The organism is Streptomyces sp. a15, from assembly GCF_059026085.1.
On sequence record NZ_JBWLKM010000019.1, the window covers coordinates 1 to 55395 of the forward strand.

At 72.1% G+C, this 55395-nt stretch carries 53 protein-coding genes and 3 pseudogenes; 17 read left to right on the top strand and 39 right to left on the bottom strand.

What is annotated here, in order from left to right; genetic code table 11:
* Positions 1-73 precede the first annotated feature (73 nt).
* The 8 genes from dnaK to AC5P09_RS20825 form a co-directional block, all read right to left on the bottom strand.
* Positions 74-1978 carry a molecular chaperone DnaK gene (gene dnaK / locus AC5P09_RS20790; protein ID WP_493875332.1) on the bottom strand — a complete coding sequence of 635 codons (1905 nt, stop codon included), beginning with the start codon at positions 1976-1978 and terminating at the stop codon, positions 74-76.
* A 130-nt stretch (positions 1979-2108) separates the two neighbouring features.
* Positions 2109-2867 carry a glycerophosphodiester phosphodiesterase family protein gene (locus tag AC5P09_RS20795; RefSeq protein ID WP_493875333.1) on the bottom strand — a complete coding sequence of 253 codons (759 nt, stop codon included), beginning with the start codon at positions 2865-2867 and terminating at the stop codon, positions 2109-2111.
* A 54-nt stretch (positions 2868-2921) separates the two neighbouring features.
* Positions 2922-4313 carry a hypothetical protein gene (locus tag AC5P09_RS20800; protein WP_493875334.1) on the bottom strand — a complete coding sequence of 464 codons (1392 nt, stop codon included), beginning with the start codon at positions 4311-4313 and terminating at the stop codon, positions 2922-2924.
* A gap of 115 nt (positions 4314-4428) precedes the next feature.
* Positions 4429-4857: an OsmC family protein gene (locus AC5P09_RS20805; RefSeq protein WP_493875335.1), complete on the bottom strand. Its 429-nt coding sequence runs from the start codon at positions 4855-4857 to the stop codon at positions 4429-4431.
* A 61-nt stretch (positions 4858-4918) separates the two neighbouring features.
* Entirely contained in the window at positions 4919-6718 is a 1800-nt protein-coding gene (locus tag AC5P09_RS20810; protein WP_493875336.1) for a vWA domain-containing protein, read from the bottom strand.
* Between the two features lie 66 nt (positions 6719-6784).
* Positions 6785-7846 (bottom strand): ATP-binding protein, encoded by a 1062-nt coding sequence (locus tag AC5P09_RS20815; protein ID WP_493875337.1) that lies wholly within the window; start codon positions 7844-7846, stop codon positions 6785-6787.
* Positions 7847-7981: 135 nt separating this feature from the next.
* A complete protein-coding gene (locus AC5P09_RS20820) occupies positions 7982-10081 on the bottom strand; it encodes a phage holin family protein (protein WP_493875338.1) in 2100 nt (699 codons plus the stop codon).
* Between the two features lie 84 nt (positions 10082-10165).
* A complete protein-coding gene (locus tag AC5P09_RS20825) occupies positions 10166-10597 on the bottom strand; it encodes a hypothetical protein (protein ID WP_307678323.1) in 432 nt (143 codons plus the stop codon).
* Positions 10598-10685: 88 nt separating this feature from the next.
* On the opposite strand from AC5P09_RS20825, the gene AC5P09_RS20830 reads away from it, so the two are divergent.
* Positions 10686-11459: an MBL fold metallo-hydrolase gene (locus AC5P09_RS20830; protein ID WP_493875339.1), complete on the top strand. Its 774-nt coding sequence runs from the start codon at positions 10686-10688 to the stop codon at positions 11457-11459.
* Positions 11456-12082 carry a DedA family protein gene (locus AC5P09_RS20835; RefSeq protein WP_493875340.1) on the top strand — a complete coding sequence of 209 codons (627 nt, stop codon included), beginning with the start codon at positions 11456-11458 and terminating at the stop codon, positions 12080-12082. Before AC5P09_RS20830 ends, AC5P09_RS20835 begins: the two co-directional genes overlap by 4 nt.
* 5 nt (positions 12083-12087) lie before the next feature.
* Here the strand turns inward: AC5P09_RS20835 and AC5P09_RS20840 are convergent, their stop codons facing one another.
* From AC5P09_RS20840 to AC5P09_RS20855, 4 genes are all read right to left on the bottom strand, one after another.
* Complete coding sequence (locus AC5P09_RS20840) at positions 12088-13167, bottom strand: MBL fold metallo-hydrolase (RefSeq protein WP_493875341.1); 1080 nt, start codon at positions 13165-13167, stop codon at positions 12088-12090.
* Complete coding sequence (locus AC5P09_RS20845) at positions 13164-14411, bottom strand: aminotransferase class I/II-fold pyridoxal phosphate-dependent enzyme (protein ID WP_493875342.1); 1248 nt, start codon at positions 14409-14411, stop codon at positions 13164-13166. The genes AC5P09_RS20840 and AC5P09_RS20845 overlap by 4 nt, the downstream gene beginning before the upstream one ends.
* 247 nt (positions 14412-14658) lie before the next feature.
* Positions 14659-15327, bottom strand: a complete 669-nt coding sequence (locus AC5P09_RS20850) for a hypothetical protein (RefSeq protein ID WP_493875343.1) — start codon at positions 15325-15327, stop codon at positions 14659-14661.
* 156 nt (positions 15328-15483) lie between these two features.
* The gene (locus AC5P09_RS20855) at positions 15484-16278 is read right to left on the bottom strand and encodes an RNA polymerase sigma factor SigF (RefSeq protein WP_493875344.1); all 795 of its coding nucleotides are present in this window, start codon (positions 16276-16278) and stop codon (positions 15484-15486) included.
* Positions 16279-16534: 256 nt separating this feature from the next.
* Here AC5P09_RS20855 and AC5P09_RS20860 point away from each other — a divergent pair, with 256 nt between their 5' ends.
* Complete coding sequence (locus tag AC5P09_RS20860) at positions 16535-18331, top strand: thiamine pyrophosphate-requiring protein (protein ID WP_493875345.1); 1797 nt, start codon at positions 16535-16537, stop codon at positions 18329-18331.
* Here AC5P09_RS20860 and AC5P09_RS20865 read toward each other — a convergent pair.
* The gene (locus AC5P09_RS20865) at positions 18285-18470 is read right to left on the bottom strand and encodes a hypothetical protein (protein ID WP_493875346.1); all 186 of its coding nucleotides are present in this window, start codon (positions 18468-18470) and stop codon (positions 18285-18287) included. The two genes, AC5P09_RS20860 and AC5P09_RS20865, sit on opposite strands and share 47 nt — an antisense overlap.
* 129 nt (positions 18471-18599) lie before the next feature.
* Between AC5P09_RS20865 and AC5P09_RS20870 the strand changes: the two genes are divergently transcribed.
* Genes AC5P09_RS20870 through AC5P09_RS20890 form a run of 5 tightly spaced genes read left to right on the top strand, consistent with a single transcriptional unit; the run spans position 18600 to position 22763 of the window.
* Complete coding sequence (locus AC5P09_RS20870) at positions 18600-18977, top strand: DUF2795 domain-containing protein (protein ID WP_493875347.1); 378 nt, start codon at positions 18600-18602, stop codon at positions 18975-18977.
* 26 nt (positions 18978-19003) lie between these two features.
* The gene (locus tag AC5P09_RS20875) at positions 19004-19429 is read left to right on the top strand and encodes a CBS domain-containing protein (protein ID WP_493875442.1); all 426 of its coding nucleotides are present in this window, start codon (positions 19004-19006) and stop codon (positions 19427-19429) included.
* Positions 19426-20109 (top strand): diguanylate cyclase, encoded by a 684-nt coding sequence (locus AC5P09_RS20880; RefSeq protein ID WP_493875348.1) that lies wholly within the window; start codon positions 19426-19428, stop codon positions 20107-20109. The genes AC5P09_RS20875 and AC5P09_RS20880 overlap by 4 nt, the downstream gene beginning before the upstream one ends.
* Positions 20110-20115: 6 nt before the next feature.
* Positions 20116-20658 (top strand): type 1 glutamine amidotransferase domain-containing protein, encoded by a 543-nt coding sequence (locus AC5P09_RS20885; RefSeq protein WP_493875349.1) that lies wholly within the window; start codon positions 20116-20118, stop codon positions 20656-20658.
* Positions 20658-22763 carry a catalase gene (locus AC5P09_RS20890; protein ID WP_493875350.1) on the top strand — a complete coding sequence of 702 codons (2106 nt, stop codon included), beginning with the start codon at positions 20658-20660 and terminating at the stop codon, positions 22761-22763. Before AC5P09_RS20885 ends, AC5P09_RS20890 begins: the two co-directional genes overlap by 1 nt.
* A gap of 61 nt (positions 22764-22824) precedes the next feature.
* Here AC5P09_RS20890 and AC5P09_RS20895 read toward each other — a convergent pair whose 3' ends face one another.
* The gene (locus AC5P09_RS20895; RefSeq protein ID WP_053747239.1) at positions 22825-23103 is read right to left on the bottom strand and encodes a DUF6158 family protein; all 279 of its coding nucleotides are present in this window, start codon (positions 23101-23103) and stop codon (positions 22825-22827) included.
* 57 nt (positions 23104-23160) lie between these two features.
* Here AC5P09_RS20895 and AC5P09_RS20900 point away from each other — a divergent pair, with 57 nt between their 5' ends.
* Positions 23161-24276 (top strand): baeRF2 domain-containing protein, encoded by a 1116-nt coding sequence (locus AC5P09_RS20900; RefSeq protein ID WP_493875351.1) that lies wholly within the window; start codon positions 23161-23163, stop codon positions 24274-24276.
* Between the two features lie 46 nt (positions 24277-24322).
* Here the strand turns inward: AC5P09_RS20900 and AC5P09_RS20905 are convergent, their stop codons facing one another.
* Both AC5P09_RS20905 and AC5P09_RS20910 read right to left on the bottom strand, forming a co-directional pair.
* The gene (locus AC5P09_RS20905) at positions 24323-25942 is read right to left on the bottom strand and encodes an ABC-F family ATP-binding cassette domain-containing protein (protein WP_493875352.1); all 1620 of its coding nucleotides are present in this window, start codon (positions 25940-25942) and stop codon (positions 24323-24325) included.
* 50 nt (positions 25943-25992) lie between these two features.
* Positions 25993-26646, bottom strand: a complete 654-nt coding sequence (locus AC5P09_RS20910) for a histidine phosphatase family protein (protein ID WP_493875353.1) — start codon at positions 26644-26646, stop codon at positions 25993-25995.
* Between the two features lie 62 nt (positions 26647-26708).
* Here AC5P09_RS20910 and AC5P09_RS20915 point away from each other — a divergent pair, with 62 nt between their 5' ends.
* From AC5P09_RS20915 to AC5P09_RS20925, 3 genes and pseudogenes are all read left to right on the top strand, one after another.
* A complete protein-coding gene (locus AC5P09_RS20915; RefSeq protein ID WP_493875354.1) occupies positions 26709-28202 on the top strand; it encodes a bifunctional phosphatase PAP2/diacylglycerol kinase family protein in 1494 nt (497 codons plus the stop codon).
* A 100-nt stretch (positions 28203-28302) separates the two neighbouring features.
* Positions 28303-29117: pseudogene (locus AC5P09_RS20920) on the top strand (class I SAM-dependent methyltransferase).
* Positions 29118-29159: 42 nt separating this feature from the next.
* The gene (locus AC5P09_RS20925) at positions 29160-29330 is read left to right on the top strand and encodes a hypothetical protein (protein ID WP_053747436.1); all 171 of its coding nucleotides are present in this window, start codon (positions 29160-29162) and stop codon (positions 29328-29330) included.
* Positions 29331-29389: 59 nt separating this feature from the next.
* Here the strand turns inward: AC5P09_RS20925 and AC5P09_RS20930 are convergent, their stop codons facing one another.
* From AC5P09_RS20930 to AC5P09_RS20990, 13 genes are all read right to left on the bottom strand, one after another.
* A complete protein-coding gene (locus AC5P09_RS20930; protein WP_266453027.1) occupies positions 29390-29653 on the bottom strand; it encodes a gas vesicle protein K in 264 nt (87 codons plus the stop codon).
* An 83-nt stretch (positions 29654-29736) separates the two neighbouring features.
* Positions 29737-29922, bottom strand: a complete 186-nt coding sequence (locus AC5P09_RS20935) for a gas vesicle protein (protein ID WP_307678302.1) — start codon at positions 29920-29922, stop codon at positions 29737-29739.
* Positions 29919-30707, bottom strand: coding sequence for a GvpL/GvpF family gas vesicle protein (locus AC5P09_RS20940; RefSeq protein ID WP_493875355.1), 789 nt, complete (start codon positions 30705-30707; stop codon positions 29919-29921). The genes AC5P09_RS20935 and AC5P09_RS20940 overlap by 4 nt, the downstream gene beginning before the upstream one ends.
* Positions 30704-31033, bottom strand: a complete 330-nt coding sequence (locus tag AC5P09_RS20945; protein ID WP_493875356.1) for a gas vesicle protein — start codon at positions 31031-31033, stop codon at positions 30704-30706. The genes AC5P09_RS20940 and AC5P09_RS20945 overlap by 4 nt, the downstream gene beginning before the upstream one ends.
* Positions 31030-32136: an SRPBCC family protein gene (locus tag AC5P09_RS20950; protein ID WP_493875357.1), complete on the bottom strand. Its 1107-nt coding sequence runs from the start codon at positions 32134-32136 to the stop codon at positions 31030-31032. The genes AC5P09_RS20945 and AC5P09_RS20950 overlap by 4 nt, the downstream gene beginning before the upstream one ends.
* Entirely contained in the window at positions 32133-32873 is a 741-nt protein-coding gene (locus AC5P09_RS20955; RefSeq protein WP_493875443.1) for a DNA primase, read from the bottom strand. Before AC5P09_RS20955 ends, AC5P09_RS20950 begins: the two co-directional genes overlap by 4 nt.
* Positions 32870-33133 (bottom strand): gas vesicle protein GvpG, encoded by a 264-nt coding sequence (locus tag AC5P09_RS20960; RefSeq protein WP_493875358.1) that lies wholly within the window; start codon positions 33131-33133, stop codon positions 32870-32872. Before AC5P09_RS20960 ends, AC5P09_RS20955 begins: the two co-directional genes overlap by 4 nt.
* Positions 33134-33140: 7 nt before the next feature.
* Entirely contained in the window at positions 33141-33911 is a 771-nt protein-coding gene (locus AC5P09_RS20965) for a GvpL/GvpF family gas vesicle protein (RefSeq protein WP_493875359.1), read from the bottom strand.
* The gene (locus tag AC5P09_RS20970) at positions 33908-34339 is read right to left on the bottom strand and encodes a gas vesicle structural protein GvpA (RefSeq protein WP_493875360.1); all 432 of its coding nucleotides are present in this window, start codon (positions 34337-34339) and stop codon (positions 33908-33910) included. Before AC5P09_RS20970 ends, AC5P09_RS20965 begins: the two co-directional genes overlap by 4 nt.
* 54 nt (positions 34340-34393) lie before the next feature.
* On the bottom strand, positions 34394-34759 hold the full coding sequence (locus tag AC5P09_RS20975) for a gas vesicle protein GvpO (protein WP_493875361.1): 366 nt from the start codon (positions 34757-34759) through the stop codon (positions 34394-34396).
* Positions 34760-34863: 104 nt separating this feature from the next.
* Positions 34864-35796 carry a non-homologous end-joining DNA ligase gene (ligD, locus tag AC5P09_RS20980; protein WP_493875362.1) on the bottom strand — a complete coding sequence of 311 codons (933 nt, stop codon included), beginning with the start codon at positions 35794-35796 and terminating at the stop codon, positions 34864-34866.
* Positions 35793-37640, bottom strand: a complete 1848-nt coding sequence (locus tag AC5P09_RS20985; protein ID WP_493875363.1) for a transketolase — start codon at positions 37638-37640, stop codon at positions 35793-35795. The genes ligD and AC5P09_RS20985 overlap by 4 nt, the downstream gene beginning before the upstream one ends.
* The gene (locus AC5P09_RS20990; protein WP_493875364.1) at positions 37637-39256 is read right to left on the bottom strand and encodes an NAD(P)/FAD-dependent oxidoreductase; all 1620 of its coding nucleotides are present in this window, start codon (positions 39254-39256) and stop codon (positions 37637-37639) included. The genes AC5P09_RS20985 and AC5P09_RS20990 overlap by 4 nt, the downstream gene beginning before the upstream one ends.
* A gap of 173 nt (positions 39257-39429) precedes the next feature.
* On the opposite strand from AC5P09_RS20990, the gene AC5P09_RS20995 reads away from it, so the two are divergent.
* Entirely contained in the window at positions 39430-40392 is a 963-nt protein-coding gene (locus tag AC5P09_RS20995; RefSeq protein ID WP_493875365.1) for an LLM class F420-dependent oxidoreductase, read from the top strand.
* 15 nt (positions 40393-40407) lie between these two features.
* A pseudogene (locus AC5P09_RS21000) lies at positions 40408-41531 on the top strand (enolase C-terminal domain-like protein).
* Positions 41532-41595: 64 nt separating this feature from the next.
* Here AC5P09_RS21000 and AC5P09_RS21005 read toward each other — a convergent pair.
* Both AC5P09_RS21005 and AC5P09_RS21010 read right to left on the bottom strand, forming a co-directional pair.
* Positions 41596-42651, bottom strand: a complete 1056-nt coding sequence (locus AC5P09_RS21005; RefSeq protein WP_493875444.1) for an SDR family oxidoreductase — start codon at positions 42649-42651, stop codon at positions 41596-41598.
* Between the two features lie 6 nt (positions 42652-42657).
* Positions 42658-43203: a phage holin family protein gene (locus AC5P09_RS21010; protein WP_493875366.1), complete on the bottom strand. Its 546-nt coding sequence runs from the start codon at positions 43201-43203 to the stop codon at positions 42658-42660.
* A gap of 157 nt (positions 43204-43360) precedes the next feature.
* On the opposite strand from AC5P09_RS21010, the gene AC5P09_RS21015 reads away from it, so the two are divergent.
* Positions 43361-43711, top strand: a complete 351-nt coding sequence (locus tag AC5P09_RS21015; RefSeq protein ID WP_266450000.1) for a VOC family protein — start codon at positions 43361-43363, stop codon at positions 43709-43711.
* A 1-nt stretch (position 43712) separates the two neighbouring features.
* Here AC5P09_RS21015 and AC5P09_RS21020 read toward each other — a convergent pair.
* The 8 genes and pseudogenes from AC5P09_RS21020 to AC5P09_RS21055 form a co-directional block, all read right to left on the bottom strand.
* Positions 43713-44647 (bottom strand): annotated as a pseudogene (locus AC5P09_RS21020) (arginase family protein).
* Between the two features lie 14 nt (positions 44648-44661).
* Positions 44662-45237: a GNAT family N-acetyltransferase gene (locus tag AC5P09_RS21025; protein WP_493875367.1), complete on the bottom strand. Its 576-nt coding sequence runs from the start codon at positions 45235-45237 to the stop codon at positions 44662-44664.
* A gap of 19 nt (positions 45238-45256) precedes the next feature.
* Positions 45257-47029: a CocE/NonD family hydrolase gene (locus AC5P09_RS21030; RefSeq protein WP_493875368.1), complete on the bottom strand. Its 1773-nt coding sequence runs from the start codon at positions 47027-47029 to the stop codon at positions 45257-45259.
* Positions 47030-47221: 192 nt separating this feature from the next.
* Complete coding sequence (locus AC5P09_RS21035; RefSeq protein ID WP_493875369.1) at positions 47222-48145, bottom strand: S66 peptidase family protein; 924 nt, start codon at positions 48143-48145, stop codon at positions 47222-47224.
* Positions 48142-50151, bottom strand: a complete 2010-nt coding sequence (locus tag AC5P09_RS21040; protein WP_493875370.1) for a dipeptidyl-peptidase 5 — start codon at positions 50149-50151, stop codon at positions 48142-48144. Before AC5P09_RS21040 ends, AC5P09_RS21035 begins: the two co-directional genes overlap by 4 nt.
* A gap of 6 nt (positions 50152-50157) precedes the next feature.
* Entirely contained in the window at positions 50158-51471 is a 1314-nt protein-coding gene (locus AC5P09_RS21045) for a M20/M25/M40 family metallo-hydrolase (protein WP_493875371.1), read from the bottom strand.
* Positions 51464-52297 (bottom strand): M55 family metallopeptidase, encoded by an 834-nt coding sequence (locus AC5P09_RS21050; RefSeq protein WP_493875372.1) that lies wholly within the window; start codon positions 52295-52297, stop codon positions 51464-51466. The genes AC5P09_RS21045 and AC5P09_RS21050 overlap by 8 nt, the downstream gene beginning before the upstream one ends.
* A 73-nt stretch (positions 52298-52370) precedes the next feature.
* Positions 52371-53429, bottom strand: coding sequence for a heme/hemin ABC transporter substrate-binding protein (locus AC5P09_RS21055; protein WP_493875373.1), 1059 nt, complete (start codon positions 53427-53429; stop codon positions 52371-52373).
* A gap of 90 nt (positions 53430-53519) precedes the next feature.
* On the opposite strand from AC5P09_RS21055, the gene AC5P09_RS21060 reads away from it, so the two are divergent.
* Together AC5P09_RS21060 and AC5P09_RS21065 are read left to right on the top strand one after the other, a co-directional pair.
* Positions 53520-54317 carry a neocarzinostatin apoprotein domain-containing protein gene (locus tag AC5P09_RS21060; protein ID WP_493875374.1) on the top strand — a complete coding sequence of 266 codons (798 nt, stop codon included), beginning with the start codon at positions 53520-53522 and terminating at the stop codon, positions 54315-54317.
* Between the two features lie 63 nt (positions 54318-54380).
* Entirely contained in the window at positions 54381-55337 is a 957-nt protein-coding gene (locus tag AC5P09_RS21065; RefSeq protein WP_493875375.1) for a hypothetical protein, read from the top strand.
* Positions 55338-55395 lie beyond the last annotated feature (58 nt).

The window sequence follows — 55395 nt, forward strand, 5'->3', positions numbered from 1 at the left end:
TGGGTCTTTGGCCGGTGCGGCGAGGGTGCGTGCCGGGCGCCGTGGGTGCTGTGCGGGACTTTCGAAACACCCCCTAGGCCGCCCCGCCCTTCTCGTCCCTCCCGTCCTGCCGACCGCCCTGGTCCTTGTCGTCGTCGACGATCTCCGCGTCCACCACTCCCTCCTCGTCCTGCGACGAGGTGTCCCGGCCGCCGGTGTCCGTGTTCTCCGTGCCGGTCTGGCCGCCGGCGGCCTGGGCGTACATCGCCTGGCCCATCTTCTGGCTGACGGAGGCGAGTTTCTCGACGCCGGTGCGCAGGGCGTTCGTCTCGGCGTTCTGCTCCAGGAGCTGTTTCAGCTCGGCGACGGCGGACTCGACCTCGGACTTGGTGTCCGCGGGGACCTTGTCGCCGTTCTCGCGGACGAACTTCTCGGTCTGGTAGACGAGTTGTTCGGCCTGGTTGCGGGTCTCGGCGGCCTCGCGGCGTTTGCGGTCCTCCTCGGCGTACTGCTCGGCGTCCCGCATCATGCGGTCGATGTCGTCCTTGGGGAGGGCCGAGCCGCCGGTCACGGTCATCTTCTGTTCGCGGCCGGTGGCGAGGTCCTTCGCAGAGACGTGCATGATGCCGTTGGCGTCGATGTCGAAGGCGACCTCGATCTGCGGGACGCCGCGCGGGGCGGGCGGCAGGCCGGTGAGGTCGAAGACGCCGAGCTTCTTGTTGTAGGCGGCGATCTCGCGTTCGCCCTGGTAGACCTGGATGCCGACCGAGGGCTGGTTGTCGGTGGCGGTGGTGAAGATCTCCGAACGGCGCGTGGGGATCGTCGTGTTGCGTTCGATGAGCTTGGTCATGATGCCGCCCTTGGTCTCGATGCCCAGGGACAGCGGGGTGACGTCGAGCAGGAGGACGTCCTTGACGTCGCCGCGGATGACGCCCGCCTGGAGGGCCGCGCCGACGGCCACGACCTCGTCGGGGTTGACGCCCTTGTGCGGGTCCTTGCCGGTGAGTTCCTTGACGAGGTCGGTGACGGCGGGCATGCGGGTGGAGCCGCCGACGAGGATGACGTGGTCGATCGCGGCGAGCTTGATGCCGGCGTCCTTGACCGCCTGGTGGAAGGGGGTCTTGCAGCGGTCGAGGAGGTCGGCGGTCAGCTCCTGGAACTGGGCGCGGGTCAGTTTCTCGTCGAGGTGCAGGGGGCCTTCGGCGGAGGCGGTGACGTAGGGGAGGTTGATCGTGGTCTCGGAGGACGAGGACAGCTCGATCTTGGCTTTCTCGGCGCCCTCGCGCAGCCGCTGCAGGGCCATCTTGTCGTTGCCGAGGTCGATGCCGTACTGGCCCTTGAACTTCTTCACCAGGTACTCGACGACCCGCTGGTCCCAGTCGTCGCCGCCGAGGTGGGTGTCGCCGTTGGTCGCCTTGACCTCGATGACGCCGTCGCCGATCTCCAGCAGCGACACGTCGAAGGTTCCGCCGCCGAGGTCGAAGACGAGGACGGTCTGTTCCTCGCCCCGGTCGAGGCCGTAGGCGAGAGCGGCGGCCGTGGGCTCGTTGATGATCCTGAGCACCTTCAGGCCCGCGATCTCCCCGGCCTCCTTGGTGGCCTGGCGCTGGGCGTCGTCGAAGTAGGCGGGGACGGTGATCACCGCGTCGGTGACGTCCTCCCCCAGGTAGGACTCCGCGTCGCGCTTCAGCTTCTGCAGCACCCGAGCGGACAGCTCCTGTGCCCGGTAGCGGTTGCCGTCGACGGCGCCCTGCTCGGGAAAGCGCCAGTTCGCGTCGCCCATGTGGCGCTTCATGGAGCGCGCGGTGCGCTCGACGTTCGTGACGGCCTGCCGTTTGGCGACCTCGCCGACGAGCACCTCGCCGTTCTTGGCGAAGGCCACGACCGACGGTGTGGTCCTGGCCCCTTCCGCATTCGCGACGACCGTGGGTTCGCCGCCCTCCAGGACGGCCACCACCGAGTTCGTGGTGCCCAGATCGATTCCGACCGCACGTCCCATCGCTGTCCCCTTCCGCCAGGGCCTTCCGCCAGGGCCTTCCGCCAGGGAGCCTTCCCGCACTCCAGCACAAAACTTGAGTGCGTTCTTGTCAATGGGTGGGGCTTGTCAGCTCGTCATCGGAGGGCTCCTGTCAAACGGACGGGTACCCCAGGGCGCGCTCGTCCTGCCTCCCGCCCCTGAGGGCGACCGCCCGCCGGGGCCGGTCGGTGATCAGGACGTCCACGCGCGGGTCCGCGAGAAAGGCGCGCATCGGGGCGTCCTCGTTGACCGTCCAGACCATGGTGTGCAGGCCGTGCCGGGCCGCCTCGCGCAGTACGTTGGCGCGCGCCAGCGCCTGGTGCACGGCGACCCCGGTCGCGCCGCAGGCGCGGACCCGCCGCATGGGCAGCAGTTCACTCAGCCGGGTCCGTGCCAGCCGGGCCGGGGCGATCTGTGTGCGGTCGCGGCCCAGGGACAGGGCCGTCCGCACGGCGGGGAACGCGCGCCTGATGGCGGCGACGGAGGCGTCCTCCAGGGTCGTGGCGACGAAGCCGTCCGTGCCGAGCAGGGCGATCGCCCGGTCGATCAGTTCGCGCTCGTGGCCCGTTTCCTTCAGGTCCAGGTGCCCCACGAGCTTCCCGGCGATCAGGGACATGACCTCTTCGACGACCGGTACGGCGTATCCGGCGCGGTCGCTCAGCTCGGCGTGCGTGATCCGCGACAGGAGCGGCCCGGAGTGCGCGACCCGGGGGTCGTGGTAGACGACGAAGACGCCGTCGGCCGTACGCCGGATGTCGAACTCGGCGCACTCGGCGCCGGAGGCGAGCGCGTCCTCGTACGCCGCCCAGGTGGCGGCGGCGGCGCGTTCGGATCCTCCCCGGTGGGCCGACACGGCGGGTCGTCGCGGCATGGTCAGGTCACCTCCCGGAGGGACACGGTCGAGTCGCAGCCGCACATGATCGCGTCAGCTCCCGGCCGCTGATCGGGGCGGCGGCACCGGCGCGGGCGGGCGGCCGTCGGGCGGTGACAGGAGCCGGCCGGAGCGTCGGCTGACCCGCCTGAGCAGGACGTATCCGATCAGGACGAGGACCACGAAGGGAAGCCAGGCCAGCGCGTACGCCGTGCCGTACTCGCCGAGGTCGAGGATGGAGCGGTCGGCGCGGACGTCGGTGCCGTTGATGCCGAAGAACGTCAGCAGCAGGGTCGGCGGCAGTGCGATGAGGGTGGCCGCGGCGACGAGGGCGGAGACGGTGCGGTCGCGGCGGTCGTCGCGTTCGGCGAGTTCGGCGTCCAGGGCGGCGGAGCGGGCGCTGATGACGGAGGTGAGGCGCTCGACCATGCGGGCCGAGTTGTCGAGGCTGTCGCGGATGCCGAGGGCGTCGCGCAGCGAGGTCTGGAAGCTCTCCATGAGCATTTCGGGGATCAGCAGGCTGTCGACGTAGGCCTCGACGCCGAAGGCCAGGTCCAGTTGGAGTTCGTTGACGCCCGCGGAGAGGCGGGAGATGAGGGAGCGGATCTCGTACGGCGAGTCGGTCAGGGCCTGTTCGTTGGCGCGCATCGTCTCGAACGCGGCGAGGCGGGTGCGCTGGAGGGTGGCGAGCGCGGAGATCATGCCGAGCGCGACCAGGGTGAGGCCGTTCTCCACGTGCGGGGCCCAGCCGGCCTGGACGCAGACGCCGCGGCCGTGGGCGGAGAGGGTGACGCCGTGGTTGCGCAGGTTGGGAGGGGTGGTGGCGTCGAGGTCGGGGGTGTGGGTCGCCGGCATCCTGCCGCGGTAGAGGATCTTGTTGAGCAGGCTTGGCCGGCGGGACGCGTCGTCGACGCCGTCGGCGAGCAGGTGGTGCAGCAACCGTCCGCCGGGGAAGACGAGTTGGTGCACGTTCTGGCCGTAGGCGAGCGGTGTGGGCAGGGTGAGCCGCTCGTTCAGGACGTCGAGGAGCGGTCTGCCGCCGAGGCGGATGCGTGCGCGCTCGAAGCAGGTGTCCGCGAGCCAGGCGGCGAGGGCGGCGGGCTCGGTGTCGGCCGCGAACTGGCAGTCGAGGACCAGGGTCACGTCGCCGCGCGGGGTGGCGACGACCGTGATGTCGACGGAGGCGAGGTCCAGGCCGTGGCTGCCGTGCGGCAGGTGGAGGTCGTCCGGGGTGGCGCGGTGGGCCAGGACCGGTACGGGGAGCACCTTCTCGCTGGTTCTCAGGTGCGGTTCGAAGCGGCCGAAGTCGTAGCGGTCGACGAGGGCGCCCAGCCGGGATCCGTCCGGGCTCATTCGGCCGGCCAGGCTGAACAGCAGTACCGCGCGGGTGAGTTCACGAGTGGCGGAGTCGAGTACCGCCGATCCGCTGGATGTTCCCGGTCCCATCACGTTCCCTTCGACACCGTCGTCTTGATACCCGTCCGCCCGGTCACGAACCGACCGTCGCGCGGGCCGCCCCGGGTGGGGCCGCCCGCGCGACGGTCGTGGTGTGCCGGTCCGGTCAGGCGAGCTTCGCGGACAGGGTGATCGGTACGGCCTTCAGGGCCTGGCTGACGGGGCAGTTCACCTTGGCGTCCTCCGCCGCGGCGACGAAGCCGTCCTCGTCAAGGCCCGGCACGGTGCCCTCGACGGTGATGTGGATGCCGGTGATGCCCTCTCCCGGCTGGAAGGTGACGTCGGCGGAGGTGACGAGCTTGGTGGGCGGGGTGCCGGCCCCGGCGAGGGCGTGCGAGAACGCCATGGAGAAGCAGCTGGAGTGGGCGGCCGCGATCAGCTCCTCGGGGCTGGTCTTGCCGTTCGCCTCCTGGGTGCGGGCAGCCCACGTCACCGGCTGCTCGTCGATGGCGCCGGAGGAGTCGAAGGTGACGACTCCGTTGCCCTCGAGCAGGTTGCCTTCCCAGACGGTGTGTGCGGAGCGCGTGGTGGCCACGGTCAGTCCTTTCCTATGGTCCCGGAACCGGGTTTTCGGACACCATAGATCACGCTCCTGTTCAACTCACGCGGAAGACCGGTCCACGGGCGCTGAACGGCAACCTGGCCCCCTGCGGGATCAGATAGGCGTGCTCGCGCCGCACCCGCAGGACGTCGCACCAGCCGTCGGTGATCACCAGGACCGGTGCGGCGGGCGGGAAGTCGTCGGCGCGGTGCAGCAGGTCGATGCCGGGCTGCAGCACGGTGCCGCCCCGGCCGTGCACCCGTACCCGGCCCGCGATGTCCGTGACCGGCAGGTAGCCGGCGTCGTGCGGGGCCGCGTCGCAGAACACGACCCGCGCGGCCGGTACGTCCCGGGCCTCGGCGTACGAGGCGATCGCGCCCAGCGCCTTGCCGAGCAGCACCCGGTCCATGGAGCCGGAGGTGTCGAGGACGACGCCGAAGGTGCAGCGGGCGATCTCCTCGGGCGGGAAGTACCGTCCCGCGCGCGGGATGCCGGGCGTGGCCGCCTGGCGGCGGGAGGGGCGCGCGTACGTCCGTACGGGCTGCGGGCTCGGTACGAACTCGTCGAACCAGCGGGCCAGTCGGGTGTCCCAGGGCAGCGGGGGATGGCTGAGCGCGCGGATCTCCTCGACCAGGCCGCCCGGCAGGTGGCCGCGGGCCTGTTGCTCGTGCAGGTCGAGGCCGCGGGCCAGGCCCCGGCGGTAGAGCTCGTCGAGGTCGACGTAGTCGCGGGGCGCGCCGAGCGGGCCGCCGAGGATGTCGCCGGTGCCCTTGCCGCGCAGGGTGGCCAGGCGGCGGGTGCGGCGCAGGTCGCGGGCGATGCGGTCGTGGACCTCCTCCGCGGACAGGCCGTTCAGCTCCGGGTCGTGCAGGAGGCCCTCGGGCATGGTGCCGACCTGCATCTCGCTCAGCCAGCCGTTGATGACGTAGTCGCAGGCGATGTTGAAGAGGAACGGGTCGTGGGTGCCGCAGCGGTCGCCGTGGCGCAGGGCGGCGTGCAGCATCTCGTGGGCGAGGACGAAGCGCCACTCCTCGTCGTCGAACCGGCGCAGGGGGTTGATGTAGATCTCGCCGGCCTCGGGGTTCACCGCGGCGACGGAGATGCCGTGGGCGCGGGCGAGTTCGGCGTCGGCGACGAGGGTGATGCCGGCGGCGATGCCGCCGAGCAGCGGGTAGGAGGAGACGAACCAGCTCAGGGCCCGTTCCCAGGGCTGCAGCCGGGTGGGGCCGCCGGTCATGGAGTCGCGGCGGCCGCCGGCCAAGTCCAGGGCGGTGGACATGGTGCGGGTCAGGGCGTGCGCGAACGCGACCTGCCAGTCCGGAACTTGGCCGCCCCACCTGCTCCACGGGAGGAGCAGCTGGTCCGCCTCTGAGGCGGCCGTGCCGCAGTGCTCGTACGCGCCCGGGATCCCGGTCCGCCGCCAGCTCGCGGCGAGTTGTTCCTCGTCGCCGCCGGGGTACGACAGCGGGAGGTCGTCGGGGGGCCGGCCCACGGGGACGGTCAGCAGGAAGCGGTTGACGACCGTGCAGCGGGCGGCGAGGTCGTGGCGGTCGGGCTGGACGCGTTCGCCGGTGGCGGCGGGGACGTGTCCGAAGCCGAGGTGGATGAGGGCGTGGGCGATGGCCCAGGCCCATTCCTCGGGTTCGGCGAGGCGGGTGGGGTGCAGGTGCACGGTGCCGTTGGAGGTGACGCGGGCGAGGCCGTGCCGGGGAGCCAGGGCGCACTCCTTCTCGCGGCACAGTTTGGCCTCGATGGCGGCCAGCGCGGGGTTCGCCATCGCCAGCCGCACGCCGTCGGCGCACGCCTCGGCGGCCGGGTCCTTCTTGGGCTCGCCCTGCTTGCGGCCGCGGCTCATCCGCGGGCCTCCGCGTTCTCGCGCGTACGGCTCACCGGCAGGCCCCCGTCCGCGCGGCGGCCCGGCTCATCGTCGCGCCTCCACCAGCCGGGGCATGTCCCGGGCGGCCTCGATGAGGAACCAGGCGGGCAGGACGGGGTTGCCGTCGGCGCCGGAGGCGATGACGCTCTGGGCGACCTCGACGGAGATCTCGGCGAGCTGCACGAGCAGCGACTTGGCGCGGTACGCGGTCTGGCGGCCGTTCGCCGACATGTGGTCCTTGCTCGCGGGCAGTTCCTTGACGAGGCGGCCGCGGAAGGACTCGGCGAGGTAGTAGAGCAGGTCGCGGTCCTCGAGGCGGCCCGGCCAGCGGGCGTCGCCCTTGAGGATCGCCTCGATGCCGAACCGGCTGCGGACGATCTTTGCGTAGCCGCAGAACGCGGTGGCGTGCGCGGGCGTCAGCGTGCCGTGCGCGAGGACCTTCAGGGTCTGCTCGTCGAGGCCCGGCCCGAAGGAGTGCAGGGCGTCGGAGAGCATGTGCCAGGAGCGGGGCGTGGAGAACGGCTCCTCGGTCTTCGGGGGCTTGGACCACAGGTGGTCGGGCCGGTCGGTGAGGTGGTCCAGGATCCACGGGTGGATGCCGTTGCCCGCGGCCCAGACGAGCCAGTCCTTGGCGGAGGCCTCCAGGTGCACATGGGTGAGGCGGTTGACGAGCGCGGAGGCGATCGGGCGGGCGAGGGCGTTGTCGGTGGCGCGGTTGCCGGCGCCGATGACGATGGAGCCCTTCGGCAGTTCGTAGGTGCCGATACGGCGGTCCAGGATCAGCGAGTAGAACGCCTTCTGGACGTCCGGTGTGGCCGCGTTCAGCTCGTCCAGGAACAGGCAGTACGGCTCGTCGCGGGCGATCGCCTCGGGCGGGCAGAACACCGAGCGGCCGTCGCGGATCTGCGGGACGCCGATGAGGTCCTCGGGGGCGAGCTGGGTGCCGAGCAGGCTCACACACTCCAGGCCCAGCGACTCGGCGAACTCCCGTACCAGGGACGACTTTCCGATGCCGGGGGCGCCCCAGACGAAGACCGGCCGCACCGTGGCGAGACCGAGCAGCAGCTCGGGGATGCGGGAGGGCGTGACGGTGACGGCTGCCTGCAAGTAGTGACTCCTGGGGGTGTTCGAGAGGGCGGGGCGTACTGGTGCGCGACGCCCGGTACGGACAGTGTGGGCGCGGCAGCAGGCGGGCGCAGCCCATTTATTCGGCGGGCGAAGCCCCTTCAACGGGCCCCGGTTTCAGGCGGCGCGTCGGTCCTCTCGCGCCGCCAGCGGGACCTGGGGGCCGTCCGTCTCCCGCAGCCAGCGGCGCAGCACGCGGTGGATGTGCTCGGCCCCGGCGAGCTGAGTGCCGTCCTCGTCGGGTGCGGACAGGGCCAGCGGCGACAGCAGGAAGGCCTTGGCCTGGGCGCCGCCGAGGCCGCCGTGCGAGCCGATCTGCTCCTCGAAGGCGAGGACTTCGCCCTCGGCGGGGTCGTACCAGGAGTTGACCATGATGTCGGCGGTGTGCGGGAAGGAGTGGGTGCGGCGGACGGCGTCGGCGGCGCCGGGCCCGAAGTCGGCGAGCGGGCCGGGGTTGTCGTCGAGTTCGTCCAGGGGGATCTCCGCGCCGAACGGGCCGAGGACGACCCCGCCGTGCTCCTCGCTGCGCACCAGCAGGAAGCCGATGCCGGGATGGTTGGCGAGCGTGGTCAGCAGGGCGGGGTGGCGGGCGTCGATCTCCTCCTTGCTCATCCGGTGCGGTACGTCCGGGAAGGACACCAGGCCGAGGTTGCCGGAGGCCAGCACGATCGGCTCCGAGCGGCGGCTGGAGGGGCGGTGCTGTTCGCCGCCCTCCTCGACGGGCCGGTGCAGTGCGGCGCGTACGGCCGCGCGGGCCTCGGCGCCGCTGTGGGTGCGTCGCGCCCGGCGCGGCACGGGCAGCCCGCAGCCGGCCCGGACCAGGTCGCCGAGGGTGAGGCCGTAGCGGGTGCGGAAGGTCTCGCCGGGGCTCTGGCCGTGGTCGGACAGCACGACGATGCGGTACGGGCGCGGGGCGTGCTCGGCGACCTTCTCGATCAACGCGAGCGAACGGTCGAGGCGTTCGAGGACCTTCTCGGCATCGCGGCTGAACGGCCCGGAGTGGTGCGCCACTTCGTCGTACGCCACCAGGTCGGCGTAGACGGCCGTGCGTCCGGCGAGCATGTCGCCCATGACCGCGGCGACCACGACGTCGCGTTCGACGACGGTGGCGAAGGCCCGGATGAAGGGGTAGAGGCCGCCACGGGAGACCCGGGGGCGGACCTTGCGCACCCGGGACCGGGTGGACTGGCCGATCTCCCGGGCGGCCTCGGCGAAGAAGGACAGGGCGGTGCGCACGGCGTTGGCCGGGTCGGAGAAGTAGGCGAAGTAGCCCGACCTGGAACGGTTCTCGCGGCTGCGGCGGCCGGCGATGGACAGGACGAGGGCCTGTTCGTCGGCGCCGCCGGAGAAGAGGTTGCCGCGGCTGGCGCCGTCGACGGTCAGCAGTCCGCCGTCGCCGGTGGCCTCGACGGCGCGGCGCTGGAGTTCGGCGGCGCTGGTCGGGCGGTTGCAGACCATGACCTCGCGGCGGTCCTTCTCGTACCAGCGGAAGGCCGGGATGTCGTGGTTGCTGCCGTGCAGGATGCCGAGCTGGCTGGCGCCGGTCTGGCTGGACCAGTCGGTGCGCCACGGGGTGAGCCGGTGGGTGGGCCGGCGACGGCCGCCGGCGTCGGCGGGGGCGGCGCCGAGCCAGCGGGCGACGGTGGGCAGCATTCCGCGGTCGACGGCGTCGAGCAGGATGTCGTGGCCGACGCCGTCGAGCTGTATGAAGACGGTGCCGGGACTGGCCGGGCAGGCCGCGCCGCCCCTGCGGCGGCGGTCGGCGAGACGGTACAGGCGGCGCCGGTAGGCGTCGTCGTCGCGCACGGCCAGGGCGGCACCGGTGGCGGAGGCCACGGCCGACATCACGGCGGCGACCACGACCGCGGTCTCCGGGGCGGCGTCGCCCCGCTCGGCCGGGTTGACACGCAGTGCGATCAGCAGCAGCCCGCCGTTGAGGAAGAAGACCAGCAGCCCGAGCACCAGCGCGGGCACGAGCAGCAGCAGCCGTACGAGAAGTGGCCACACCAGCGCCGACAGCAGACCGAAGGCGCCCGCCCCGAACGCGGCGGTGACGGCGATCCGGGTGGCGCTGTCGCCGTCGACGGACTGGATCCGGAAATCGGGCAGGATGCCTGCCAGTACGAGCATCGTGAGGGTGGACACGGCCCACACCGTGACGCTCCGCCCGACCTGACTGGCGACCCGCCGCCACCGCCCTGCACGCACGCCCAGCACACCTCACGTCCCGGCCCGTCATCGGTGCGGGCCCGGGGCAAGCCTGTCATACGGGCCCGGCCGAACAGGTTCCTCGTGGTGCCGCTAGCGCCCGTCGTAGCCGGCCGTCGGCATCGACAGCCTGCGGTGCACCCGGGCCTTCATCTGGGCGTCGTACGCGGGCTCCGCGCGCCCCACCGTCTCGACCCGCACCCCGCGTCGCGCGCACTCGGCGGTGAACTCGTCGACCGACGACAGGGCGCTCTGCAGGACGCGCAGGCTCGGTGCGACGAACACGTCGCGGCCGGGCCGCACGCCCTCCCACAGGACACCGTGGTCGGGACGGAGCCGGTGCACGAGCAGTTCCCGGGTGACGACGTAGCCCCGCTCGGCGGCCCAGCGGGCGCACATCGCGTGCTGGCTGCGGGAGTCCACCAGGAAGGGGTCGTCGTCGAGCTCCTCCAGGGGCGTCAGGCTGGCGATCGCCGTGACCCGCAACGGCGGGCGGCCGACCGGTGCACCGCGAACCTCTCCCATGGAGTCCCCCCTCACTCACCTCCGGGTTTCGCCGCCGACCCTACTCCTGCCCGTAGGCTTCGGGGAGTCGCGCGAAGGAGGCAAAGAGGTGCCGGTGGAGATCACCTGGTGGGGTCACGCCACCTGCACGGTCACGGATTCGGACGTACGTGTGCTCACCGACCCTCTGTTCGCCCGCCGTCTGGCTCATCTCCGGCGCCGTCGCGGGGAGTTGCCGCCGCCCGGCGCCTGGCGCGCGGACGTGGCGCTGGTGTCCCATCTGCACGCCGACCATCTGCACGTACCCTCGCTGGCGCGGCTCGCCCCGGTCACGCGCCTGCTCGTGCCCCGGGGCGCACCACGGGCGGTACCGGGGCTGCGCCGGCTCGCGCATCTGAGGGTGAGCGAGGTGGCTCCCGGTGACGAGATCAGGGTCGGTGACCTGGTGGTACGGGTCGTGCCCGCCCGGCACGACGGCCGGCGGCTGCCGCTCGGACCGCACCACGCCCCCGCCCTCGGCTATGTCGTGGAGGGCGAGGGCCGCACCTACTTCGCCGGGGACACCGGCCTGTTCGACGAGATGGCCAAGGAGGTCGGACCTGTCGACGTGGCGCTGCTGCCGGTGGGCGGCTGGGGACCCTACCTCGGTGAGGGGCATCTGGACGCGGGGCGGGCCGCGGAGGCGCTGGTCCGGCTGGCGCCGCGCAGTGCGGTGCCCGTGCATTACGGCACGTACTGGCCGATCGGGATGGACGCGGTGCGCCCGCACGAGTTCCACGCGCCGGGCCACGAGTTCGTACGCCTCGCGGCCGAGCGGGCACCGCAGGTGGCGGTGCACCGGCTCGGGCACGGGGAGAGCGTGCGGCTGGAGGTCGCCCGGTGAGCTGGGTGACCGCCGCCTCGACGGCTGTGACGCCGGAGTCCACGCAGCAGGCGATCGGGTATCCGACGCTGTTCGTGCTGGTGCTGCTCGGGGCGCTGGTGCCGGTGGTGCCGACGGGGGCGCTGGTGAGTTCGGCGGCCGTGGTGGCCTTTCACCAGACGGCGCCGTTCGCGCTGGCGCTGGTGTTCGTGACGGCTTCGGCGGCCGCGTTCCTCGGTGACATCGCCCTGTACTGGCTGGGGCGGCGCGGCATGCGGTCGAAGAACGGCTCGCGCTGGCTGGAGGCGATCCGCTCGCGCGCCCCCGAGGACCGGCTCAGGCGGGCGCAGGAGAAACTCGCCGACCACGGTGTGGCGGTCCTGGTGCTGTCCCGGCTGGTGCCGGCCGGGCGGATCCCGGTCATGCTGGCCTGTCTGATGGCGAAGTGGCCGATGCGCAGGTTCGCCCGCGGGAACTTTCCGGCGTGCCTCGCCTGGGCGGTGACGTACCAGCTGATCGGGATCCTTGGCGGGTCGCTGTTCAGCGAGCCCTGGGAGGGCGTGGTCGCGGCGGTCGCGCTGACCGTGGTGATCAGCGCGGCGCCGAGTGCGTGGCGCAGGGTCCGCCGGACCGCCAGGGCCTAGTGCCGCTACAGGCCCTGGTCGAGGATCCGGGAACCTCCCACGTGCAGGTCCCACAGGTCCTCCCGGGCCAGGCCCGCCTTCTCCCAGGCCGCCCGCACCCGCGTGAGCGGCTCGAGCACCGGCTCCGCCGACAGGACGAACGTCGCCCAGTGCATGGGCGCCATGCGCCGCGCCCCGAGGTCCTGCGCCGCGCGCACCGCCTCCTCCGGGTCGCAGTGGACGTCGCTGAGCCACCAGCGGGGGTCGTAGGCGCCGATGGGGAGCAGGGCGAGGTCGATGCCGGGGTAACGCTGTCCGATGCGGGCGAACCAGTGGCCGTAACCCGTGTCGCCCGCGAAGTAGAGGCGCTGTCCGTCGGGGGCGGTGAGCACCCAGCCGCCCCACAGCGTGCGGCAGGTGTCGATGAGGGAGCGCTTGGACCAGTGGTGGGCGGGCACGAAGTCGAAGCGGACGCCGTCCAGTTCGGCCGCCTCCCACCAGTCCAGCTCCGTGACGTCGGTGAACCGGCGGCGGCGGAACCAGCGGGCGAGCCCGGCCGGCGCGAACACCGGGGTGTCGCGCGGGAGTCGGCGCAGGGTGGGGGCGTCCAGGTGGTCGTAGTGGTTGTGGCTGATGACGACGGCGTCGACGCGTGGCAGGTCGCTCCAGGCGATGCCGACCGGGGTGATGCGGGCCGGGGTGCCGAGGATGCGGCGGGACCAGACCGGGTCGGTGAGGACGGTCAGCCCGCCGATCCGCACGACCCAACTGGCGTGCCCCGCCCAGGAGACGGCGATCGTGCGCGCGTCCACGCGGGGCAGCGGGGCCAGTTCGAAGGGCAGCCGGGGGATGTCCGCGAGACCTTCCCGGCCGGGCCGGATGGAGCCCTCGCGGGCGAAGCGGGCCATGGACTTCAGGTCGGGCAGCGGGGCGGTCAGCCGGTCGTGGAAGGAGCGCGGCCACACCCGGTGCTCGCCGAGCGCTCTGAGGGCCGCGGGGGGCGTGGCGGAGGCGGGGGCCGCGGGGGGCGTGGCGGAGGTGGGCGTCGCGGGAGCGTCGGTGTCGTGGCGGGGCGTGCTCGTGGTCGACTCGGACTGCTGCGTCATCGAGGAGGCTCCCATCGCTGAGCGTCGTCGCGGAGATCGTCGAAGACCGATTCCAGAAGGATCAACGCGCGTTGCACGTGTGGCAGTTCCAACGGTGAGGGGGAACCGAGGCATTCCGCGCGTTCCTCGTCCGTAGCGCCCAGCAGCGGGCCGGTGGACAGCCGCACCCGCAGCGCCCCGAGGTCGTCGCCGAAGCGGTGGCCGCCCGGTGCGGGCATGCCGAGGCGGGCAGTGAGGAAGTCCTCCAGTTCCTGGGCGTCGCCCACCCCGTGTCCGGTGAGCGCGGTCTTCAAAGGTCCCAGGTCGACGTAGAGATGGCGGCCGGACTGCGGGGGCCGGGCCAGCGCGCCCGCCGTGACGACGGCCGTGTGCGCGGCGGCGGCCACGCGCGCGTGCAGGCGTACGGCGGCCTTGACGCGGGCGGTGAGCGGCTCGGGCTCGGTCAGTGCGTACGCGGCCGCGACGGCGACCGGGGCGGCGACGCGGGCGCCGAGCGCGGTGAGCACGTCGAGCACGCGTGCGCGTAGGGCGTCGCCGGTCTCGCCCGCGGGGAAGCGGGCGACGGCGGCCGGCCAGCCGGTCGGCAGCAGGGCTCCGGCCAGGTCGGTGACGACGGTGGCCTTCCCCGGCAGCATCTCGGCCGGGCTGAGCAGCACGGTGCCGTGCGGGTCGTGGAGGGTGTCGCGCCAGGTCTCGTCACTGACCAGGTGCAGACCCTCGCCGACGGCGGCCTCCAGGGTCTCGTGCAGCAGCTCGGGCGGGGCCACGGTGGCGGTCGGGTCGTCGGCGAGCGACAGCACGAGGAGCCGCGGGTTCCCACCTTCCTCACGGACCCGGCGGACGGTCTCCAGGAGGGCGTACGAATCGGGGACACCGCCGGATTCCGCCGGTGTCGCCACATGGAAGACGGGTCTCCCCAACAGGCGTGCGTACGGTGCCCACCAGGCGGCGCAGGGCCGCGGCACCAGGACGTCGCCGCCGAGGGCGGCGGTCAGGGCGAGCAGCAGGGAGGGTGAGCCGGGGGCGGCGACCACATGGCCGGGGGCGGTGGGCAGGCCGCGCCGGTCCCAGTAGCCGCACGCGGCCTGAAGGAGGTCGTCTCCGCCGCCGACCGGTTCGCTGCCGGCGCGGCCGGCCGCGGCGGCGAGTACGGCGGACAGCTCGGGCAGCACCGGCAGACCGTCCTCGGGAAGCGGCGGCCCGAAACGGACGGGGCCGTGGCCTTCCGGGTCCGTCCGCGGCATACGTACCTCCGGGGTGGGGGGGCTTGCCTTCTCTGCCGTTGTCCTGTCTGTCTTGTCGTCTCTGCCCTTGTCGTCTCTGCCCTTGTCGTCTCTGCCCTTGTCGCCGCCCCGGCATGCCCGGTGGTTCGTGTGGTGCGGGTCGTGCCCTCGGGCTCTGAGTACCCGGACAGCCGTCCCGGCATGGGCTCCGATGCGGGTTGTGCCGGTCACACGACGGCGACGACGGCCGTGTCGGCTCTACGTGGTGTCAGCCCTCGCCGGCGGGCTCCTTGCGGCGCAGCCGGTACACCGCGGCGCCCAGCGCGCCCGCGATCAGCAGGCCGCCGCTGACCAGGGCGGGCACCGAGTCGGTGAAGGCGCCGCCCTCGCCGGCCCGCACTCCGCGCGGGACGGCCGCCCCCTCGCAGGAGTCGGTGGGCGACTCGGTGCAGGGACGGTTGGTGGCGCAGGAGTCGCCGTGCGAGCCGGTCCCGGTGGCGCACGGCTTGCCACTCGCGCGGGTCACCGTGAACGTGGCGCTCCACTGCTTGCCCTGCCCGCCGGGCGCCGCCGGACAGGTGCCGTCGACGGTCCACGCGGTGTCCTTGCCGACCCCCTCCACCTCGCCTTCGAGGTCCTCGGCCGGGGCGATCCGGGCGGTGCCGTGGTAGGCCGGGCCGGTGACCTTGTCGTCGTGGCCGGAGACCAGCCGCAGGGCGACGGTGCCCTCCTCGAAGGCCTGCGAGGTGGCCTCGATGGTGTCGGGCGGGGAGCCGCCGGTCGGGTCGCAGGTGACGGAGACGGTGACGCTGCCGCCCGGGGAGGCACTGCTCGGACTGACCTCGGCGGCCGGCTCCGCGAGGGCGGCCGGTACGGCGATGCCCAGGGCGGCAGCCGCCAGGGCGGCGACGGACAGGGCACGGGCGCTCGGGCGCATGGGGAGGGCTCCTTCGGCCGACGGCTGCGGGGGCACGACCGCCGTGTCCCCGCACCCATCACAGCCCGCCCACCGCCGGGGCGCGCGCGGCCGGACACCATTCGCGGGACGGGAACCGCCGAGCGGGTGACACCGCACCGGCCCTCCGCCAGGGCGTCAGGCGGCGTCCCGCATGACCTGCTCCCGCACCCGCCCGCAGCACCGGCTGATCAGCCGGGACACGTGCATCTGCGAGATGCCCAGCTGCTCGGCGATCCGGCTCTGCGTCATGTCCCCGAAGAACCGCATGTACAAGATCGCCCGCTCGCGTTCGGGCAGCGCGGCGAGCCGGGGCTTGACCGCCTCGCGGTCCACCACCGTGTCCAGCGCCGGGTCGGCCGAGCCCAGCGCGTCGCTGAGCGAGTACCCGTCCTCGCTGCCGGGCAGCTCCGCGTCCAGGGACAGCGCGGTGAAGCTCTCCAGGGCCTCCAGGCCCACCAGGACGTCTTCCTCGCTGAGGTTCGCGTGCGCGGCGATCTCCGCGACGGTGGGCCGGCGGCCCGGGATGGTCTGGGACAGGTCCTGGCTCGCGAAGCGGACGCGGTTGCGCAGGTCCTGGACGCGGCGCGGCACGTGCAGGGTCCACATGTGGTCGCGGAAGTGCCGCTTGATCTCGCCGGTGATGGTGGGCACGGCGTAGCTCTCGAAGGCGTTGCCGCGTGCGGGGTCGTAGCGGTCGACGGCCTTGACCAGGCCGAGGGCCGCGACCTGGCGCAGGTCGTCGAAGCTCTCGCCGCGGCTGCGGAAGCGGCCCGCGAGGCGGTCGGCCATGGGCAGCCAGGCCTCGACGATCCGTCCGCGGAGGGTGTCGCGCTGTGGGCCGGGGGGAAGCTCGGCGAGCTTGCGGAACGCCTCTGCCGTGTCGGGTGCGTCGTCGTGCGGGTGGTGCTTCGCGCTCACTTTTGTCGCCATGGTGCGTCGCAACTCCCTAGGAGGTGCTCTGGGATGGACGGTCACCGTGGGGAGGGGGCGTCTGCGGCTCGGACAGACGCGGCCGTGGCGGCCTGGGCCGCTCCCACGGACGTGCCTCCGGTCCGAAGCACTGGAAATGCGCCTGCCCCCGAGCCCCGACCGCAAACACGGGCAGGTTTTCCGGGGACGCGCAGGGTGACTCGTAGAGCTGCTGCCCGTGTCACCTGTGTGTCCCCTATGCCCGGGAGGTCCGTACATGAGCACCAAGGTCTCCGACCACGTCCTGGAGCGACTGCGCGAGTGGGATGTGGACCACGTCTTCGGCTATCCCGGCGACGGCATCAACGGCCTGCTCGCCGCCTGGGGGCGGGCCGACAACCAGCCGCGTTTCGTCCAGTCCCGGCACGAGGAGATGTCCGCGTTCCATGCGGTCGGCTACGCCAAGTTCAGCGGCCGTCTCGGCGTGTGCACGGCCACGTCCGGGCCCGGCGCGATCCATCTGCTGAACGGGCTGTACGACGCGAAACTCGACCATGTGCCGGTGCTGGCGATCGTCGGTCAGACGCACCGCACCGCGATGGGCGGCTCCTACCAGCAGGAGGTGGACCTGCACAGCCTCTACAAGGACGTCGCCTCCGAGTTCGTGGAGACGGTGACGGTGCCCGAGCAGCTGCCCAACGTGCTGGACCGGGCGATCCGCACCGCTTACGCGCGCCGCTGTCCGACGGCGATCATCATCCCCGGCGATGTGCAGGAGCTCGACTACTCGCCGCCCACGCACGAGTTCAAGATGGTGCCCTCCAGCCTGGACCGCAGTTCCTGGACGGCGACGCCGTCCGAGGAGTCCCTCCGGCGGGCCGCGGAGATCCTCAACGCCGGTGACAAGGTGGCGGTCCTGGTCGGCCAGGGCGCCTCCGGCGCGCGCGCCGAGGTGGAGCGGATCGCCGAACTGCTCGGCGCCGGTGTGGCCAAGGCCCTGCTCGGCAAGGACGTCCTGAGCGACGAACTCCCCTACGTCACCGGCTCGATCGGCCTGCTCGGCACGCGTCCGTCGTACGAGCTGATGCGGGACTGCGACACCCTGCTGACCATCGGGTCGTCCTTCCCCTACACGCAGTTCATGCCGGAGTTCGGCAAGGCGCGGGGCGTGCAGATCGACATCGATCCGCACATGGTCGGGATGCGTTATCCCTACGAGGTGAATCTCGTCGGCGACGCGAAGGCCACGCTTCAGCGGCTGATCCCGATGCTGGACACCGACCGGGGCGGGCGCGAGTGGTACGACACGGTGCGTGCCAACGTGTCGCGCTGGCGTGAGGTGATGGAGCGGCGGGCCCAGCTGTCGGCCGATCCGATCAACCCCGAGTACGTGGCCCATGCGCTGGATCCGCTGCTGCCGTCCGACGCGATCGTCACCTCCGACTCCGGCTCGGCGGCGAACTGGTACGCGCGGCACCTGACCATGCGGCCCGGTATGCGCGGGTCGCTGTCCGGGACGCTGGCGACGATGGGCTGCGGAGTGCCGTACGCGATCGGCGCGAAGTTCGCGCACCCGGACCGGCCGGTGATCGCGCTGGTCGGGGACGGCGCCATGCAGATGAACGGTCTGGCCGAGATGATCACCGCGGCGAAGTACCGCGACCTGTGGGAGGACCCGCGGCTGGTCGTCGCGGTCTGGAACAACCACGACCTCAATCAGGTCACGTGGGAGATGCGGGCCATGGAGGGCGCCCCGTCCTTCCTGCCCTCGCAGCAGCTGCCGGACGTGCAGTACGCGGCGTTCGCCCGCTCGCTGGGGCTGACCGGGGTCCGGGTGGAGAAGCCGGAGGACGTCGAGGCGGGCTGGCGGGCCGGCCTGGAGGCGGACGGGCCCGCGGTGATCGAGTTCCTCACCGACCCCGCCGTACCCCCGATCCCGCCGCACGCCACCTGGGAGCAGATGGAGGCCACGGCCGCGTCGGTCCTGAAGGGCGACGCCGACCGCGGGTCCATGGTCAAGCAGGGGTTCAAGGCGAAGATGCAGGAGTTCCTGCCGGGCCGCGAGAAGAAGTAGCGGCGGCGGCCGGCTGGGGGGCGACGACCGGTTCGTACCGGTCGGCGTCCTCCTCGGGTAGCAGCAGTTCCTCATAGCGGCCCAGTGCCAGCACCACGCCGAGCATGAGGAGCGGGATGATCACAGCGAGCAACGCCATGGCCTGTCCTTTTCCAGGGTTGTGCGCGGGGGGTGCGGGCCGGGTCTCCCTCCATCGGGAGGGCAAACCCCGTGTCGCTGTCCGGTCCTCGGGTACGCGGGTGTCCACCCCGAAGTTCTGGAGGGAGACATGCAGCGAGGCAGCGACCGGCTGAGTCGTCACCGCGACGACGAGATGAAGCACGAACTGCAGGGCCTGCTCCGGTCCGGCCACCCCACGCGCAGCGAGGAGTGGCACGACCCGGAGCCGACCGCCGAGGACGATCCGGAGATCTGGGGCGGGCCCGTCGCGCCGGCCGGGGCGTCGCTGGAGACGGTCCGGCTGGAACTGGCCCGGATCCTGGGCCGCAGCTCCTTCCCGGCCACGTCCGTGGAACTGGCACACACCCTGCGCCGCAAGAACGCTCCCGACACCCTCGTCGAGGCGGTGGAGCGGCTGCCGCGCAAGGAGTCCTACGCCACCGTGCAGGAACTGGCGCGCACGCTGACCCGGAGGGAGGGCGCCTAGTGGCGGCCGACTTCGTGAAGGACGTCATGACCCCGGGCGTCGTCGCCGTACGCCCGGACGCCTCGCTCGTCGAGGCGGCGCAGCTGATGCGCACGCAGGACATCGGCGACGTCCTGGTGGCCGACGGACAGCAGGTCGTCGGCATGCTCACCGACCGGGACATCACGGTGCGTGCCGTCGCCGACGGCGCGGATCCGCTGACGGTGAGCGCACAGATGGTGTGCACGCCGGATCCGGTGGTGGTCGCCCCGGACGACCCGGTGTCGACGGCGGTGGCGCTGATGCGCGAGCACGCCGTACGGCGTCTGCCGGTCGTCGAGGACGGGCTGCCGGTCGGGATGGTGAGCCTCGGGGACCTCGCCGAGGCCGAGGACCCGGACTCGGCGCTCGCCGACATCAGCCGGGCCCTGCCCGACGACGCGCGGGGCGCCGACGGGCGGGACACCCTGTGAGCCCGGGCCGCGACCGGGCTGCGAAGATCGCGGCCTCGGGCACCGTCGTGGACGTCGGAGAGGCGACCACGCGCTACCTGCTGTACGGGCTGCTGCCCGGCTGGTTCGTGCCCGGTCTCGCCGACTGGGTCATGCACCGGCGTACCCGCATCGAGGACACCGCGGGGACCAAGGAGTCCCTCATCCACTCACTGATGATGGCCGAGGTCGGCCTCCCGATCGCACTGACCCTGCGCTACAGGGTCAACCCGCTGCTGCTGAGCGTGCAGCTCGGCGGGGCCGCCGTGCACGAGGCGACCGCACTGTGGGACGTGCGCACAGCCGTCCACAGCGACCGCGAGGTCAAGCCGGTCGAGCAGCACATCCACAGCTTCCTGGAGTCGCTGCCGTTCGGCGCGCTGGCCTCCCTGATGTGTCTGCACGCCGACCAGGTCAGGTCACTGCTGCGGGGCGGCCGGGGCGACCCGGACGCCTGGCGTCTGTTACCGCGCCGGCCGCAGCTGTCGCCCGGCTATCTCGCGGGCATCACCGCCGCTATCGGCGTCTTCGTGCTCCTGCCGTACGGCGAGGAGCTGCTGCGCTGCCGGCGCGCGGCCCGGTCGAGGAAGAAGCGCGCGGGGGGCGACGAGGCCAAGTGGCGTGCCCCGCGCACCAAGAAGCGTTCCGAGAAAGGTCGTTGAACCATCATGCGCATCGCGTTTCTGACCGCACCCGAAGGCGTGGAGCAGATCGAACTCACCGACCCGTGGCAGGCCGCGAAGGACGCGGGCCACGAACCCGTGCTCGTGTCGACGAAGTCCGGCGAGATCCAGGCGTTCAACCACCTCGACAAGGCGGACACGTTCCCCGTGGACGAGGTCGTGGGCGAGGTATCGGCCGACTCCTTCGGCGGGCTGGTCCTGCCGGGCGGGGTCGCCAACCCGGACTTCCTGCGGATGGACGAGAAGGCCGTGGCCTTCGTACGGGACTTCTTCGAGCAGGGCCGTCCGGTGGCCGCGATCTGCCACGCCCCGTGGACCCTGGTGGAGGCGGACGTCGTCCGCGGCCGGGTGCTGACCTCCTGGCCGAGCCTGCGGACCGACCTCCGCAACGCGGGCGGCACCTGGGTGGACGAGCAGGTGAAGATCTGCGACCACGGCACCAACAAGCTGGTCACCAGCCGCAAACCGGACGACCTGAAGGCGTTCTGCGAGGCCTACCTCGACGTGTTCGCCCAGGAGGCCGCCTGATGACAGCCCCCGACGACCGCAAGCAGGACCAGCGCGAGGCGTTCCGCTCGGACGACCCGGCCGCCGGTCCGCTCACCACCGACCAGGGGGTGGAGGTCGACCACACCGACGACTCGCTGACGGCGGGCGACCGCGGGCCGACCCTGATGGAGGACTTCCACTTCCGGGAGAAGCTCACCCACTTCGACCACGAGCGGATCCCGGAACGGGTGGTGCACGCGCGGGGCGCGGGCGCGTACGGCTACTTCGAACCGTACGAGTCCTGCGCGGAGTTCACCCGCGCGGGCTTCCTGCAGGACCCTGCGGTGAAGACGCCGGTGTTCGTGCGGTTCTCCACCGTGCAGGGGCCGAAGGGCTCGGCGGACACCGTGCGGGACGTGCGCGGGTTCGCCACCAAGTTCTATACCTCGGAGGGCAATTACGACCTGGTCGGGAACAACTTCCCGGTCTTCTTCATCCAGGACGGCATCAAGTTCCCCGACTTCGTGCACGCGCTCAAGCCCGAGCCGCACAACGACATGCCGACGGGCGCGTCCGCGCACGACACCCTGTGGGACTTCGTGTCCCTTCAGCCGGAGACGCTGCACGCGATCATGTGGCTGATGTCGGACCGGGCGATCCCGCGCAGCTACCGCATGATGCAGGGCTTCGGCGTGCACACCTTCCGGTTCGTGAACGCCGAGGGACGCGGCACGTTCGTCAAGTTCCACTGGAAGCCGCGGCTCGGCGTGCACTCGCTGGTGTGGGACGAGGCTCAGGAGTGCCAGGGCCGCAACCCCGACTTCAACCGGGGTGATCTGTGGGACGCGATCGAGGCGGGCGAGTACCCGGAGTGGGAGCTGGGCGTCCAACTCGTCCCCGAGGAGGACGAGTTCGCCTTCGACTTCGATCTGCTCGACGCCACGAAGATCATCCCGGAGGAGCAGGTGCCGGTCCGGCCGATCGGCCGGATGGTCCTGAACCGCAACCCGGAGAACTTCTTCGCCGAGACCGAGCAGGTCGCCTTCCACACGGCCAACGTCGTCCCCGGCATCGACTTCACCAACGACCCGCTGCTCCAGGCCCGCAACTTCTCCTACCTGGACACGCAGTTGATCCGGCTGGGCGGACCCAACTTCTCCCAGCTGCCGGTGAACCGTCCGGTGGCGCCGGTACGGACCAACCAGCGCGACGGTTACCACCAGAGCGCGATCCACCGGGGCACGAACTACTTCCCGAACTCGCTGGGCGGCGGCTGCCCCGCCCACGCCGGCGCCGACGGGCACGCGTTCACGCACTACGCGGAGCGCGTGGACGGCCACAAGATCCGTCGGCGCAGCCCCAGTTTCCAGGACCACTACAGCCAGCCGGCGCTGTTCTGGAACAGCATGGCGGACTGGGAGAAGCAGCACATCGTCGAGGCCTTCCGGTTCGAGCTCGGGAAGGTCGACGCGAGGACGGTCCGGGCCCGGACGGTCGAGCAACTGGCCAAGGTGGACGGCGCCTTGGCGGCCGAGGTGGCGCGGGGCATCGGGGTGCCGGAGCCTTCGCCGGCCCCTGCGGAGACGTCCAAGCTCTCCTCCCCCGCGCTGAGCCTTGAGTCCCTGCGCGGCAACGGCTCGATCCGCACCCGGCAGATCGCGGTCCTCGTCTCCGACGGCATCGATGCCGAGCAGGTGAGCTCGGTGCGCCAGGCGCTGGCCGCGGAGGGCGCGATCGTGGAGGCGCTGGCGGCGACGGACGGCGGCATCCAGGGGACCGACGGTGAACTGCATACAGTCGACCGTGCACTGCCGACCGTAGCCTCCGTGCTGTATGACGCCGTGCTGCTGCCGGGCGGGCCGGTCGGCACCCCGCCGACGGCCGCCGACCCCGACATCGCCCGCTTCGTCCGGGACGCCTACCGGCACGGGAAGCCGGTGGGCGCCCTCGGCTCGGGCGTGGGGATCCTGTCGGCGCTGGAGCCGGAAGGGGTCAGGCTGTCCACCGAGTTCCACCGGGTCGTGACGGACCGGGGCGTGGTGACGGACACCTCGCCCGGCACCGCGAGCGAGGAGTTCACCCGGGCGTTCGTGGCGGCGATCGCCGCGCACCGGTACTGGGACCGGCCGCCGACGCGCCACTGACCGGAGACGGGCCAGACGCCCCTGGAAGATCGCCCTGGAAGATCGGAAGATCGGGAGACGCTCAGGAGCGGGGAGTCGCCGACTCCCCGCTGCCGCGTTCCCGGGCTCCTTCACGGGTGCGGCCCGCGGCGACCGGGCGGTTCGGATTGCGGCGCAGGAATTCGCCCTCGAGCTGCGCCATGCGGTCGTTGTGGGCCCGCAGCGCGTCGTTCGAGGCGTACAGCAGTGTGTCGTGGCGCGTGCGGTGGATGGTCTCCAGCTCCTTCATGAGCTGCTGGTCGTCCAGCCGGGCGGCGTCGACTCCGGTCATGGTCATGTCCCGCTCGTCGTGTTCGTTCATGCCCTCCGGGTACCCGCGCGGTGAGCACTACCCCCAAGCGGCACCCGGGAGGGAGCCATGGATCTCGCGTTTCTGCATCCACTCTACGAACATCCGGGGCCCTGGGCCTCCGTGTACGTCGACACCTCCCGGCACACGGAGGACACGCCCCATGAACGGCACCTGGCCGCGATCGCGGTGTCCCGGGAGCTGGCCGGGCAGGGCGCCGACGAGGAGACGTGCCGGGCCGTGCGGGAGGCGCTGGACGAGCTCCAGCACTCCTCCGAACCGCACGGGCGGGCCGTGTTCGCACGGGCCGGCGAGGTCGTACTCGATCCGCCGCTGACAAGGGCTCCGGACGGCAACAGCGCCTACTGGGCGCCGCTGCCGCACACCGCGCCGCTGCTGGAGCTGGCCGGTGAGGACACCGTGTGCATCGTCGGGTACGTCGACCGCAAGGGCGCCGACTTCGAGCTGCGCAGCGCGTTCGGACCGCAGGATGCCGGTTCGGTCGTCGGTCGACAGTATCCAATCCACCGTACGCGGTCGACCGACTGGTCGGAGCGGCACTTCCAGCTGCGGGTGGAGAACACCTGGGAACACAACGCGGCCGAGATCGCGGACGCGCTCGCGGTCTGCCAGGAGGAGACCCAGGCCGACCTGCTGATCCTGGTCGGTGACGACCGGGAGCGGCGGACCGTGCACGACCGGCTGCCCAAGCGGCTGCACGACCGGGTCGTGGAGGCGCCGCACGGCACCGGCAGCAGGCTGCTCCAGGAGGACGTGGAGCAGGCACGCGCCGCGCATGTACGCCAGCGGGCGGAGCGCGAGCTGGAACGGTTCCTCGCGGCCCGCGAGCCGGGCGACGACGGGCGTGCCGGGGCGGTCGAGGGCGTCCCGGCGCTGGTCGAGGCGGCGCGCGAGCACCGTATCGACGAACTGCTGATCCGGCCGGACGGCCCCGACGCGCACCGCGAGGTGTGGATCGGCGAGGATCCCGACCAGCTGGCGGTGCGCCGCACGGATCTGAAGATCCTCGGCGAGCAGCACTCCTGGCCGGCCCGGGCGGACGACGCGCTGATCCGGTCGGCGGTCGCGACGGGCGCCCCGGCGATCTCGGTGACACCGGCGGCTCCGGCGGCCGACCACGAGGTTCCGGTGGGCGGTCTGGGGGCGCTGCTGCGCTGGAAGTGATCCCCCTCAGCGGCGCTCGGCGCCTGCCGGGCCCGGTGACCTCTGGTTACCGGGCCCGCTCCACGCGGCGCTCGTCCCACACCGGCTCCGTCGTCTCCCGTACCCGGCCGTCGCTGCCGAAGACCAGGTAGCGGTCGAAGGAGCGGGCGAACCAGCGGTCGTGGGTGACCGCGAGCACCGTGCCGTCGAAGGCTTCCAGGCCTTCCTGGAGGGCTTCGGCGGATTCCAGGTCGAGGTTGTCGGTCGGCTCGTCGAGGAGCAGGGCGGTGACGCCCTGGAGTTCCAGCAGGAGGATCTGGAAGCGGGCCTGCTGGCCGCCGGAGAGCCGTTCGAAGCTCTGCTCGGCCTGGCCGGTGAGCTCGTAGCGGCGCAGCCGGGACATGGCGGCGCCGCGGTCCTGGGCGTGTTCCTTCCACAGGATGTCCAGGAGCGTGCGGCCCTCCAGTTCGAGGTGAGCGTGTGTCTGGGCGAAGTGTCCGGGCACCACGCGTGCCCCGAGCTTCCACTCCCCCGTGTGCGCCACGGTGTCGCCGGCCAGCAGGCGCAGGAAGTGCGACTTGCCGGAGCCGTTGGAGCCGAGGACGGCGACGCGTTCGCCGTAGAAGACCTCCAGGTCGAAGGGTTTCATCAGGCCGGTGAGTTCAAGTCCCTTGCAGGTGACGGCCCGTACGCCGGTACGGCCGCCCTTCAGGCGCATCCTGATGTCCTGCTCGCGCGGCGGCTCCGGCGGCGGCCCGGCCTCCTCGAACTTGCGCAGCCGGGTCTGAGCGGCGCGGTAGCGGGACGCCATGTCGGGGCTGTTCTCGGCGGCTTGACGGAGCGTCAGGACCAGCTTCTTCAGCTGGGCGTGCTTCTCGTCCCAGCGTTTGCGCAGTTCCTCGAAGCGGGCGAAGCGGGCGCGCCGGGCCTCGTGGTACGTGGCGAAGCCACCGCCGTGCACCCAGGCGTCGGCACCGGCGGGAGAAGGCTCCACCGACACGATCTTCTCGGCGGCGCGGGCGAGGAGTTCGCGGTCGTGGGAGACGAACAGGACCGTCTTGCGGGTCTCCTTCAGCCGCTCCTCCAGCCAGCGCTTGCCGGGCACGTCGAGGTAGTTGTCGGGCTCGTCCAGGAGCAGCACCTCGTCGGTGCCGCGCAGCAGCGCCTCCAGGACCAGCCGCTTCTGCTCGCCGCCGGAGAGGGTGCGTACCTCCCGGAACTGCGCCTTCTCGTAGGGCACGCCGAGCGCGGCCATGGTGCACATGTCCCACAGCGTCTCGGACTCGTAGCCGCGCGCCTCGGCCCAGTCCGAGAGGGCCTGCGCGTACTGGAGCTGGGCGGCCTCGTCGTCGACGGTCATGATCGCGTGTTCGGCCTTGTCGACGGCCCGCGCGACCTCGCGGATGCGGGGCGAGGCGACCGACACGAGCAGGTCCCGTACGGTCGTCTCGTCCCGTACGGACCCCACGAACTGGCGCATCACCCCGAGGCCGCCGCTCACGGTGACGGTCCCGCCGTGCGGTTTGAGCTCGCCGGAGATCAGTCGGAGCAGGGTGGTCTTGCCGGCGCCGTTGGGGCCGACCAGGGCCACGACGGCCCCTTCGCCCACCCGGAAGGAGACGTCGCCGAGCAGCGCCCTCCCGTCGGGGAGGTAGTACTCGAGGTGTGCGGCTTCCAGATGTCCCATGAGGCCGCATTGTGCGGGCCGCCGGCGAGCCCGGGCAAACCGTTATGCGTTCAGTCCGCGTCGACGGGCCGTCCCGTGGGGCCGCCCTCGCCCGCGGGGACGACCGTCGCACCCGCCCACGACAGGGCCTTCCAGCCGTCGGACGGCGATCCCTCCAGGATCACGACACCGGTGTTGTCCAGGGGGCGGGCGGCGGCGAAGGCCACGTCGACGTTGTCCGCGCGGGCCGCCGTCCACATCCGGATGGCCGCGCCGTGGCTGACCATGGCCACGGTCGAGGCGCCGCTCGCGGCGGCCTCGGCGACCACCGCGTCGTACCGCGCCAGCGCCTCGGCTCCGCTCCCCCCGCCCGGCATGCGCAGGGCCGTGTCACCGGCCGACCAGGCGAACACCGTCTCCATGTACCTCATGCCGGGCTCGGAGTCTCCCGGCAGCATCTCCAGGTCTCCCGCGGACAGCTCCCGGATGCCGTCCCGGACCCGCACGTCGAGGCCGCGGGCGGCGGCCAGGGGGGCGGCGGTGAGCTGGGTGCGGACGAGGGTGGAGGCGTACAGGGCCTCGATGTCCTCGTCCGCGAGGGCCTCGGGCAGGGCGGCGGCCTGGCGCTCGCCGAGCTCGGTGAGGCCGGGGCCCGGGACGGCGGTGTCCAGCAGGAACCGCACGTTGGTGGGGGTCTGGCCGTGGCGGATGAGCAGCAGACGCATGAGGGGTCCTCCAGGACGGCCCGCCGGACAAGAAACGGCCGCTTCAGGGTATCCGGGAGGGCATGAGCCCAGACGTCGACCTCACCGTCCCGAAGCCCGGCCACCATGTGCTGCGCGACCGGCTGCTGGACCTGGACTGCCGGCTGTTCGAGTTCGCCGCCGGGCAGCACTGGCCCGCCGCCGAACCGGTCCTGCCGCGGCTGAGCCGGAGCGCGAACCACGGAGTGCTGTGGTTCGCGACCGCGGCCGCGCTGGCCGCGAGCCGCACCCCCCGAGCCCGCCGGGCGGCGGCGCGGGGCCTCGCCTCGCTGAGCCTGGCCTCCTTGGCCATCAACACCTTCGGCAAGCGCTCGGTGCGTCGCCCGCGGCCCGTCCTGGACCCGGTTCCGCTGGTGCGGCAGCTGAAGCGGCAGCCGATCACCACGTCGTTCCCGTCCGGTCATTCGGCGTCGGCGGCCGCGTTCGCGGCCGGGGTCGCCCTGGAGTCGCCCTCCTGGGGCGCGGTGGTGGCGCCGGTCGCCTTCTCGGTGGCCATGTCCCGCGTCTACACCGGCGTGCACTTCCCGAGCGACGTACTGGCGGGCGCGACGCTGGGCGTGGGCGCCGCCTTCGCCGTACGGGCTCTGGTGCCGACCCGCGCCCAGTCGCTGCCGCCGGCCCGGCCCCGCGCGGACGTTCCCGCGCTGCCGGACGGCGAGGGCCTGGTGGTCGTCGTCAACACCGCCTCGGGCACCGCCGACCGGGCCCGCGCCCTGCAGGACGCCCTGCCCGCGGCCGAGGTCGTCGAGTGCGAACCGGCCGATGTTCCGGCCGAGTTGGAGAAGGCGGCGGCCCGCGCCCGAGTCCTCGGCGTGTGCGGCGGCGACGGCACGGCCAACGCCGCCGCCGGGATCGCCCTGCGCCACGGCCTGCCCCTCGCGGTGCTGCCCGGCGGCACGCTGAACCACTTCGCCCACGACCTCGGCGTCGAAGGCGTCCGCGATCTGGGCCGGGCCGTCCGGGACGGCGAGGGCGTGCGGGTGGACGTGGGCCGCTTCACCTGCGGGGAACGGCAGGGCATCTTCCTCAACACGTGCAGCCTGGGCGTGTATCCGGAGCTGGTGCGCGAGCGGGAGCGCTGGTCGTCCCGGATCGGCGGCTGGCCGGCCGGAGTGCTCGCGGCGCTGCGCGTGAGCCGCACCGACCAGCACCCGCTGGAGGCCGGCTTCCGCGGCGAGGCGCGGCCGCTGTGGCTGCTGTTCGCCGGCAACGGCACCTACCACCGGATGGGCCTGACACCCGGCCGCCGCCGTGACCTCGCGGACGGGCGGCTCGACGTACGGGTCGTGCACGGCGGGCGGCGGCCCGCGCTGCGGCTGCTCGCGGCCGCCGTCGCCGGGCCGCTGACCCGCTCCCCCGCCCACGCGGCGGTCCAGGTGGGCCGGCTGCACCTGTCCGGGGTGGCCCCCGGCACGCTCCTCGCCTACGACGGTGAAGTCACCGAGGTGGCGGGCGAGGTGACGCTGGAGAAACTGCCCCTGGCGCTCACGGTGTACCGGCCGCTGTCCGGGAGCTGATGGCACGTCAGTCCAGATGGCAAAACGCGGGTCTCATCATTCGACATGCGCGCGTACGGTGAGGCGTACCCGAGGAGACGCCGAACAGGGAGCCGCACCCATGTCGAAGTCGCAGGAGACCGCCGTCTACACGCACGGCCATCACGAGTCCGTGCTGCGCTCCCACACCTGGCGCACGGCCGCCAACTCGGCGGCGTACCTGGTCGGTTCGCTCAAGCCCCACATGAAGATTCTGGACATCGGCTGCGGGCCCGGCACGATCACCGCCGACCTGGCCGCCCTGGTCCCGGACGGGCACGTCACCGGCGTCGACCACGCGCCGGGCATCCTGGACCAGGCCCGGGCCACCGCCGCCGAACGCGGCCTGGGCAACGTCGACTTCGCGGTCGCGGACGTGCACGCCCTGGACTTCCCGGACGACACGTTCTGCGTGGTCCACGCCCACCAGGTGCTGCAACACGTCGGCGATCCGGTGCAGGCGCTGCGCGAGATGCGGCGGGTCACCGCGCCGGGCGGTCTCATCGCCGTACGGGACTCGGACTACGCGGCGATGACCTGGTATCCCGAGTCGCCGGGCATGGACGACTGGCTGGACCTGTACCGGCGGGTGGCCCGCGCCAACGGCGGCGAGCCGGACGCCGGCTGAAGTCCTGGGCGCTGAAGGCGGGCCTGACGGACATCACGGCGACCACCGGTACCTGGACCTTCACCACCGCCGAGGAGCGCGCCTGGTGGAGCGGCCTGTGGGCGGACCGCACCCTGGCCTCGGCGTACGCCGAGCGGGCCACGGAGGGCGGGCACGCGACGGACGAACAACTGCGCTCCGTGTCGGCGGCCTGGCGGGAATGGGGGCGGCAGGAGGACGGCTGGTTCAGCGTGCTGCACGGAGAAATTCTGTGCCGAAAGGAAGCCTGAATCACCGTTTCCGGGAAACCCGGAATGCAGGAGGTTCACACTATGGTTCCCATCCTGCTGGTACTGCTTCTGGTACTGATCCTTTTCGGTGCCGGGTTCGCGGTAAAGATTCTCTGGTGGATTGCGCTGGCTGTTCTGGTGCTATGGCTTCTGGGCTTCCTGATGCGGAGTACGACCGCGGGTGGAGGCAGGGGCCGCTGGTACAGGTGGTGAATTGACCCCGGGGTTCATTCCCGGGGCCCGGGATTAATTCCCGGGGAAGCAACCGGGATTCATTCCCGGGGAAGCAGAGGTCCGAGCGGCCCGAGGTCCAGATTGAGGTCCTCGGGCCGCAGTCCGTACCGCTCGCGCAGTTCGGTCATGCGGTCGTCGAGCAGCATCAGGGTGAGCCCGATGCGCTCCTCCTGCTCCTCGCTGAGGTCGCCTTCGTCGAAGCGGCGCAGCGCCTGGCGTTCCATGAGCTGGCGCAGCAGTTCCACCACGGTCAGGACGAGTTTCACCAGGTCCCGCTCGACGGTGTCGGGGTCGAGGTCCATCCGGTTGTGCCGCCCGGCGGTCCGGTGGTGGCGCTCGGTCACGTCGGGTCGCTCGGTCCGGTCGGTCCGGTCGGGTCGCTCGGTCATGACGACTCCCAGGGGGACGGCACCTGTTCGTTCACCGAGCTGATCAGCGCGTTCAGGTCGATGCGGACGAGGTCGACGTCCGCGATGCGCAGGGTGATGTCGCCGGTGATGACGACCCCGCCGGCGAGCAGCCGGTCGAGCAGGTCCACCAGCGCGATCTCACGGCGCTCGATCACCGTCACCGGTCCCCCTCCCCCGTGAACTCCGTCGCGAAGGAATAGGCGGCCCAGGGGCCGGTGAGTTCCACGCGCATTCCCGGTACCTCGCCCTTCGTACGGTCCACCAGTTCCACGAATTCCTCGGAATGGGCGCGCGACACGAGATAGGCCGCGTTGAGCACGTTCCGCCCCGCCACTCCGGAAAGTGCGGGGTTCTGCGGGGCGTGCAGGCGGGAATCCTCGGCATAAGCGGAAAGCCTTTCGTGCAGCCGGTTCGCGAACTGTTCCGCCTGCTGCCACCTGTCCTCGTGCGCCCGCACACTCTGGCGTCGCTGACGCAGATAGTCCCGTCCCGAGGCCGCCTTTTGACCGGGCCGGCCGTCGCCCGAGGCCGCCGGTTCCGCTTCCGGTTCCGGCTCGGTGTACACCTTGACGCCCCATTCGACCCGGCCCTCCAGCCGGTCGAGGGTGCGCCGGAAGTCGTCCTCGCGTTCCTCGATCATCGTCCGCACGCCGCTGTCGTCACGGAAGACGGTGCCGAGCCGCAGCGGCAGCGGGGTGGTGACGACGGTGAGGGCGTCGATCACGCCCTGGTGGGCGCGCGCGGTCGCGGTGAGCCAGTCCAGGTCCTCCAGATGCTCGCGGAGCGGCTTCTCGGCGAAGTCCCGCTCCGGCACATGGCTGACGACCGCGATCAGGCCGTGGTGGTTGAGCAGTCTGGGCGGGTCGCCGGCCACGCCCGTCAGCTGGGACTGCAGGGGCGCGCCGAGCGGACGGCAGACGGCGTAGACGTAGCGCAGTCCGCTCATGACGCCTCTTCCTCCCGAGTGCGGTAGGGCTCCAGTTGGGCCAGCCGCTCGCGCAACTCGGCGTTCTCCCGGGCGAGTTCCTTGCGGCGGGCGCCGGAGGACAACGCCGGGTCGTCCTCCCACCAGTCGATGCCCATCTCCTTGGCCTTGTCGACGGAGGCGACGATGAGGCGCAGCTTGATCGTGAGGAGCTCGATGTCGAGCAGGTTGATGCGGATGTCCCCCGCGATGACGATGCCCTTGTCGAGGACGCGTTCCAGGATGTCGGCAAGGTTGGCGCCGCTGCTGTGGCCGTAGGGTTCGGGCAGCCGACTGGGCGTGGTCATCGTCGGCTCCCGCCGTCCGCGTACTCGTACTCGTCCTCGTCCTCTTCCTCTTCAGCGGCCTCGACCTCGGGCACCTCGCCCTCCTCCGGCTCCTCCTCGTCGTACTCGCCGGTCTCCTCCTCGTCCTCTTCAGGCTGCTCCTCGGCGTACGGGCCTTCTTCCTCGTCCTCGTACGCTTCCTCGCCCTCCTCCTCGGCCGACTCTTCTTCCTCCTCCTCGGCCACGGCGTCGTCGTGGCTCCTGACGACCTCGCCGTCGCGGATCTCGCCGCGCCAGCCGTCGTCCGCCTCGCCCTTGAGGGCGATGTGGCGGGCGAAGTTCTTCAGGTCGAGCCGGGCCCGGCGGCCCTGGGCGCGCCAGAGGTTGCCGGTCTTCTCGAACAGGCCCTTGGGGTAGTACTCGATGACCAGCAGGACGCGGGTGAGGTTGTCGGCGAGCCGGTGGAAGGAGACGACGCCCTTCGTGGTGCCCTTGGCGCCCTCCGAGGTCCAGGAGATCCGGTCGTCGGCCAGCTGCTCAGTGGTGTGGGCCTTCCAGCTGCGGTTGGACCAGAAGACCTTCAGCTGCCAGTCGGAATGGGTGTCGTCGGCGCGGCTCGCGCTCTTGACGCCCTTCGCGAAGGTACTGAAGTCCTGGTACTGGGTCCACTGGTCGTAGGCGGTGCGCAGCGGCACGCCGACGTCGATGAACTCGATGATGACGGTCGGCTTCTTGCCGCCTCCGCCCTTCTTGCCCTTGCCCTTGCCGCCGCCGAGGTTCTTGAACGCGCCGACCACGCTGTCCTTGGCGCGCGTGGCGCCGAGCTCCAGCGCGGACCGCACCGGGCCCTTGCCCTCGGCGAGCTTGCGGCCGCCGTCGAGGGCGAGCTTGGCGAAGCCCGGACTCCTGCCCTCGGCGATGTCGTTCAGCTTGACCGTGGTCTCGCCGAGCTTGCGGCCGAAGTCCATCAGCAGGCGCTGGGTCTGGGCGGCGAGGTACTCCTGCACCTCCGCCTTGAGCCGGTCTGCGGCCTCGCTCTTGGCGACGTCGGTGAGCGGGTTCTTCGTCGCCTGGTCCTTCGCCTTGTCGGTGACGCCCCGCGCGGCTCCGAGGGTCTCGGTCATCGCTCAGCGCCTCCCTTCGGCAGGCGGGCCCGGGCGCCGCGGGCGGCGCTCCTGGCCGAGGTGGTCTTCTTGACGGCTGTGGCGGCCGTCTTCTTGGCCGCGGTCTTCTTCCCGTCCGTCTTCTTCGCCGTGGCCTTCTTGGCGGGCGCCTTCTCGGACGCCTGCTTCTTGGCCGTCTCCTTCGCCGGTGACTTCTTGGCCGACTTCTTCACCGCCGGCTTATGGCGCGGCTCGGCGTCCTCGTCGGCATCTTCGGCCTCTTCGGCCTCGTCCGACTCATCTGCCTCTTGCGCCTCGTCTGCCTTGTCTGCCTTGTCTGCCTCTTCTGCCTCTTCTGCCTCCGGCTCCTCGTACTCCTCCTCCGGCTCCTCGTCCTCCTCGCGCTCGTCCGAGTGCCCGAGGCCCGACGCGTCCGGCACCACGCCCGCGAGCTGGTCGCGGACCTGGGCGGTACGGCCGTGCAGGCGGTCGGCGATCGCGTCGATCTGCCGTTCCACCATGGCGCCGGAGGCCGCCTTGCCGACGCCGCGCATGTCCTCGCGCAGCTGGTCCCCGATCTCCTTGAACTGCGGGTTGTTCCGCAGCTGCTGGGAGGCCAGGTCCGCGAGGGCCCGCGGGCTCAGATGCATCCGCTTGCCGGCCACGAGGGTGCCGACCGCGAACGCCAGTTTCATCTTCTTGGTACGCCCGAGGACGTATCCGGCCCCTACCGCGAGGCCCATTCCCACTCGGTTCACCATGCCGTCCCCTCGCCAGTCCCCGCGCCGCCGCCCAGGCCGATCTCCAGCCGGTCGAGGAGCTCGTCCTCAAGGCGGTCGAACTCCTCCTCGTCGATCTCGCCCGCCTCGAGACGCTCTTCGAGCTGGGCGAGTTCGGCCCGGACGGTGGCCGGGTCGTAGTAAAGGCGCTCCGCTTCGTTCAGCACCTGTCTGATCACCCAGCCGCTGCCGCGCACGGGTGCGAGCGGCAGCAGCAACACCTCTGAGATGAGTCCCACGGTCGCCTCACTCCTCCGCGCGGTCCGCGCCCAGCGTGGTGCCCGCGGGCTCGGCCGGGCCGGGCTCCACGAAGCTGTACGGCGGCAGCGGGCCGTTGACGCGCAGTTCCAGGTGTGGATGGCCCGTACGGACCTGTTCCACCGCGGCCAGGAAGGACGCGGCCTCGTCGCGCTCCACCAGGAACGAGATGTTGGCGAGCCAGCCGGAGGACTCGGGGCCCACGCTCACCGCCTCGGCGGCCGGTTCCAGGGTGTGCTGCACGTCGGTCGCGTCCTCGGCCTCGCGGGCCTTGACCGCGGCCACCACCATCTCGCCGAGGTGGAGCCGCTGCTCGTAGCTGCCGCCGCCTGACTGCCGGTTGGCCTCGGTCAGGGCGCGGATCTCCGGGTTCTCGGCCATCACCCGGTGCAGCACGGCCTCCTCGTTGTGGATGGCCTTGACGTTGTACTCGACCCTGCCGTCCAGGGTGCGCAGGCGTTCCTTGTAGTGGTCGGCGCGCTCGGCGAGGACCCCGGTGACGGTGCCGTCGTCGGAGGCGACGCTGCCGAACCGCATGGGCAGGACGCAGCCGGCCGCGCCGGACTCGCTCAGGACGTTCTGGTGGGCGAGCAGGTCCCTGCGCTTGGGGCGCAGGCCTTCGGGAGCTTCGCTGACGATCGCCGCCAGTTCGCCCTCCTTGAGGATGCGCACGGGATGCGGCGGGTCGCCGACGCCTCCCATGCCGTCGGGCAGCGAAGGATGGGACGCGGCCGTGATTCCGTAGACGTACGTGCTCACTCCTCTTCCTCCTTCCTGCGCGATGCCGTCGACTTGCGGGCACGCGGCCTGGACTCGGTCTGGCCCTGGCCCTCCTCACGGGCCTGCTTGAAGGCGCCGGAAACGGTCTCGGCGGCACCGGACAGCGCTCCCTTGGACTTGCCGCGGGCGCCGGACTCGGTGATCTCGCCGACCAGGTCGGGCAGGCCGGGGGCCTTGCGCGGCCCGGCCTCCAGGTCGAGGCGGTTGCACGCCTCGGCGAAGCGCAGATACGTGTCGACGCTGGCCACGACGACCCGTATGTCGATCTTCAGGATCTCGATGCCGACCAGGGAGACCCGTACGAACGCGTCGATGACGAGACCCCTGTCGAGGACGAGCTCCAGAACGTCGTAGAGACCACTGCTGCCGCCTCCGCCGCCGCTCTGCTGGGTCGGAACAACGGTCATGCCGACCGCGCCTCCTTGTCTGTGGACTGGTAAACGGTTGGTGGGGTGGGCGGCCTAGCGGCCGCCCGGCCTGTGCGAGTCCGCCCGCCCGCGTTCGTAGCGGCGAACGCGCCGGTAGCCGGTGAGCTCGCCCTGCGGGTCGAGGTCGACCTGGTAGCTCGCCATCAGGCTCATCGTGTCGGGCACGCGGGAGAGTTCGAGAACCTCGATCTCCAGCGACCAGCCCTCCTCCGACTGCTCGAAGGAGGAGACGTTCTCGGCAGCCATGCCGGTCAGCTCCGCCAGCTGGGCGCGCGCACGGCGCAGCACCTCCATGGGGTTCGGCCGGTCCTCCGCCACGTTGCGCTCCGTGTCCTTTTCTTCGCCTTTGCGGGAATCCTGTGAATTCTGTGATTCCGGTGAGTTCTTTGTGTTCGACATGGCCACCTCTAACTCCGGGTGGCCGCTCACCCGTTGGCCAAACCTTCACACGGGCATGCGACCGGGAGCAGGCGCGTCATGCCTGCTCAGAGGCTGTACGTGCATTACCCACGCAAGGCGTTGAGGCGACGCCTGGCCGGGCCGAGCGACCTCCCTCTGCTCATCACACCGGCCCAGGGATCGGTGCGGGCCTGGTCGACGGCGTCGGCAACGGTCCATCGGCGGGCGTCGAGGCCCGGGTCGTCCAGCTGGCTCCAGGCCAGCGGCGTCGCCACGGGGGCGCCCGGCTTGGCGCGGACGGTGAAGGGCACGACCGCGGTCTGCGCGTAGGCGTTGCGCTGCACGTCGAGGTAGAGCCGCTCGCCGCGCTCCTTCTTGCGGGCGGCGGTGGTCAGCCGGTCGGGGTGGCCGGCGACGAGGGTGTCGGCGACGTCCCGGGCGAAGGTGCGCACCTCGTCGAAGTCGTGGTGCCCGTCGACCGGTACGACCACGTGCAGTCCGCGCGAGCCGGTGGTCATCAGCGCCGGGGGCAGTTTCAGCTCGTCGAGCAGCTCCCCCAGCAGTACGGCCGCCTCGCGCACCGCCGCGAAGTCCACGGTGTCTCCGGACGGGTCGAGGTCGAAGACCATCCGGTCGGGCCGGTCGACCCGTCCGACGCGGGACAGCCAGCGGTGCAGGGTGAGGGCGGCCTGGTCGGCGAGGTAGAGCAGGGTGGCGGTGTCGTCGCACACGGTGTGGCAGACGGTGCCGCCCTCCTTGGCCAGCTCGACCCGGGTGATCCACTCCGGGTAGTTCTCCGGGGTGTTCTTCTGCATGAACCGGGGGCCGTCGATGCCGTCCGGGTGCCGCTCCAGCATCAGCGGGCGGCCGCGCAGATGCGGCAGCATGAAGGGGGCGACGGACCGGTAGTAGTCGACCAGGTCACCCTTGGTGTACTCCTTCGCGCCGCCGTCCCCGGGGAAGAGCACCTTGTCCGGGCGGTGCACCTCCACGGTGCGGCGGCCCGCCCGGACGGTTCGTGATCCGTCGCCGCTCACCGCACGACCGCCTCCTCCACCAGCAGCTTCCCGGCCGCCGCGATCGACTCGGCGTCGATGCCGGCGGCGTGCAGCTGCTCGTCGGGGGAGCCCGAGCCGGGCATCGTACGGACGGCGAGGCGCACCAGGCGCGGCACGGGCCGCCCGTCGACGAAGGCGTCGAGCACGGCGTCGCCGAGGCCGCCCTCCTCGTGGTGGTCCTCCACGGTCACCAGGCAGCCGGTCTCCTCGGCGGCCTGCCGCAGGGTGAGCCGGTCGACGGGCTTGACCGAGTACAGGTCGATCACCCGCACCCGGATGCCCTCGCCCTCCAGCGCGTCGGCGGCGGCCAGCGCCTCGGGCACGGTGACGCCCGCCGCGACGATCGTCATCCGGTCCTGACCGGAGGAGCGCAGCACCTTGCTGCCGCCGATCGGGAACTCCTCGTCGGGCCCGTAGATCACCGGGCTCTCGCCGCGCGAGGTGCGCAGATAGCGGATGCCCTCCAGGCCCGCCATCTCGGCGACGAGATGCGCGGTCTGGTTGGCGTCGCAGGGGTACAGCACGGTCGAGCCGTGCACCGCCCGCATCATCGCCAGGTCCTCCAGGCCCATCTGACTGGGCCCGTCCTGCCCGATCGCGACACCGGCGTGCGAGCCGACGAGGTTGATGCCGGAGCCGCTGATCGACGCCATGCGGACGAAGTCGTACGCGCGGGTCAGGAAGGCGGCGAAGGTGGAGGCGTACGGCACCCAGCCGCGGGCCGCGAGTCCGACGGCCGCGGCGACCATCTGCTGCTCGGCGATGTAGCACTCGAAGTAGCGGTCGGGGTGTTCCTTGGCGAAGAACTCCGCGCGGGTGGAGTCGCCGACCTCGCCGTCGAGGGCGACGACGTCGCCGCGTCCGGTGCCGAGGGCCGCGAGGGCCTGCCCGAAGGCGTTGCGGGTGGCGACCTCCTCGCCCTTCTCGAAACGCGGCAGTTCCAGGTGCCCGGTGCGTACGGCGTGCAGCATGCGGGCGGCCGGCGGCTCGTGCACCTCGACGCGGATGTCCCGGACGCCGCCCAGCTCGGCGATCGCGTCGTCGGCGTTCTTCAGCGGCTTGCCGTGCAGACCTTCCCGGTCCTCGACGTCGGCGACGCCCTTGCCCTTGAGGGTGCGGGCGAGGATCGCGGTCGGCTGGCCCTTGGTGGAGATCGCCTCGCCGTACGCCCGGTCGACGGCGTCGACGTCATGGCCGTCCACCTCGACGGTGTGCCAGCCGAAGGCCTGGAAGCGGCGCGCGTAGGCGTCGAGGTCGTGGCCGTGCCGGGTGGGGCCGCGCTGGCCGAGCCGGTTGACGTCGACGATCGCGGTGAGGTTGTCGAGGTGCTCGTGCCCCGCGTGCTCGGCCGCCTCCCACACCGAGCCCTCGGCCAGCTCGCTGTCGCCGCACAGCACCCACACGCGGTAGCCGGTGCGGTCGAGGCGCTTGCCGGACAGCGCGATCCCCACGCCGACGGGCAGCCCTTGTCCGAGCGAGCCGGTGGCCGTCTCGACCCACGGCAGTTGCCGTGGCGTCGGATGCCCTTCGAGCCGGCTGCCGAGCTTGCGGAACGTCAGCAGTTCCTCGTCGTCGACGGCGCCGGCCGCCTTGTAGGCGGAGTACAGCAGGGGCGAGGCGTGCCCCTTGGACAGGACGAAGCGGTCGTTGCCCGGGTGGGCGGGGCGGTCGAAGTCGTAGCGGAGGTGGTGGGCGAGGAGGACGGCCATCAGGTCCGCGGCGGACATCGACGAGGTCGGGTGCCCGGAGCCCGCTGCGGCCGAGGCACGCACGCTGTCGACGCGCAACTGCTGGGCCAGTTCGACGAGTTCACGGGTGTTCATGAGTCTCCTTCGGCGGGGGTTTCGTCGGTGCGCCGGACGGGGCCGGGGGCCTTGTGGGGCTCGTCGTCGGGCCCTGGCTCGGCGGGTTCGCCGCCGGGCCGGTTCTTCGCCGGCTCACCACCGGGTTGGTTCTTCGCCGGCTCACCACCGGGCTGCTTCTTCGCCGGCTCACCACCGGGCTGCTTCTTCGCCGGCTCACCACCGGGCTGCTTCTTGGCGGGTGGTTCGGACGCCCTCTCCCCCGACTTCGTGTCCCTGGCCGTCGCCGCTCCCGGCCCGGACCGGGCACCGGCCTCCTGCCGCCGCTCCGGCCCGCCCGGCACCCGTGCCAGCTCCGGCGACGCCGTGTCGAGCGGCACGGACCAGGACCGTACGAGCCCCAACTGGACGGCCTGGCGCGGCAGTACGGAATCCAGCAGCCAGTCCGCGGCGACCCGGACCCGGTTGCCGGGCATCGCCGCGAGGTGGTAGCCGCGGGTGACCGCTCCGGCGGCCGGCCCGGACAGGGGGATGCCGAGCGGGTTGGCGGCGGCCTTCGCGCCGCCCAGATCCACCACGAACCCCAGGTCCTTGTGCCGGTAGGGACGCTTGTCCCCGACACCCAGCGAGGCGGCGACATTGCGGGCCACCGCCTTGCCGTGCCGCCAGGCGTGCTGCGCGGTCATCGGCGTGTACGTCCCGGGATTGTTCAGATCCGGTACGGCGGCGGCGTCGCCGCACGCGAACACCTCGGGGTGTCCGGGGAGTTGGAGGTAGGGGTCGACGATCAGACGGCCACGCTCCAGCGGCTGGCCGGTGCCCTCGACGAGCGGATCGGGCCGTACGCCCACGCACCACACGAGCGTCCGCGTCTCGACGAACTCCCCGTCCGTCAGCAGCACCCCGTTCGGGGTCGCCTCCTTCACGGAGGTCCCCATCCGCACCTCCACGCCCCGCTCCCGCAGCGTGCGGTCGGCGGTGCGGGACAGGTGCTCGTCCAGTTCGGGCAGGACGCGCGGCGCGACGTCCAGGAGCAGCCAGCGGGGCCGCATGCCCTCCCGCAGTGGGTGCCCCCGCACCTGCGCGTCGGTGTACAGCTGCCCGTGCGCGGCGACCTCGGTGCCGGTGTAGCCGGCGCCGACCACCACGAAGGTGCAGCGCGCGGCGCAGCTCTTCGGGTCGTCGGCCGCGGCGGCGAGCTCCACCTGCCGGGTGACGTGGTCGCGCAGGTACAGCGCCTCGGGCAGTCCGCGGAAGCCGTGCGCGTGCTCGGCGACGCCGGGGATCGGGAGCAGCTTGTTGACGCTGCCGACGGCCAGGACGAGCCGGTCGTACGGCAGGGTGCCGTCGCCGCCCTCCGGGTCGGTGTAGTGCACGGTCTGCCCGTCGAGGTCGATGCCGTCGGCCTCGCCGAGCACCAGGCGCACCCGCGGCAGGGTGCCCGACAGGGAGACGGTGACCCGGCGTGGCTCCAGGATCCCGGCGGCGACCTGGGGCAGCAGGGGCAGATACAGGAAGTAGTCGGTCGGGTTCAGCAGGGTGATGTCGGCCTTGCCGCGGGACATCCGGGACAGTTCTCGGGCCGTCCGGTATCCGGCGAAGCCGGCACCGACGATCACTATGCGGGGTCGACTCACGGTTCGCCTCCGGGGCTGTCGCGTACCTCGGGAGCCTTCCGCGTCCCCCTGGTCAGGGCACCCAAACGTCCGCCCGGTTCCGTCACGGCCCCCGCGTGCGCCCGGTTTCCGCCACGGCCGTCGGGTACCCGGGACGGCGAACCGTCCGCCCACCTCGTGGAGGCACACCCCCCATGCCCGAGTACGGCTACTTCCTCTCGTGCGAGCAGTACGGTCCCGCGGAGCTCATCGAGCAGGCGCGGATGGCCGAACAGGCCGGGTTCCAGTCGCTGTGGATCTCCGACCACTACCACCCGTGGAACGACGCGCAGGGCCAGAGCCCCTTCGTGTGGTCGGTGATCGGCGCCCTGTCCGAGGCCGTGTCCCTGCCCATCGAGACGGCGGTGACCTGCCCGACCGTGCGGATCCATCCGGCGGTGGTCGCCCAGGCCGCGGCGACCAGCGCGGTGATGACGGACGGCCGCTTCCGGCTGGGCGTCGGCACCGGCGAGGCCCTCAACGAGCACATCCTGGGCGACGCCTGGCCGCCCGCCCACGTACGGCTGGAGATGCTGGAGGAGGCCATCCAGGTCATGCGCCGACTGTTCACCGGCGAGGAGGTCAACCACCACGGCCCGCACTACACGGTGGAGAACGCCCGCCTGTACACCGTCCCCGACGAACCCGTCCCGATCGACATCTCCGGCTTCGGCCCCGCCGCGACCAAGCTGGCCTCCCGGGTGGCCGACGGCTACATCACCATCCAGCCGGACGCCGCGATGGTGGAGCAGTACCGCAAGGGCGGAGGCGGCGCCAAGCCCGTCAGCGGCGGCACCAAGGTCTGCTACGACCTCGACAAGGACGAGGCCGTACGGACCGTGCACCGGCTGTGGGCCAACGAGCAACTGCCCGGCGAACTCGGCCAGGTGCTGCCCTCGCCCAAGCACTTCGAGCAGGCGCAGCAGCTGGTCACCGAGGACATGGTCCGCCAGAACCGGGTGTGCGGCGACGACGTGGACGAGCACGTGGCGGAACTGAGGCAGTTCGCCGACGCGGGCTTCGACATGGTCTACGTCAACCAGATCGGCCCCGACACCCGCGGCTTCTTCGACTTCTACCGTACGAAGGTGCTGCCGCAGCTTCAGCAGAGCGCCTGAAGGCCCTGATCCGCGATGGAACTCCACCGACCCGTCGTGTCCGTGTACACCGTGCCGACCGACGCCCCCGAGGCCGACGGCACGCTGGCCTGGGACACCACGACCGTGGTGATCGCCGAGGTGACGGCGGGCGACGCGACCGGCACGGGCTGGACGTACGGCCCGGCGGCGGTCGGCGACTTCCTGTACGAGCGTCTCGGCCCGCTCGTCGAGGGCCGCGGCGCCCTCGACATCCCCGCCGTGCACGGCCTGATGTGCCGCTCGGTCCGCAACGCGGGCCGCCCCGGCATCGCCGCCTGCGCGATCTCGGCCCTCGACATCGCCCTGTGGGACCTCAAGGCCCGGCTGCTCGAACTCCCCCTGGCCCGGCTCCTGGGCGCCGCCCGCGAGACGGTCCCGGTGTACGGCAGCGGCGGTTTCACGACGTACCACGACACACATCTGGCCGCCCAGCTCAACGGGTGGGTGCACGGGCAGCACATCCCGCGCGTCAAGATAAAGATCGGCGAGGGCTGGGGCCGCGCGGTCACCCGCGACCTGGCCCGGGTCCGTGCGGCCCGCCATGTCATCGGCGAGGACGCCGAGTTGTACGTCGACGCCGACGGGGCCTACACCCGCAAGCAGGCCGTCCGCGTCGGGCAGGCGCTCGCCGAGCACGGCGTGGGCTGGTTCGAGGAACCGGTGTCCTCCGACGACCTGACGGGGCTGCGCCTGGTCCGGGACGCCGTGCTGTGCGACGTGACGGCCGGCGAGTACGGCTACGACCTCCCCTACTTCGCCCGGATGATCACGGCCGGTGCGGTCGACTGCCTCCAGATCGACGCGACCCTCCCCCACTGCCTCAAGGGCGTGGGGGGACCCCCACCGGCGGCCTCACCGAGTTCCTGCGCGCGGCGGCCCTGGCCCACGCCCACGGCCTGGAGGTCTCGGCCCACTGCGCCCCGCACGCGCACGCCGCCGCGGCCGCCTCCCTCCCCAACATCCGCCACCTGGAGTGGTTCCACGACCACGTCCGCATCGAGGACATGTTCTTCGACGGGGCGCTGGATCCGACGGGCGGTGTGGTGCGGCCGGTGCGAGGGGTCGGCCACGGGCTGACGCTGCGGACGGACGAGGTGGAGGAGTACCGGGTGGCGTGACCCGGGTTGCGTGACCCGGGTGGCGTAACGATGACGACGTCAGCGCCGCCCCATGCCACGACCGTCAGCGGCGCCCGGCTCCACGGCGCAACCCGGCGGCCACGGCCCCCAGCCCGCCGGCCACCGCCAGACCCCTTCCCATCCGCCCCCGGTTCCGGGACACCCAGTCCTGCGGGCTGCCGGACACCGCCTCGTCGTCGAAGCGCCCGTGCGCCCCGAAGTCCCGCCCGTGCGGTCCGTCCGCCGGCGTCCACAGGTTGCCGGGACCGCCGCCGTACTCCCCTGCGTCCCGCTGATCCTGCTGGGAGGCGAACCCGGTCCGCGCCAGATACCGGTCCAGTACGCCGGGTGCGACCGCGTTGGCGATCAGCGTGGCCACCGTCGGCCCGCCGACCCAGTACTCGCGCCGCCGCCCATGCGAGGCCGCGTGCACGATCGCCCGCGCCGCGACCTCCGGCTGGAACACCGGTGCCACCGGCCGGGCGCGCCCCGGCATCCGGTTCAACACCCATTCGAACTGTGGGGTGTTGACGGCGGGCAGCTGCACCATCGTCGTACGGACACCGCTGCCGGAGTGCAGCAGTTCGCAGCGCAGCGACTCGTTGAAGCCCTGGATGGCGTGCTTGGCACCGCAGTACGCCGACTGCAGCGGAACCCCGCGGTAGGCGAGCGCGGAACCGACCTGCACGACCGTGCCCCGGTCACGGGGCAGCATGTGGTGCAGCGCGGCCCGAGTACCGGACACATAGCCCAGGTACGTCACGTCGGTCACCCGCCGGAACTCGTCCGGGGTGATCTCGGTGAACCGGGCGAACACCCCGGCGAAGGCGTTGTTGACCCAGACGTCGATGTGCCCGAAGGCGTCGACGACCTGCTGCGCGGCGTCGTCGACCGCCTTCGCGTCGGCCATGTCCACGGTGACGACGAGCGCCTCACCGCCGGCGCGCTGCACCTCGTCGGCCGCCGCGGCGAGGCCCTCGCGGCCCCGGGCCAGCAGGGCGACACTGGCGCCCCGGGCGGCGAAGGCCCGGGCGGTGGCCCGGCCCACGCCGCCACTTGCGCCGGTCACCACGACGACCTTGCCGTGCTGCGACAGCGGCCCCCTGCGGAAGTCGCGCACCACGCATCACGCCCGGTGGTGCGGCTGCTCGGGGTCGACGTCGTCGGGGCGCGGCGCCGGCCCTCCGGCCAGACCGGGCGGCGGCACACCCGCCCCCGGCGCACCGGTGGCCCCACCCACGCCGCCGGGCGCGACGGGCGGCATCGGCGGGTACGCCGCGTTGCTGAGGCCGCCGGGCGGGCCGACGGGCGCGGCGGCGCCGTGGGCGCGGTCCCGCTCCCCGGCCAGTTCCGCCTCGCGGTCGTGCGTCGGCCGGGACGCGGAGGGCTGCGCGGCGCCGCGCAGCACGTAGGCCAGGGCACCGAGGATCGCCGCGGTGATCAGTGCGGCGGCCCAGTCCGGCAGACCGATGGCGAGGGCCAGTCCCACGGCGAGCGCGAGAGCCGCGCCCGCGTACAGGGCGACGGCGCCCGAGGCGCCGTACAGCATGGCCTTGCGGCGCTGCTTGCGAGTCTGCTCGCGCAGTTCGTCGCGCACGGTCTCGCGCGCCACCTGCGCCAGCTCGTCGACCAGCTGCCTGTCCAGATGCTCCAGATGATCCAAGCGGTCCATGCCCGCCGGGTACCCGCGGTCACCGGCGCGTAACGCTGCGGGCCGGGGCTGCCCGCCCGGCTCGCAGGCTGGAGAACCTGGCGGTCGGAACGGTCGGGACGGTCGGATCATGTGAAACGATCTCGCTCTCCCGGCCGCCCCAACTAGGCTCGTCCGCATGGACATTCTGGGAGCCACGCTGCGCGTATGCGTCGACGACCTGGAGACAGCGGTCCCCTTCTACGAGCGGCTGGCGGGCGGCAGAGCCCTCCGTTTCGAACGCGGCGGCGTTCAGGTCGCCGCGGTCGGCTGTTTCCTGCTGATGAGCGGGCCCGAGGCCGAGCTGGAGGTGCTGCGCAAGGTCACCGCGACGATCGCCGTGAAGGACGTCGACGAGGCGCACCGGGTCCTGACGGAACTGGGCGCCCGCGTCATCGCGGGCCCGGTCCCCACACCGGCGGGCCGCAATCTGATCGCGCTGCATCCGGACGGGTCGGTGTACGAGTACGCGGACCGCGGCGGCGTGTAGCTCAGCCGGCCTCGGCGAACGCGGACACGACCACGTCGGTGAGCAGCGCGCCCGCCGTGCCCTCCGGGTCCAGATCGGGGTCGTAGATCGTGACGTTGAGGCCGACGCACTGCGCGGAGGCGAGCAACGGCCGCAGCAGGGCGACGAGTTCGTCGGGCGTGAGGCCGTCCGGGTCCGGGCTGTCGACGGCCGGCATCACGCTCGGGTCGAGCACGTCGGCGTCCAAGTGCACCCAGAAGCCGTCCAGTTGAGGCACCGCGAAGGACTGGGCGGTGGCGCGGGCGAGGGCGTCCGCACCCCACTCCCGGATGTCGCCGACGGTGACGACGGGGATCTTCAGGGCGGCGAGTTCGGCCCGGGCGTCCTCGAAGCAGTCGCGGATGCCGAAGAACCGTACGTCCTCGTCCTTCAGGTAGGGCCGAAGCCCCTCCAGGTTCGTCAGGTCCTCCTGCCCGCGCCCGGTGGCCAGGGCGACCTCCTCGCCGCCCGCCGCCCCGATCCGCTTGGAGTTGCCGGGGTGCCGGAAGTCCGGCGAGGCGTCCACCGCGGCCAGCCCGTACCGCCCGATGCGGCGCAGCGCGAGACTGGCGCCGAGCTGGATGGAGCAGTCGCCGCCGAGGACGAGGGGAAAGTCCCCGGCGCGGATGTGCCGCTCGATGCGGTCGGCGAGTGTGCGGGTGTACGAGGCGAGGGCGGCGGCGTTGAAGACGCCGTCGCCCTCCTGCCAGTCACCGAGGTCGTAGCGCGGCGGCACCACCACGCCGCCCTCCAGCGCCCGCAGCCTCCCTCACTGCCTTGTCGTCGTGGGGGGACCCCCACGACGATCCGCTGCTCACGCAGCGCACCCGCGAGCTTGTAGCAGCCGGGCACGGTTCCGGGGGCGGGCGGACGCAGACCCAGGTTGGAGGGGGCGTCGAGCACGACGATGTTCCGCATGCGGGTCATGCGGGTCATCCTCGCCGACGCGAGGAGCCACCGGAAACCCGCATCTCCGTGGTGATCGCCCACCGCTCGTGATCCCGCCAGGCCCCGTCGATGAAGATCATCTTCGGCGAGAAACCCTCCAGCCGGAACCCGCACCGGCGCGCCAGCGCGATCGACGCGGCGTTGCCGGGCTGCACGTTGATCTCCAGGCGGTGCAGCCGCATCGCCCCGAACGCGTACCCCACGACGAGGTCAAGACCCTCCCGCATCAGCCCGCGCCCGGCGGCGTGCGCGAAGGCCCCGTACCCGAGCGCCCCGCACTGGAAGCCGCCCTCGACGATGTTGTTGATGTTGACGAACCCCGCGACGGCACCCCCCTCCCACTTCTCGCAGACCAGGAACCCCGCCTTGGACGGATCCTCGATCAGCCGCCCGGCGTACGCGGTGTAGGCACCGGCACTGTCGGGCGGGAAGAGCCACGGATGGTGCAGTTCCTTGCTCTCCCGGACCCGGGCGGTGAACTCGGCACCGTCCTCGTAGGTGAAGTGACGTATGCCCACGTGGGGGCCTTCGGCGAGATAGGGGGAATCGCTGTGCGGCATCCCGTCACCCTACGACCGCTCAGTCCCCGGCGACCGGCAGCTCCAGCACTCCCGTGTCCCGGGGAGCGCTGACCACGGTCACCGGCTTGATCCCCCGGTTCCCGAAGTACGCGTCGTCGCTCGCCGCGACCACGAACTGCAGCCGGTGCCCCTTCTCGTAGCGGTGCACGATCCCCGGCAGCGTCACCGTGAAGCTCCTGGTCACGTCGGGCACGCGGACGGGCGCGACCAGCCGGTGCACCAGCGTCTTCGTGCCGTCGGGGGCGATGTCGTAGAGCTTGGCGAACAGGACCAGTCTGTCGGCGGCGTTGCCGGAGTTCTGGGTGCGCTCGGCCTTCGGGGAGACCACCTTGAGCGTGGCCCTGGGCGCGCCCACGACGTCGGTGGTGCGGGTCAGCGGCTCGCTGGTCCAGCCGAGGTAGGTACCCTTGGTGTCATAGGGCGCCGGGTCCGGCAGCCCGAGGACTCCGTAGAGCGAGTTCTCCGAATGGCTCGTCGCGACCAGCCAGTTGGTGTACGTACGACTGCCTCGCGCCACCTTTCTGCGGTTGTCGACGAGCTTGCCGTCGCCGGACAGGTACAGCGTGCGGCTCGGCGCGGGCAGCCGGTCGGCCGTCGCGTAGGTGCCGTTCGGGTCGGTGATCCAGTCCCGGTAGTAGGCGAAGGCCGGGCCCGTGTCGACGTCCGTGCGCCGGCCCAGATACCGGTCGAACCAGGCGAGGATCCGCCTGCCGACGTAACTGGTCTCCAAGTTGCCCTGGGAGAGGTTGAGTTCACCGGCGGCCGGGTCGGAGGTCCCGCCGCTGTGTCCCCACGACTGCCAGATCATCTTGGTGGTCGTGCCCTGTGCCCTGAGGCTCTTGTACGTCGCCGTCGCCTCGTTGAGGTTGAAGAGGCTGTCGGCCTGCCCCTGGACCAGCAGGGTGGGCGCCTTCACCCGGCTCAGGTACGACACCGGCGACACGCTGCGGGCGTAGGCGAGCATCTCGGCGGTCCGCCCCGCCGGGTAGCTCCCGGAGTTGAGCGTGCGGACGGTCTCGCAGGCCTTGGTGACGAAGTGCAGGCAGGCGAGGGAGTTGATGCGGGACGGGTCCAGGCTCGGCTCCAGCAGCGGCTGGCCCTCGCCGATCAGGTAGAAACCGTTCGTCCACTGCCACTTGAAGGCACCGGGCACGCTCTTGTTGCCCGCCACGTTGTTCGGGGCGAGCGAGTAGGACACGTCGTTCCAGGTGATCACGGGTACGAGGGCGTCCACCCGGTGGTCGACGGCGGCCGTCGCCAGCTGGATGGCACCCCCGTAGGAGCCGCCCACCATGCCGACGCGTGGGTCGCCCGGCGCGTCGAGGGTCACGAAGTCGGCCTGCGTGCCGTCGTCGGCGGCCCGCTTCCCGCCCAGGAAGTCGACGAGCTGTGCGGCCGCCGCGCCGTCGATCGTCGGGTCGTCGAGCGAGATGAGACAGCCGGACCTGCCGAAGCCGAGCCCGGAGTAGACGAGCGAGACGTATCCGCGCTGGGCGAAGGCCTTGCCGATGGCGTCGGTCTGGCCGTCCGCCTTGCTGCCGCCGAAGCCGTTCGTGGCGAGCACGGCGGGTGCGGGGTGGGCGCGGTCCACACCGGCCGGCCGGTACAGGTCGGCGTCGACCGTGCAGGTGCGGCCGCCCGCCTGGACGGTGAACTTCAGTGCGGTGACCGTGTATTGGCCGGTCGCGGCGGCGGCCGGAGCGGGGAGCAGGACAGGTGCGGTGAGAGTGGCGCCGAGCAGGAGAGCGAGCGGGACTCGGGAACGGGGCATTCGGGAACTGGGCATTCGGGAACTGCGCACACGACGGGACACGTAGACCTCCACACTGAGGACGGACGACCACACCGAGGACAACCCGACTTACCGACCGGTAAGTACCAGTCGGAGTCATGGTGTGACACGTGTCAGGCGAGGTCAATCACCGGTACGAGTGTTTCTTGACGAGAATTCAGCGAGCCGCGATCAGCGCAGAGCCGCTTCGTCAAGCGTCAACCTGCCTGCGTCGGCGTCGAGTTCGGCGGTCACGCCGAAGGGTATGGTCAACGCCCCTTCGCAGTGCCCGAATCCGAACTCCTCGACCACGGGGACACCGAGGCCGCCGAGCCGGTCGGCGAGGACGGCGCGCAGTGCGCCGTACGGACCGCACCCGGCCCAGGAGCCGAGCGCGATCCCCGTCACACCGTCGAGCCATCCGCCGCGCAGGAGTTGGGTCAGCATCCGGTCGACGCGGTACGCCTGCTCGCCCACGTCCTCGAGGAACAGCAGCCCGCCGCGTGCCGAGGTGCGGGCGTGCGGGGTGCCGAGGTCGGAGGCGATCATGCTCAGGCAGCCGCCGAGGGTGACGCCACGGGCCCGTCCCGGAACCAGGGCGGCACCCGCGGAGGCGAGGGTGCGAACGGTCTCCGGAGCGAACAGCGTGGCCTTCAGGTGCTCCTGCGCCCCGGCGTTCTTGACGAAGTCGACGCCGGCGGCCGCCGGTCCGTGCAACGTGACCAGACCCAGCCGCGTGGCGAACGCCTGGTGCAGCACCGTGATGTCGCTGAACCCCACGAACACCTTCGGGCCGGCCTCCCGCATCGCCTCCCAGTCGAGCAGGTCGACCATCCGCTGCGCCCCGTATCCGCCCCGCGCGCACAGCACCGCGTCCACGGACGGGTCGCACCAGGCCTGCTGCAGGTCGGCGGCGCGCTCGGCGTCCGAACCCGCCAGATAGCCCAACTCGCCGTGCACGTCCAGCACATGAGGCGCGACCACCGGGTCGAGATCCCAGCCGCGCAGGATGTCGAGCCCGGCCTGCAGGCGGTCCTCCGCCACCGGCCCACTGGGCGCCACCACGGCCACGCGGGCCCCCGGGGCGAGTCTGGACGGCCGTACGAGTGGCTTCACTTGGCGAGCTCCAGGGTCGGGATGCCGGGCGGGTTCAGCCCGAAGACCTGGGCGTACAGGGAGAGTTCCGACTCCAGGACCCGGATCATGGTCTCCGCCCGCCGGAACCCGTGCCCCTCCCCCTCGAACGCGATGTAGGCGTGCGGCACCCGCCGTCCCTCCATGCGAGCCAGGAAGCGCTCGCACTGCGCGGGCGGACAGATCACGTCGTCCAACCCCTGGAGCAGCAGGAAGGGCACGGTGACCCGGTCGGCGTGCTCGGTGGGCGAGCGCTCCGCGTACCGGGCGGGCACCTCGGCGTACGGCCCGACCAGGCTCTCCAGGTACTGCGACTCGAAGTCGTGGGTCTCCCCCGTCGCCCAGCCGGCCAGGTCGAGGATGGGGTAGATGATCGTGCCGCAGGCGTAGACGTCGGTGCCGGCGAGCGAGGCCGCCGCGGTCCAGCCGCCGGCGCTGCCGCCGCGCACGGCGAGCCGGTCGCGGTCGGCGGTGCCCTCGTCGGCGAGGGCGACCGCCACGGCCGCGCAGTCCTCCACGTCGACCACGCCCCACTGCTCGCGCAGCCGGCCCCGGTATTCCCGGCCGTACCCGGTCGAGCCCCCGTAGTTGACCTCGGCGACACCGATGCCCCGCGAGGTGAAGTAGGCGATGCCCAGGTCGAGCACGAGCGGCGCCCGGCCGGTGGGACCGCCGTGCGCCCAGACGACGTACGGCGGCAACTCGTCGCCGGGCGCCGCACACCCGGGGTTGTGGGGCGGGTAGACGTGGGCGTGGATGTCACGCCCGGCGGGTCCGGTGAAGGTGCGGATCTGAGGCTCGGGGTAGTACGCGGGGTCCACGACGTCGTCATGGGCGGCGCCGATCACCCGGGCGCGGCCGGTCCGGGCGTCCAGTTCGACCACCTCGTACGCGCTGCGCGGGCTCGCCCCGACGGCGACGACCCGGTCGCCGTGCACCGCGAGGGTGGGCGCGAACTCGGTCCAAGGTCCCGCCGCGTCGACCACCTCTCCGGTCTCCGGGTCGAGGACCCCGAGGGTGGTGGCGCCTCGGCCGTGCACGACGGCGATCAGGCCGCTCTCCAGCGGGGCGAACCAGCGGTGGCCCAGTTTCCAGAGGGGGCCGCCGAATTCTTCCTCTCGGGGGCAGAGCGGTACGCCGCGTTCCGCGCTCGGTACACCGTCCACTTCATTCGGTACTCGGTCTTCTGCATACAGGTTCCACCAACCCGAACGGTCGGCTGTATACAGTAGACGGCCGTCTGTCGACCACTCGGCCTGCGCGATCGATTCCTCCGGCCCGCCGGCCACGGTCCGCGCCCCGTGGAAGGTCCCGTCCCCGCCGATCCCGGCGACGACCAGCTCCGTCCCGTCCCACGGCATGCGCGGGTGGTCCCAGGCGAGCCAGGCCGCGCGCCGCCCGTCGGGCGAGATCCGGGGCCCGGTGAGGAAGCGGTGCCGCTCGTCGGTGAGTTCGCGTACGCCGTCCCGGTCCTGTGCCGCCGAACCGTCCAGCGGCACGGCGGCGAGCACCCGCCGCACGTCGACGGGTCCGTCGCCGGTGAACTCCTCCAGTACGCACCACACTTCACCGCGGTCGACCAGCACCTGCGGGTCGGCCCATCTCAGCCCGCCGCCGACCGGGGACACCGGCGTCAGCGGGCGGGGCACGCCGCCCGGGCGGTACCGGTACAGCCGCTGGTCGGCGAAGTGCACGAACACGACGAGCGGTTCGCCGTCGACCACCGCCCCCGCCCAGGGCTGTCCGCCGTACTCGATGACCCGGCTGCGCACGTTCCACGGCGCGGGCAGCACCGACTCCTCGGTGCCGTCGGCGCGGCGCCGCACCAGGGTGCGCCGGCCGCCCTCGGTGGGCCGTGGCTCGGTCCACCACGGCTCGTCGCCGACGAAGCCGACGTACTCGGGATGCCCGTCGTGCGCGGCGGCGAGCGCCGCGTCGATGGGCGAGGGCCAGGAACCGTACGCCAACGTCCGCACTTCGTCCCCCATGTTCGGCTAGGCCGTGCGCAGGAAGCGGTCGAGTACCCGGACGCCGAAGTGGAGCGCCTCGACGGGTACGCGTTCGTCGACCCCGTGGAAGAGGGCCTGGTAGTCGAAGCCCTCCGGGAGCTTCAGCGGCGCGAAGCCGTAGCCGGTGATGCCGAGGCGGGAGAACTGCTTGGCGTCCGTGCCGCCGGACATGCAGTACGGCACCACGTGTCCCTCCGGCGCGAACTCCTCGACGGCGGCCCGCATCCTCGCGTACGTCACCGAGTCCACCGGCGCCTGCAGGGCCACTTCCCGGTGGTGGAACTCCCACTCCACGTCAGGTCCGGTGAGCCGGTCAAGGGTCGTGTGGAACTCGCCCTCGGCGCCGGGGAGATACCGTCCGTCGACGTACGCCACGGCCTCCCCCGGAATCACGTTGATCTTGTAACCGGCGTCCAGCATGGTCGGGTTGGCGCTGTTGCGGACGGTCGCCTCGACCAGTGCGGCCGCCGGGCCGAGCTTGTCCAGGAGGGCGTCCACGTCGGCGAGGTCGGTCTCGATGCCGTACAGCGCGGCGAGTTCGGTGAGGGCGGCGCGTACGGTCGGGGTCAGTCGCAGTGGCCAGTCGTGCTCGCCGATCCGGGTGATCGCGGCGGCGAGACGCGTGACGGCGTTGTCCCGGTTCACCTTGGAGCCGTGCCCGGCCCGTCCGCGCGCGGTGAGCTTCAGCCAGGCCGTGCCGCGCTCGCCGGCGGCGATCGGGTAGAGCTCCCGCCCGCTCCCGTCGTGGAAGGTGAACGCCCCCGACTCGCTGACGCCCTCCGTGCAGCCCTCGAACAGGCCGGGGTGCTCTTCGGCGAGGAACCCCGAGCCGTCCTCGGCGCTGGCCTCCTCGTCGGCGGTGAACGCGATCACGATGTCCCGCCGGGGCCGTACTCCGCTGCGCGCCCAGTCCCGCACCACGGCGAGGATCATCGCGTCCATGTTCTTCATGTCGACCGCACCGCGCCCCCAGACGACCCCGTCGCGGATCTCCCCGGAGAACGGGTGCACGCTCCAGTCCCGCGCCTCGGCCGGTACGACGTCCAGATGACCGTGCAGGAGCAGCGCGTCGGCCGACGGGTCGGTGCCCTCGATGCGGGCGACCACGTTCGTACGGCCCTTGGTGCGCTCCAGCAGGGTGGGCTCCAGGCCCGCCTCGGCCAGCCGGGCGGCGGCGTACTCGGCGGCGGGCCGCTCCTGGCAGTCGCCGCCGCCCCGGTTGGTGGTGTCGATGCGGATGAGGTCGGAGGTGAACTCGACGACCTCGTCCAGGGCCTGCTGGTCGGGCTGGTCAGCCATACTGCTCCTCCACCGCGGCCGAGACGATCGTGGTGACCGCCTTGAAGGTGCGGATCCCGTCGTACATGGTGCGGCTGGTGTACGCCACCTTCCGCTCTCCGACACGCGCCACACCCGGCACGACGGTGGCGGCCATCGCGAGGTGCTCGGCGTCGAATTCGAGGGCGACTGTATACGGTCCGCCGTCGACCGGATCCTGTCGCCTCGCCAGCCCGGCCGCCTCCTTCGCCGCGGCGCGGATGTCGGCGGCGGTCCTGGCCGGCGTACGGCACACGGCCGCGTACCGCGACACATGGTCCTTGACGGCGACCTTCAGCGCTTCGGGGGCGTAGCCGAGGGCGTCCTCGCAGGCCACGTCGTCGCCGGTGACGAGGACGACCGGCACTCCGTACTCGGCGACGACGTGCGCGTTGAGGAGCCCCTCGCTCGCCCGTACGTCGTTCAGCCACACGCCGGTGATGGAGTTGGCGAGGTAGGTGTGGGCGAGGACGCCCTCCATGCCGGCGCCCGCGTGGTAGCCGACGAAGGCGATGCCGTCCACGTCTCCGTGCTGCACGCCCTCCACCATGGACAGCGACTTGTGCCGCCCGGTGAGCATCTCGGCCCGCTCGTCGAGCTGTTCGAGGAGGAGGTTGCGCATCGTCCAGTGGGCCTCGTTGACGAGCACCTCGTCCGCGCCGCCGTCGAAGAAGCCCAGGACGGCGGCGTTGACGTCCGAGGTGAACATCGAGCGGCACCGCTCCCACTGCGGTGTCCCCGGCAGTACGTCGGCCGGCCAGGTCACCCCGGTGGCGCCCTCCATGTCGGCGCTGATCAGGATCTTCATGCCCCGTCACGTTACGCGGGGATGGGACGAGCGGCCAGGAAGCATCCGCCCGGGCGCGAGAACGGCCCCGCCCTCAGTCCTGGTGGATCCGGTCCACGAGGATGTCGATGACCAGCGGGGTACGCGGTCCGAAGCTCAGCAGAACCCCGTCCTCCGCTGTCACGATCCGCCGGTCCGCCCCGGCCGGTGTCTCCCGGATCCCCGGAATGTCGACCAGGCCGTCGACGCCGCCGACCGACGCGAGCCCCTTGTCCATCATCAGGATCACGTCGGGCTGGGCGGACACCAGGGCCTCACTGGTGAGCGGTGTGAACGGTTTGTCCAGGCCCGCCTGGACACCCGCGTCCACGGCACCCGCCGCGTCGATCAACGAATCCGCACCCGACCCCTTCCCGCCCATGAGGTAGACGGCCGCGCTGCCCCGCATGTAGAGGAAGGCCACCTTGGGCCTGCTGCCCTGCGGCACGGCCGCCCTCGCCGCCGCGAGTTCCTTGTCGATACGGTCGTTGAGGGCCTTGCCCGCCTCCGGGACGCCCAGGGCCTCGGCGATACGGGTGGTACGCGTTGCGACGTCGGCCAGTTCGGCCGCCGGGTCGAGGACGACGACGGGAACACCGGCGTCGCGGATCTGGTCGATGGCCTCCCGCGGCCCGGTGTCGGTGTCGGCGAGCACCACCGTGGGCCGCAGGGACAGCACGCTCTCCGCGCTCACGTCGTGCGCCTTGGTGACCTGCGGGAGCTTCTTCGCCTCCGCGAAGGTGGCGGTGATGTCCCGGCCGACGACCCGGTCGCCGAGCCCCAGCGTGAACACGATCTCCGCCACACCGCCGTTGAGCGGCAGGATGCGCGAGGCGTCGTTCACGGTCACCTTCCGCCCGTCGGAGGAGTCGACGGTCACCGGCAACCGCGGTGCGGGCGCCTTGCCTTCGAGGGGCAGGAGGGTGTTCTTCGCGAGCTGTTTCTCGGCCGCCGCGGCCCGCTCGCTCGCGGACGCCGGGGACGCGTCCGCGCCCGGGGTTCCCGAAGAACCGGTGCCACCACCGCAGGCGGCCGTCAATAGCGCGAGGGCCAGGACGACGGGGGCGAAGACCCGGCGCCGCGCGGATTGTTGGGATCTACCGGACATACGCATCGCTCGGCCTTTCGAGTCTCCTGGGTCCCCTGCAATGGAGGAGTAGCTTAGGTTAGGTTTACCTTAATAACTTCTGGTGGGGGTGTTGACGTGAATGGGGCAAGTGGCCTGCATGGCAGGCGAGTTGCAGCTTCCGCCGCGCTCGCGGCGATCGCTCTGACGCTTGCGACGGCTTCGCCCGCGGTGGCCGCGGGGACGTCGGCGACAGGGCCCGAGGGGCAGAAACTCACCGTCTCCAAGGCCTCCGGCCTCGACCCGGCGGGCGAGACGGTGACGGTCTCCGGCACCGGCTACAACACCGAGAAGGGCATCTACGTCGCCTTCTGCGTCGACAACGGCGCCGGCAAGACGCCCACGCCGTGTGTCGGCGGTGTCGACATGTCCGGCGAGTCGGGGGCGTCCGTGTGGGTCTCCTCCAATCCGCCGTCGTACGGCGAGGGTCTGGCGAAGCCGTACGGAGGCACTGGACACAAGGGCACGTTCAGCGTCCAGCTCAAGGTGCGCGCGAAGGACGCGAACACCGACTGCACCAAGTCCGGCGTGACCTGCGCGGTGATCACCCGCAACGACCACACGCGCGGCGGCGACCAGAGCCAGACGGCCCGCATCCCGGTGACGTTCGCCGGCAGCGGCGCGGGCGCGCCGGGCGACAGCACCGCCTCGGCGACGCCCGGCGCCTCGACCGGCGCGAGCACCACGGGCGGCGGCACGACGGGCGGTTCGGGCGACACCGATGACCCGACGTCGAGCGGACCGCTGGCCAGCACCGGCTCCGCCGCCCTGATGATCGGGCTCACCGCGGCCGGTCTGGTCGCGGCCGGTACCGGCACCTGGTTCTGGGCGCGTCGGCGCCGGACGGGGCACGCGGGCGACCCGAGCGCCGGCTGAGGCGGGCACGGGAACGCGCTCGCCGACAGCGACCCGACCTCATATCCCAGAAGGAGATGGAAGATGGTGAAAAGACCCGGCGCCGCCGCTCTGGCGGGCGGCGTCCTGCTCGCACTGCTGAGCCCGGGCATGGCGGCCGCGCAGGACAGCGCGGCGTTCCCCCGTGAGGTGTCCGGAGGGTACGCGAGCTGGAGCACGGCCGAGGCCGAACTCGCCGACCAGGGCGTCTCGTTCCACGTCACCGAGCCCGCCGTACGAGGATCCGCGGACCGCGCCTGGTTCCCGGCCACCGGCGGCGGCGCGAACCCCGGAACCGGCGAGGCGGAGGTCGAGTTGGCCGGTACGGCCCGACTGGCCGGCGCCGCGCAGCCCCTGGCCTTCGGCGGCCTGCGGCTGGAGCTGCGGGAGGGCGCCGGTGCGTTGTACGCGCGTACGGCCGTCGGCGGCGAGGCACGGGAACTGGCCCTGGCCCGGGTCACACCCGGCGACACCGCACCCGCCGTACGTACGGGCGGCGTGACCTGGACCGGACTGCGGGCGGCCCTCATGGACGAGGGCGCCCGACTGCTGTCGGAGTGGAGCGGGCGGCGGTTCGCGGAGGGGGACGGTCTCGGTCTTCTCGACGTGACCGTGGGAACGGGCGCCGCCGACGACGCGCCCGAGGTCCCCGCGCGGCCAGCCGAGACGCCGCAACCGTCCCCGAGCGCCACCACGCCGGAGAGACAGCGGACGGCGCCGCAGCAGCAGGCGGAGCCCTCCGCCGCGGTGGCCCACGCCGGTCTGGAGGCGGGCGGCGAACAGGAAACCACCGGCGCGGGCTTCGAGCCCGGCGAGGTGGTGCTCGTCGCGATCGACGAGGACACCCGGTACCAGGCGGTCGCCGACGCGCAGGGCCGCGTCTCCCTGGTCTTCCCGGTGTACGCGACGGCCACCGCGGGCGCGCACACCGTCGAGCTCTACACCGTCTCCGGGGAGCGCAGGGCGCTCACGGAGTTCGAGGTCCGGCCGGCCTCGGGCTGATCCGGCGTGTTGGCGGGAGCGAATTCGCATCGAGGAGCGGGCCGCACGGTCCGCCCCT

Excerpts from the sequence above, each read along its gene's own strand:
- AC5P09_RS20795 (WP_493875333.1), bottom strand. The coding sequence starts at position 2,867 with ATGCCGCGACGACCCGCCGTGTCGGCCCACCGGGGAGGATCCGAACGC.
- AC5P09_RS20900 (WP_493875351.1), top strand. The coding sequence starts at position 23,161 with ATGGATCTCGCGTTTCTGCATCCACTCTACGAACATCCGGGGCCCTGG.
- AC5P09_RS20850 (WP_493875343.1), bottom strand. The coding sequence starts at position 15,327 with ATGCGCCCGAGCGCCCGTGCCCTGTCCGTCGCCGCCCTGGCGGCTGCC.
- dnaK (WP_493875332.1), bottom strand. The coding sequence starts at position 1,978 with ATGGGACGTGCGGTCGGAATCGATCTGGGCACCACGAACTCGGTGGTG.
- AC5P09_RS21015 (WP_266450000.1), top strand. The coding sequence starts at position 43,361 with ATGGACATTCTGGGAGCCACGCTGCGCGTATGCGTCGACGACCTGGAG.
- AC5P09_RS20875 (WP_493875442.1), top strand. The coding sequence starts at position 19,004 with ATGACCCCGGGCGTCGTCGCCGTACGCCCGGACGCCTCGCTCGTCGAG.
- AC5P09_RS20840 (WP_493875341.1), bottom strand. The coding sequence starts at position 13,167 with ATGACGCAGCAGTCCGAGTCGACCACGAGCACGCCCCGCCACGACACC.
- AC5P09_RS20865 (WP_493875346.1), bottom strand. The coding sequence starts at position 18,470 with ATGGCGTTGCTCGCTGTGATCATCCCGCTCCTCATGCTCGGCGTGGTG.
- AC5P09_RS21010 (WP_493875366.1), bottom strand. The coding sequence starts at position 43,203 with ATGGACCGCTTGGATCATCTGGAGCATCTGGACAGGCAGCTGGTCGAC.
- AC5P09_RS20970 (WP_493875360.1), bottom strand. The coding sequence starts at position 34,339 with ATGACCGTTGTTCCGACCCAGCAGAGCGGCGGCGGAGGCGGCAGCAGT.
- AC5P09_RS20870 (WP_493875347.1), top strand. The coding sequence starts at position 18,600 with ATGCAGCGAGGCAGCGACCGGCTGAGTCGTCACCGCGACGACGAGATG.
- AC5P09_RS20800 (WP_493875334.1), bottom strand. The coding sequence starts at position 4,313 with ATGGGACCGGGAACATCCAGCGGATCGGCGGTACTCGACTCCGCCACT.
- AC5P09_RS20930 (WP_266453027.1), bottom strand. The coding sequence starts at position 29,653 with ATGGACCTCGACCCCGACACCGTCGAGCGGGACCTGGTGAAACTCGTC.
- AC5P09_RS21050 (WP_493875372.1), bottom strand. The coding sequence starts at position 52,297 with ATGAAGATCCTGATCAGCGCCGACATGGAGGGCGCCACCGGGGTGACC.
- AC5P09_RS20950 (WP_493875357.1), bottom strand. The coding sequence starts at position 32,136 with ATGACCGAGACCCTCGGAGCCGCGCGGGGCGTCACCGACAAGGCGAAG.
- AC5P09_RS20895 (WP_053747239.1), bottom strand. The coding sequence starts at position 23,103 with ATGAACGAACACGACGAGCGGGACATGACCATGACCGGAGTCGACGCC.
- AC5P09_RS20925 (WP_053747436.1), top strand. The coding sequence starts at position 29,160 with ATGGTTCCCATCCTGCTGGTACTGCTTCTGGTACTGATCCTTTTCGGT.
- AC5P09_RS20825 (WP_307678323.1), bottom strand. The coding sequence starts at position 10,597 with ATGGGAGAGGTTCGCGGTGCACCGGTCGGCCGCCCGCCGTTGCGGGTC.
- AC5P09_RS20810 (WP_493875336.1), bottom strand. The coding sequence starts at position 6,718 with ATGAGCCGCGGCCGCAAGCAGGGCGAGCCCAAGAAGGACCCGGCCGCC.
- AC5P09_RS20910 (WP_493875353.1), bottom strand. The coding sequence starts at position 26,646 with ATGCGTCTGCTGCTCATCCGCCACGGCCAGACCCCCACCAACGTGCGG.
- AC5P09_RS20940 (WP_493875355.1), bottom strand. The coding sequence starts at position 30,707 with ATGAGCGGACTGCGCTACGTCTACGCCGTCTGCCGTCCGCTCGGCGCG.
- AC5P09_RS21025 (WP_493875367.1), bottom strand. The coding sequence starts at position 45,237 with ATGCCGCACAGCGATTCCCCCTATCTCGCCGAAGGCCCCCACGTGGGC.
- AC5P09_RS21055 (WP_493875373.1), bottom strand. The coding sequence starts at position 53,429 with ATGCGTATGTCCGGTAGATCCCAACAATCCGCGCGGCGCCGGGTCTTC.
- AC5P09_RS20860 (WP_493875345.1), top strand. The coding sequence starts at position 16,535 with ATGAGCACCAAGGTCTCCGACCACGTCCTGGAGCGACTGCGCGAGTGG.
- AC5P09_RS21065 (WP_493875375.1), top strand. The coding sequence starts at position 54,381 with ATGGTGAAAAGACCCGGCGCCGCCGCTCTGGCGGGCGGCGTCCTGCTC.
- AC5P09_RS20995 (WP_493875365.1), top strand. The coding sequence starts at position 39,430 with ATGCCCGAGTACGGCTACTTCCTCTCGTGCGAGCAGTACGGTCCCGCG.
- AC5P09_RS21030 (WP_493875368.1), bottom strand. The coding sequence starts at position 47,029 with ATGCCCCGTTCCCGAGTCCCGCTCGCTCTCCTGCTCGGCGCCACTCTC.
- AC5P09_RS20885 (WP_493875349.1), top strand. The coding sequence starts at position 20,116 with ATGCGCATCGCGTTTCTGACCGCACCCGAAGGCGTGGAGCAGATCGAA.
- AC5P09_RS20855 (WP_493875344.1), bottom strand. The coding sequence starts at position 16,278 with ATGGCGACAAAAGTGAGCGCGAAGCACCACCCGCACGACGACGCACCC.
- AC5P09_RS20890 (WP_493875350.1), top strand. The coding sequence starts at position 20,658 with ATGACAGCCCCCGACGACCGCAAGCAGGACCAGCGCGAGGCGTTCCGC.
- AC5P09_RS21040 (WP_493875370.1), bottom strand. The coding sequence starts at position 50,151 with ATGGGGGACGAAGTGCGGACGTTGGCGTACGGTTCCTGGCCCTCGCCC.
- AC5P09_RS20845 (WP_493875342.1), bottom strand. The coding sequence starts at position 14,411 with ATGCCGCGGACGGACCCGGAAGGCCACGGCCCCGTCCGTTTCGGGCCG.
- AC5P09_RS20975 (WP_493875361.1), bottom strand. The coding sequence starts at position 34,759 with ATGTCGAACACAAAGAACTCACCGGAATCACAGAATTCACAGGATTCC.
- AC5P09_RS20985 (WP_493875363.1), bottom strand. The coding sequence starts at position 37,640 with ATGAACACCCGTGAACTCGTCGAACTGGCCCAGCAGTTGCGCGTCGAC.
- AC5P09_RS21045 (WP_493875371.1), bottom strand. The coding sequence starts at position 51,471 with ATGGCTGACCAGCCCGACCAGCAGGCCCTGGACGAGGTCGTCGAGTTC.
- AC5P09_RS20905 (WP_493875352.1), bottom strand. The coding sequence starts at position 25,942 with ATGGGACATCTGGAAGCCGCACACCTCGAGTACTACCTCCCCGACGGG.
- AC5P09_RS20915 (WP_493875354.1), top strand. The coding sequence starts at position 26,709 with ATGAGCCCAGACGTCGACCTCACCGTCCCGAAGCCCGGCCACCATGTG.
- AC5P09_RS20945 (WP_493875356.1), bottom strand. The coding sequence starts at position 31,033 with ATGACCACGCCCAGTCGGCTGCCCGAACCCTACGGCCACAGCAGCGGC.